Origin of the sequence: Cohnella sp. GbtcB17 (assembly GCF_019091135.1) — a bacterium.
Taxonomy (GTDB): domain Bacteria; phylum Bacillota; class Bacilli; order Paenibacillales; family Paenibacillaceae; genus Cohnella.
On the sequence record NZ_JAGXJW010000022.1, the window covers coordinates 1 to 57671 of the forward strand.

Consider the following 57671-nt stretch of genomic DNA (forward strand, 5'->3'; position numbering starts at 1 on the left):
CATCGACGAGCTCGGCCGCGGCACGTCCACCGACGAGGGAATGGCGATCGCCCAATCCGTCATCGAATACGTGCACGACCGGATCGGCTGCAAGGCGCTCGTTTCTACGCATTATCACGAGCTGGCACATCTGGAGGAGACGCTTGGGGGCTTGCGCAACGGCTGCATGGCCGTCAAGGAGAGCGCGGACGGCGTCACGTTTCTTCGCAAGCTCGTCGCGGGCGCGGCGGATTCGAGCTACGGCATCTACTGTGCGCAGCTCGCCGGCTTGCCGGATTCGATCGTACAGCGCGCATACGGCTTGCTGGAAGCCGCCGGCTCGGCGCCTAGCCGGACGGACGGAGCGCCTGCCGAACGCATCGCTGCGCCTGTCCCGGCGCAGCCGTATGCCACGGTGTCGCCATCTCCTGCGCCGGAAGCTGTGCAAGAAACGGCGCAGCCGGTCGCCGTGCAGCAGCTGTCCATGTTCGAGGAAGCGGCGGCCGCCGCAGAAGCGAAGTCCGCGAAGTCGCGGACGCCGGAAGCGGACAAGCTGCTCGACAAGATGCGCAAGCTCGACGTCATGCGCATGACGCCGCTGCAGGCATTGGAATGGCTGAACGATGCGCGCAATCAACTGATCGGAAAAGGGGACTGAATTTGAGAAAACCAAAAGGAAAGGCGGGTTTGCTGGTCAAGGCGGCCCTGTGCCTGACACTGTCCGTCCTATGGCTGCCGGCCGTCGCCGGCGCCGCTACGCAGGACCAGGTCAACGAAGTGCGCCAGCTGCTGGAGGAATACCATATCAGTAAGCCGACGGACGAAAAGCTGAGCGAGTCCGAGATCGAAGAGATGATCGACGCGCTGGACGATCCGTATACCCAATATTTTTCGCCCGAGGAGCTGCAGAGCTTTTCCAACGCGATCAACCAGTCGTTCGTCGGCATCGGCATCGTCATGTCGCAGGACGACGGGATCACGTACCTTGAGGACGTCGTGCCGGACAGCCCCGCCTTCAAAGCCGGCCTGATGCCGGGCGACGCTCTCGTCTCGATCGACGGCGTCGCTGTCGCGGGCAAGTCGATCGACGCGATTCAGATCATGGCAGCCGGCAAGGAAGGGACGAACGTCAACGTCGGCGTCAAGCGGGGCCTGGTCAAGCTGCAATTTCTCGTCGCGCGGACTTCGATGCAGCTGCCTGTCACCACCTCGCGGCTCATGGGCAGCGGCGTCGGTTATCTTCGTTTGGACTCGTTTTCCGCGGACGCCGCGTCCAAGTTCAAATCGCAGCTGCAGTCGCTCGAAGGCCAAGGGATGGCGTCCCTCGTCATCGACCTGCGCGGCAACGGCGGCGGCTACGTCGATCAGGCGCAGCAGATCGGCGCGCTGTTCGTCGCCGACGGCATTCTGGCTCATGTGGCCGATCGCGACGGCAAGGACACGCCGATCGAGCTGCACGGAGAGAAGCGCGATTACCCCGTTTATATACTCGTCGACGGAGGGAGTGCGAGCGCGACGGAGCTGCTGTCGGGCGCGCTCCAGGAGTACGGCGTCGCGAAGCTGGTCGGCACGAATACGTACGGCAAAGGCGTCATCCAGCAGCTTATTCCCGTCGCGTCGGGCGGCACGCTTAAGGTGACGGTGCAGGAGTACAAGACGCCGAACGGCAAAAAGGTGGACAAGGTCGGTCTGACGCCGGACGTCGCTGTCAGCGGCGGCCTTCAGCAGCTGCTTGCGGCTTACCGTCTTGCCGGAGGCGGGGATATCCGGCTCACCGTCGGACGCGGCGCGCTCGTCGTCAACGGCGTCCGTTCGCCGGACGCCGGCTCCGTCGTCAAGAAAAACGGCGTTTGGTACGTCAGCTCGAGGCTGGGGGCCATCGCGACCGAGTCGACGCTCAGCTACGACGCCAAGGCCAAGCAGATCGTACTCGCGAAGGGCGGAACGACGCATCGGCTCGCCGCCTCGGACAGCCACGTCATCGTCAAAAACGGCGTTAGCTACGTCGACGTCCGCCTGCTGTCCAAATGGTTCGGCAGCTTGACTTGGGCGGCAGCGGGCGACGGCACGGTCACGCTATACGAGTCGGCGGCCTGACGCCGCACAACGCCGGGAAGGGGGACGAATATGGGAATCATCATCCAGCTGGACGAGCATCTCTCGAACCAGATCGCGGCGGGCGAGGTCGTCGAGCGCCCGGCTTCCGTGCTGAAGGAGCTGATCGAAAACGCGGTCGACGCCGGCGCGAAGCATGTGGACATCACCGCCGAAGAAGGCGGCTTGTCGCTGATCCGTGTCGTGGACGACGGCGCGGGCATCGAGGCCGACGACCTGCTCGTCGCCTTCCAACGTCACGCGACGAGCAAGATCGCGACCAACCGCGATCTGTTCCAGATCTCGACGCTCGGCTTTCGGGGAGAGGCGCTGCCGAGTATCGCTTCCGTCGCCAAGGTGCGCTGCCTGAGCGCCTCCGAATCGGGCGGTCTCGGCCGGCTGCTCGAGATCGAAGGCGGCACCGTCAAGCGCCACGAGGACGCAGCTTCCCCGAAAGGCACGGACATGTCCGTCAAGGAGCTCTTTTACAACACGCCTGCGCGGCTCAAATACATGCGTACGATCCAGACCGAGCTGTCGCATCTGTCCGACGTCGTGTACAGGCAGGCGCTTGCGCGGCCCGACGTCGCGTTCACTTTTTCCCACAACGGCTCTACGCTTCTTCGGACGCCGGGCAACGGCGACCTGAGGCAGGTCGTCGCCGCCATCTACGGCTCGGGACCCGCCAAGGCGATGCTCGAAATACAGGCGGACAGCCCCGATTTTTCGCTGTCCGGGCTGACTGCCATGCCGATCGAAACACGCGCGAGCCGAACCGCGGTCACGATTATCGTCAACGGGCGGTTCGTGCGCAGCCCGGCCGTCATGCAGCCGCTGCTGCAGGCGTATCATACGCTGCTGCCGATCAATCGCTATCCGCTGTCCGTGCTCCATCTGCGGATGCATCCGACGCTGCTGGACGTGAACGTGCACCCGGCCAAGCTCGAGGTGCGGTTCAGCAAGGAAGCCGAGCTGCGCGTCTTCGTCGAAGCGGCCGTCAAAAAGGCGCTCGAAGCCTACGCCTATATTCCGTCGGGCACGGCCGTTCGCAAGCCGAAGCCCGAAGTCTGGCAGCAGGAGCAGATCCGGTTCCAACTGCCGCCGGTTGAAGCCGAGGCGGAAGCTGCGCGGAGCGATCGGCCGCAAGGGGACGAGCAGCCGTCGGGGAACGAGCGGACGGCGGCAGGCAGCCGGGAGGCTGCGCCCAGCCTGGAGCCGGCAGGCGAGGAGACAACCTCGCCAGCGCCAGGTCGCGAACGCCCGGGAGTCGAATCGCGCTCGGCTGCGCCAGGCGGCGAACGTTCGGCAGACGTATCGCACTTGCCCTCGCCGGACCGTCGGCAATACGAATCCTTTTCCTTCTCCGACAGCGCGGATTCAAAAGGGGCCGGATACGGGGAAAGAAGGCGGGACAGCGCAACTGTCCGGCCTTCTTCTCCATCGGCTTTCGGCGACCCGCCGGCTAGCATCCGCCGGGATGCTGTTCGGGAAGCGAGACCTTCGGGCGGCGGCTACGCCGCGCCGGCGCGCGATCCCTGGAACGCCGGAAGCAGAGGGCAGGAGGCGGGCAAGTTGTCCGATCAGGTGTGGCAGGCGGCATTCGGCGCCGCGGCCGCGGAGACGAAGCCCGAATTTCCGGAGCTCTACTGGATCGGCCAGCTGCATGGAACTTACATCGTCGCCCAGAACGACGGCGGCTTGTATCTGATCGATCAGCATGCCGCCCACGAGCGCATCCACTACGAGATTTATTACGAAAAGTTCGGCGATCCGGCGGCCGCTAGCCAGGAGCTGCTCCTTCCGGTCACGCTGTCCTTCGCGCCGGACGAATACGCGATCATCCGCGGCAAGCTTCCCTGGTTCGAGCTCGCGGGCGTATATCTCGAGGACTTCGGGGGCAATACCTTTATCGTACGGGCCGTGCCGCACTGGCTCCCCGAAGGGGACGAAGCCGACATCGTGCGGGAGATGGCGGAGTGGATCTTGAAGGAGCGGGGCATCGACCTTCACAAGATTCGCGAGAAGGCCGCGATCCTTTGCTCCTGCAAAGCATCGATCAAGGCCAACCAGTCGCTGACTCGCGAAGCCGGCGAAACGCTCCTGCGCCGGCTGGCCGCCTGCAAGCAGCCTTATACGTGTCCGCACGGCCGGCCCATCGTCGTCAGCTTCACGACCTACGAGCTCGAGAAAATGTTCAAGCGGGTGATGTCTTGATCGTGACGACCGCGGAAAAGCCGGACGCGGCGCTGGTCGCTTACGCACGGGGACTGGCGGACGAGCTCGGCTGCCGCTTCGTCGACCGGCGCCGCGAGACGCTGGCAGGCCTCGCCCGCAAATACCCGGATGCCGCCGGCGGCATCCTTGTCGCAAGTCCGCAGGGCTTGCGGTTCGCCGCGGACGGTGCGGAGCCGCTTTTCTACCATCCGAGCATGGCGCAGATCCGCGTAAAGCGTCTGCTTGAAGGCGCGGGCGACGCGCTCGTCGAAGCGACGGGCGTAAGGCCGGGCGATGCCGTTGTCGATTGCACGGCGGGTCTTGGCGCCGACGCGCTCGTGCTGTCCTTCGCCGCGGGCGCAGGCGGCAGCGTGACGGCCATCGAGGCATCGCGCATTTTGTACGTCGTCGTCAGAGAAGGCATGAAGGCGTACCGGAGCGGAATGCCCGAGCTCGATGAAGCGATGCGCAGGGTGAACGTGATACACGGCCAGCATCTGGAGGCGCTGCGCGGCATGGCGAACCGCAGCGCGGACATCGTTTACTTTGACCCGATGTTCGCAAGGCCCGTCCCAGGTTCGGCCTCTTTAAGACCGCTCCGGGCCTATGCGGAGGATCGCTCCCTCGCGGCCGAAGCGATCGCGGAGGCGAAGCGGGTGGCCCGCCGCGCCGTCGTGCTGAAGGATCACAGAACGAGCGGCGAATTCGAACGGCACGGATTCCGGCGCGTCCGGACTTCCTATTCGGCCGTGGACTATGGAGTGATCGGGATTCAATGACGAACAACAAGCCCCCGCTGATCGCGCTCGTCGGACCGACGGCCGTCGGCAAGACGGCGGCGAGCCTCGCGATCGCCAAGACGTTCGATTGCGAGATTATCAGCGGCGAGTCGATGCAAGGTTACAGGGGGAGGGATATCGGCACGGCCAAACTGCCGCTCGCGGAGCGCGAGGGCGTCCCGCACCATCTGATCGACATCAAGGCGCCGGACGAGCCGTTCTCGGCGGCGGACTTCCAGGCGGCCTGCGGGGAGGCGATCCGGGACATTCAGAGCCGCGGGCGTATTCCCTTCATTGTCGGCGGCACCGGGCTGTACGTCGAGTCCGTGTGCTACGGGTTCGGGTTCCAGCCATCGGGCGGCGACCCCGACTTCCGCGCGTCGATGCAGGCGATCGCCGATTCGCAAGGCGCCGATGCGCTCCACGCGAAGCTGTCCGCCGTCGATCCGGCCACCGCGGCGAAGCTTCACCCGAACGACGTGAGGCGCGTCATCCGCGCGCTGGAGATTCATAAGGCGACGGGGCGCCCCGCGTCGGAGCAGCTCGGCGAGGCGCGCGGAGACCGCAAGGAGTCGCCTTACAACCTCGTGCTGCTCGGACTCCATATGGATCGGGCCAAGCTGTACGCGAGGATCGACCGGCGTGTCGAGGACATGCTGGCGCAGGGACTTGAGGCTGAGGTGCGGGGATTGCTGGACGCGGGCCTTACTTCTGCGTCCGTGTCCATGCAGGCGCTCGGCTACAAGGAGATGGTCGCCTACCTCGAAGGACGCGCGTCGTACGATGAGGCTGTAACGATGCTCAAGCGGGATACGCGGCGGTTTGCGAAGCGCCAGCTCTCCTGGTTCCGCCATATGCAGGACCTCGTCTGGATCGATACGGACGGCGCCGCAAAAATCTCCGATCTTTATCCAACGATCTATGCTATAATAGCAGGAAAGTTAAAATGAGCTTTGAATATAATCTTACAAAAGAAATCAATGGCGATGGGGGATACCGGTAATGAACAAGTCCATTAACATCCAGGATACGTTTCTGAATCAATTGCGCAAGGATAGCGTGCCCGTCACCGTTTACTTGCCCAACGGCTTTCAGATTCGCGGCGTCGTCCGCGCCTTCGACAACTTCACGATCGTCATCGACAGCGACGGCCGGCAGCAGATGGTATACAAGCATGCCATCAGCACGATCATGCCGCAGCGCAACGTATCCTTGCAGCAGCAGGACGCCGGGGCCAACGCTTGACGCGAGCGCGGCGCTAAGGCCCTGAACGAAACCTTTCGTCCCCCGTTAGCGTCTAATTGAATAGCCAGGCCACAGGGCAACCCAACACTTGGGTTGTTCTTCTTTTGAGCGGGTATGGTATAGACAGAGAAAAAACGTACTGTAAAAGGGGAGAAAGCTATTGGCTCAGTCAGCACCGAATCGATCCCGCAGCGGGAAAAGCGGCAAACCGCCGCGCAAACGCGGGCGCGGCAAAGTTGCGCTCATTTGGATCATCTGCATTGCCGTCCTGGCCGTTCTCGCCGCGGCGGTTGCGTATCTGCTCGTCATCTTGAACGGCGAACGCATTTTGTCGGCCAATCTCAACAAGCTCGATCTCGACCGTTCGACGATCGTCGCCGATGCGAACGGCACCCAGATCGCCAAAATATCGATCGCGGGCGGCAACCGCGAATACGTGCAATACAAGGATATTCCGCAAGCCGTGCGCGATGCGTTCGTGGCGGTCGAGGATAAACGGTTTTACGAGCACGGCGGCGTCGACCTGTTCGGCATCGGACGGGCGCTCGCCAAGGACGTCGTCGCCCGCAGCATGGTCGAAGGCGCCAGCACGATTACCCAGCAGCTCGCCCGCAATCTGTTCCTGAATGCGGACAAGACCTGGTTCCGCAAAGGCACGGAGGCGTCGATCGCATTGGCGCTTGAGCGGCACAAGACCAAGGAAGAGATTCTCGAGCTGTACCTGAACCGGATCTATTTCGGCAACGGACAATACGGCATCAAGACGGCCGCGAAGTTTTATTTTGGCGTCGGCGATCTCGACCAGCTGAAGACGTGGCAGATCGCTACGCTGGCCGCGATTCCGAAAGGTCCGAGCATTTACAATCCTTACAAGCATCCGGACAACTCGATGGAGCGCCGCGCCGTCGTTTTGCGTCTGATGGCCGATCAAGGCCTGATTACCGAGGAAGAGCGCGCGCAAGCCGCGGAGATCGTCTACAAGCCGACGATGGCGATGACGAGCACGAGCAAGTTCGCCAGCTACACCGATTATGCGATCGATGAAGCGCTGGAGAAGCTGAACTTGACGGAGGAAGAGCTGTTGTCGGGGGGCTACACGATCTATACGACGATCGACACCGCCGCCCAAAGCGCGATGGAGAAAGAGTTTTCCGAAGACGCCAACTTCGAGAAAAGCGAGGACGACACGCCGATTCAAGGCGCGATGGTCATCATGGATCAGCACGACGGCTCGCTCAAGGCGATGGTCGGCGGCCGCGATTACCAAAAGAGCGGCTTGAACCGCGTGGAAAGCAGGCGCCAGCCGGGTTCCTCGTACAAGCCGATCGTCTCGTACGGTCCTGCGCTCGAGACGGGCGATTATACGCCCGATTCGACGCTCCGGGACGACAAGATCTGCTATGGCAACGGCACGTATTGCCCGACGGACTCCAATGGGAAGAAGTATATAGGGGCCGTCTCGATGAAGGAAGCAATTCGCGAATCGCGCAATCAGCCGGCCGTCTGGCTGCTGAACGAGATCGGCCTCTCCACTGGAGTCAAGTTCGCCGGCAAGCTGGGCATCGAGCTCGGCAGCGAAGACAAGCATAATCTGGCGATCGCGCTCGGCGGGTTGACGAACGGCGTAACGCCTGTTCAGATGGTCCGGGCCTACGGCACGTTCGCAAACGGCGGACAGCTGCAGGATGCGCACGCCGTGCTGAAGATCACCGATGCCTCCGGCAAGCCGGTCTATACGTTCAAGGCGCCGGGCGACAACCAGGTGATCAAGCCGATGACCGCGTATTACGTGACCGAGATCATGAAGGGCGTCGTAAGCGGCGGCACGGGCACAAAAGCGCAGATCAGCGGCCGTACCGTCGCCGGCAAGACGGGCACGACGCAGCTCGGACTCAAGGGTGCGAGCTCCAGCGGCAACCGCGACGTCTGGTTCGTCGGCTACACGCCGGAGTATACGGCGGCCGTCTGGATGGGCTACGACAAGACCGACAAGGATCATTACGTTAAAAAAAGCAGCGGCCAGGCGGCGGCTTTGTTCTCCAAAGTCATGAAAAAGGCGCTCGAGGGCAAGCCGAAGCAGTCGTTCCCCGTGCCGGAGCAGGCACAGGAGCAGCCTACGCCGACGCCGACGGCTGATCAGTCGATCACGGACCTGACCGGCGTATACGATTCGCAGCAGGTTGCCGTATCGTTGAACTGGTCTGCGGTGCCGGGCGACGATATCACGTACAAGATTTATCGCCAGGCGAGCGGCGAGAGCGAGTTCAAGCTGCTGGTCGAGTCCGTGACGCCGTCGGCCGAAGATCTGTCCATCTTGCCGGATACGACGTACACCTATTACGTGAAGCCGTTCGATCCGAATGCCGGCAAGGAGGGTGCCGAATCGAACCGTGTCACCGTCGAGGTGACGAGTGAACTGGAACCGACCCCGACGCCTACGCCGACGCCGACCCCGGACGAGTCGACGGAGCCGCCTTCGGACGGGACGGACGGTCCGGATGACGGGGATGGCGGCAATCAGGGCGAGGCGCCGCCGGACGGCGGACAACCGACGCCGACGGATACGTCAACGCCTTCCGATGCGCCGACTCCTACACCTACGCCGACGCCTTCGGCGCAGCCTACGGAGTCGACGGGCCCGATCGCGCGCGCGACGGCCTCGCCGACGGTGTTGCCGACGAGTACGGCGACCGGAGAACAGTTTGGCAAAAAAGATAAAAAGCACAAAAACGATGCCGAGGTATCGACCGACGCCGCAACCGATGCTTCGACCGACGCGACGAGTCAGGCCACGCCTTAAGTTTCTTTCACAGCCGCATGACCCAAGACAAGCGTATCCGCGCTTGTCTTTTTTTCGTTTATTGTACAAAATAGGTTCATTGCGGATAGAGAGAAGGCAGGAGGAATCGCAAGTGGAGTGCAAGCTGGTAACCGAGCAAAGCGAGCTGGAGCAAGGGCTTGCCGTTCGGATGGAAGTATTCGTGATGGAGCAAGGCGTTGCGCCCGAGGAAGAAGTCGACGAATACGATGCGTCTCCGTCGGCCTGCAGACACTTTTTAGTGACGGACGGCGGCAAGGCCGTCGCCGCGGCGCGCTGGAAAACGTTCGAACCGGGCGTCGCGAAGCTGCAGCGGATCGCCGTCCGGCTCCCGTATCGGGGACGCTCGATCGGCCGGTTGATTGTGTTGGCCATGGAGCAGGATGCGGCGGCCAGAGGGTACGAGCGCGCCATTTTGGACGCGCAATGCAGCGCCGAGCCGTTTTACGAGAAGCTGGGCTATACGACGATCTCGGCGGAGCCCTTTTACGATGCGGGTATTCTCCATGTCAGGATGAGCAAGGCGCTGCGCTGATAGGCGATTATCGGCACGCAGCTGGCGTTTGCCGTGGTCAATCGGGCTAAACTGGTTCAAGAAGGCAAGTTGTGGTAAGCTTTGTGTAAACCTGATTATCGTGAACGAGAGAGGATTTATGAAACGAAAATTTTCCGACCGGGCCAACTGGCGCCGCATCTTGAAAAAAAATTATGCCTGCATTCCCATGGACGAGCCTTATTTCCGCGGGTTTGTGACGCTGTACCGGATTCAAGACCTGCGCGATCCGCTCTGGAAGGAGTACAACGGCAAGCGGATGTGCCTGGCGGACAAAGGGTATTTGTGGACGCAGCATTATCCGCGGGGCGAACATTTTGTCGTGACGACGATGTTCGATCAACGCGGCCAGGTCGTGCAGTGGTACATCGATATTTGCAAGACGCAGGGCTTGACCGACCAACAGGTGCCCTGGTTCGACGACCTGTATCTCGACATCGTCGTGCTGCCGAGCGGCGAGACGCTGCTGCTCGACGAGGACGAGCTGGAGGAGGCGCTTGACGACGGGCATATTACGCCGCGCGACTCGGCGATGGCCCATCGGACGGCGCAGCGGCTGCTATCGCTCATCCGTCAGAAGAAGTTCCCCTACTTCGATATGAGCCTGAAGCACCGCAAGCTGTTTCTCGAGCGTCTCGGCTGGGAGGGCGGCACGCCATGAGCGGTGCGGGCAATCGCGGACCTGTCGTAGCCGCGTCGTTCTCTCATTCCCGCCGCAAGCGTCTTCGGGCGGTCGTCTATGTGATAAGCGCCGGCTTGCTGGCGCTTTTTCTCTGGTGCGGCAGCCTTTTTTACGTCATCGGGCGATTCGGCGGCGAACCGTCGAAAGGGCTGCCGGCGCCGTCCGACGTCGGGATCGTGCTTGGCGCTTCCCTGTGGGACAACAAGCCGAGTCCCGGTTTGCGGGAACGTCTGGATCAAGCTTTGTCGCTCTACAGGGCGAACGTATTCAGCCGATTCATCGTGACCGGCGGGCTGGACGCCGGCGGCGCAGTGCTGACCGAAGCAGAGGGCATGCGCGATTATTTGCGGCAGCAGGGCGTTCCCGATTCGGCGATTTTGATCGAGCCGAAGGCGACCAGCACGTACGAAAACCTGAAATTTTCAAAGGCGATCATGCAGGCGCAAGGATGGCACACCGCGGTGATCGTCACGCATCAGTACCATGGATCCAGGTCGCTCGACATCGCCGAGGCGCTCGGTTATGAGCGGCCCCAGGTGAGCGTGACCGACTCGAAGGTCATGAACATGGCCTACCATCGATCGCGCGAGGTGCTGGCCTACACCAAGTGGCTGCTTCAGAAGTGGCTTTGAATCCGCTCCTCCTGCATGATGCCTGACCGGCCCGAATAGACTGATAATGCGGCGTTCGCGCCGACTTTTCGTCTGCGGGGTGTGTGCCAGTCATGAATGCTAGAGCGCAGGGCGAGCGGGATAGCGCCGCCGCGGCGAGGCCCGCCAGACAGATCAACGTCGTGCTCCGCAGTCAGGACGCTGCGCCGGGCGGCGCAGCAGCCGGCTCCGAGGCGCTGGCTGCCGGCCGCGGCCTGCCGTCCTCGGGCCCCTGGGCGTTGTGGCAGCAGGAGCTGGAGCGCATGGTCGGGCTCGACAACGTGAAGGAACTTGTCTACGAGATTTACGCGCTGCTTCAAATTGCCCAGTACCGGGGCGATGCGGGGCTTCATAGCCAGGCGCACGTATACCATATGATTTTCAGAGGCAATCCGGGGACGGGCAAGACGACCGTCGCCAGGCTGCTTGCCAAGCTTTTCCAAAGTATGGGGCTGCTGACCAAAGGCCATCTGGTCGAGGTCGAACGCGCGGACCTTGTCGGCGAATATATCGGACATACCGCGCAGAAGACGCGGGATCTCGTGAAGAAGGCGCTCGGGGGCGTGCTTTTCGTCGACGAAGCGTATTCGCTTGCCCGGGGCGGGGAAAAGGATTTTGGCAAAGAAGCGATCGATACGCTCGTCAAGGCGATGGAGGACCACCGCAACCAGTTCGTGCTGATTCTGGCCGGTTATCCGATGGAGATCGACATGTTTATGATGACGAACCCGGGACTGCCGTCCCGTTTTCCGATCCAGATGGATTTTCCCGACTTTACCGTCGACCAGCTGCTTCAAATCGCCGAGGGAATGGCCAGAGAACGCGATTACGTGCTGATGCCCCAGGCGGTCGCCAAGCTCAAGCAGAACGTGCTTCAGGAAAAAGAGGCGGCAGGGCATCCGTTCAGCAATGCGCGGTACGTGCGCAACATGCTCGAACGCGCGATTCGCAACCAGGCGGTACGGCTGCTTCAGCAATATCCGTCCGCCTCGCCGTCTAGGCAGGAGCTGGTCGGCATTCGCCCGGAAGATCTGAAGCCGCTGCCCGCGGCCGGGACGCAGGCGGGACCCGCGTTCGGCTGGGGCTTCAATTAGCGCGCCTAGAGTGTCGTATTGCGGGTATAGTATATATAAGGTGACGATTCGAAGCAATGGAGGCAGCCGATAAAGATGAAGCCTAATTCTTACGATACCGGTGCCGATCAAGGCGAGCGCGCGCTGCTCGTCAGTCTGGTCACCGACGCCGTGCGTCAATCGGGCGCCGATCCGGCGCATTCGATGGACGAACTTGCTAACTTGGCGGACACCGCGGGCGTCGAAGTCGTCGGCCGCATGATGCAGAACCGGGACGTTCCGGACACAAGATGGGTCGTCGGCAAAGGCAAAGCGCAGGAGCTCAAGGAGAAAATCGCCGAAGAAGGGGCGACGACGGCAATCTTCGACCAGGAGCTGTCCGGCGTGCAAGTGCGCAATCTCGAGGAGGAGCTGGACGTCAAGATTATCGATCGCACGCAGCTCATCCTCGACATTTTCGCCGGCAGGGCCAAGACACGAGAGGGCATATTGCAGGTGGAGCTGGCGCAGCTGTCGTACTTGCTGCCGAGACTGTCCGGACAGGGGAAAAACCTGTCCCGACTCGGCGGCGGCATCGGGACGCGGGGACCGGGCGAGACGAAGCTCGAGACGGACCGTCGCCATATTCGGGGCCGCATCTCCGAGCTGAAGCGTCAGCTCGAAGGCGTGACGGCGCACCGCAAGCTCCATCGCGAGCGCCGCAAAAAGAACGGCGTCGTCCAAGTCGCGCTCGTCGGCTACACGAACGCCGGCAAGTCGACGCTGCTGCGTCAGCTCACGAGCGCCGACGTGCTCGCGGAGAACAAGCTGTTCGCCACGCTCGATCCGACCTCCCGCGCGCTTGCGCTGCCGAGCGGCAAGGAAGTGCTGCTCACCGATACGGTCGGCTTCATTCAGAACCTGCCGCATGATCTCGTGGCGGCGTTCCGCGCGACGCTCGAAGAGGTCAACGAGGCGGACCTGCTGCTGCATGTCGTCGACGCCTCTTCCCCGATGCGGGACCGGCAGCGGACGGTCGTGGACGAAGTGCTGTCCGAGCTCGGCGCCGGCGGACAGCCGACGCTGCTCGTGTACAACAAGATCGACGAATGCTCGCCGGCGTCGATCGGTCTGCTCGCCGGCGGTCCCGACGCGCTGCGCGTCAGCGCGTTCAGCGCGCGGGATATGGAGACGCTCCTGCGCCGCATCGAGGACAAGCTGCTCGGCGACGTCAGGACGCTGTCGCTGCCCGCAGAGCGCGGCGAGCTGGCCGCACTCGCCTATCGGGTAGGCGAAGTGCTGGAGCAAGGCACGGACGAGGATCGTCTGCTGCTCAAGCTTCGGATCAATCCGGCTGACCTGGAGAAGTTCGGAAGGCCGCTTGAGACTTATTTCGTAGAAAACGAGAACATGAATTCGGTCTAATCGAAAGCGCAAACCGGTTCGGAAATGGGAGCAGAAATAAATGAAGGATAACGACGTCAGGGACAATTTGCAATCGGAACTGGAATGGCAGCGGCTGGCGGACAGAGCGGAGACGCTCGCCGCCGGGCGCTTCGCGGAGACGGACCGCATCGCGGAACGGAACAACTGGAAGGTCATCCGGGCTTTCCGCAAACATAAAGTGAGCGATTACCATTTCGCCTCCTCCACGGGCTACGGCTACAACGACAGAGGACGCGAAGTGTTGGATCTCGTGTACGCGAATGTTTTCGGAGCGGAGGCCGCACTGGTGCGGCCTCATTTTGCGTCGGGCACGCATACGATCTCGACGGCGCTGTTCGGCGTGCTGCGTCCGGGCGACGAGCTGCTGTTCGTCACCGGCGAGCCGTACGACACGCTTCGCAAGGTCGTGGGCAAGCCGGGAGACGGCATCGGCTCGCTGGCCGACTGGGGCATCCGCGCCAGGTCGATCCCGCTGCTGGCCGACGGCGGCGTGGACTTCGAGGCAGTCGCCGCGGCCGTCACGCCGCGCACGCGCGTGTTCGCGATCCAGCGGTCGCGGGGCTACGAGTGGCGGTCGTCCTTTACGGTCGAACAGATCGCGGAGATGGTTCGGCGTTTGAAGCAGATCAAACCCGACGCCGTCATTTTCGCCGACAACTGCTACGGCGAGTTCACGGAAGAGAGGGAGCCCTGCGAGGTCGGCGTCGACCTGATCGCCGGCTCGCTCATTAAAAATCCGGGCGGCGGGCTCGCGGCCAGCGGCGGCTACATCGCGGGCAGGCAGGAGCTCGTCGAGCAGGCGGCCTTCCGGATGACCGCGCCGGGCATCGGCGCCGAGGTCGGCGCCATGCTCGGCACGACGCGCTCGATCTACCAGGGCTTGTTCCTGGCGCCGCTGCTCGTCTCGCAGGCGGTCCGCGGGAGCATCTTCGCCGCGGCCGTGTTCGCGGAGCTCGGCTTCGAGACGAAGCCAGGTTGGGACGAGCCCCGAACCGACCTCATACAGGCGATCGCTTTCGGCTCTGAAGCGCCGCTCATCGCGTTCGTCCAAGCGGTACAGCGCGCGGCCGCGGTGGATGCCCATGTCGTCCCCGAGCCTTGGGACATGCCCGGTTACGAGCATCCCGTCATTATGGCGGCGGGAACGTTCATACAAGGAGGCAGCCTGGAGCTCTCCGCGGACGCGCCGATTCGCGAGCCGTATATCGCCTATATGCAGGGCGGCCTGACTTATGCGCACGTCAAGCTGGCGGTGCGGGAAGCATGGGAGACGCTGCATGACCGTGGCATGCTCGGCGGGATGTCAGTTCGGCGAGATCAATAGCCTAGCTTGCCTTGCAGCCGCGTATGCTCATTGGAATTAAACCTTACATTCCTTGACACGTTTTGCGGCGCGGGCTACAATGGAAGAGGTTGCAAAATTCCGCGCCCGGATGGAAGGTTGATACGATATGGCTGGCGACGAAATACGCAGAAATATGGCGCTGTTCCCGATTGGCATTGTCATGAAGCTGACCGATCTGACGGCCCGGCAAATACGATATTATGAACAGCATGAATTGATTCAGCCGGCGCGGACGGCCGGCAATCAGCGTCTGTTCTCGTTCAACGACGTCGAGCGCCTGCTCGAGATCAAAGCGCTGATCGAGAAGGGCGTCAACATCGCAGGGATCAAGCAGGTGATGAATCCGGTCGGCGAGAGCGCGGACGACGCGACGATCATCAACGAGTTTTCCGAGGTCAAGCGCAGGGAGATGACCGAATCCCAGCTTCACCGCATGCTCAAGCAGCAGATCATGTCCGGCAACAAGCGCCCGGGCCAAGTATCGCTCATTCAAGGCGAGCTGTCCCGATTTTACAAGAACAAGTAGCATTTTCGTAGCTGTACCCACAACGACCATTCTTAGGAGGCTGTCATGAGCTACTCGCGCGAGGATATCATTCGGATCGCCAAGGAAGAAAACGTTCGCTTCATCCGCCTTCAGTTTACCGATCTGATGGGCATCATCAAAAACGTTGAAATTCCCGTAAGCCAGCTCCCGAAGGCGTTGGACAACAAAATGATGTTCGACGGCTCCTCCATCGAAGGTTATGTGCGGATCGAAGAGTCCGACATGTACCTGTATCCGGATCTCGACACCTGGGTCGTTTTCCCTTGGGTGACGGAAGACCGCGTCGCGCGCCTGATTTGCGACGTCTATATGCCGGACGGCACGCCGTTCGCGGGCGATCCGCGCGGCATTTTGAAGCGTGCGCTCGAAGAGGCCGAGGAGCTTGGCTATACGTCGTTTAACGTCGGACCGGAGCCCGAGTTTTTCCTGTTCCAGACCGACGAGAAGGGCAATCCTACGACCGAGCTCAATGACCAGGGCGGATACTTCGACCTGGCACCGACCGATCTCGGCGAGAATTGCCGCCGCGACATCGTGCTCGTACTCGAGGAGATGGGCTTCGAGATCGAAGCTTCTCACCATGAGGTCGCGCCGGGCCAGCATGAGATCGACTTCAAATACGCAGACGCCATCAAGGCGGCCGACCAGATCCAGACGTTTAAGCTCGTCGTCAAGACGGTCGCCCGCAAGCACGGCCTGCATGCGACGTTTATGCCGAAGCCGCTGTACGGCATGAACGGCTCCGGCATGCACTGCCATCAGTCGCTGTTCAAAGGCTCGGAAAATGCGTTCTACGATCCGAACGACCGTCTGGGCCTCAGCACGGTGGCGCGCCACTATATGGCCGGCATCCTGCAGCATGCCCGGGGCATGGCCGCCATCACAAATCCGACCGTCAACTCGTTCAAGCGTCTCGTGCCCGGCTACGAAGCGCCTTGCTACGTCGCCTGGTCGGCGAGCAACCGCAGTCCGATGATCCGCATTCCGGCTTCTCGCGGACTTAGCACGCGCGTCGAAGTGCGCAATCCGGATCCGGCAGCCAACCCGTATCTGGCGCTCGCGGTCATGCTGAAGGCGGGACTGGACGGCATTCGCAACAAGACGGCGCTTCCGGCGCCGGTCGACCGCAACATTTATGTCATGAGCGACGAGGAGCGCATCGACGCCGGCATTCCGAGCCTGCCGCTTAATCTGCGCGAAGCGCTCTCCGAGATGCTGCGCGACGAAGTCGTTTGCGACGCGCTCGGCGATCACGCGCTCACGCATTTCTACGAGATGAAGGAAATCGAATACGACATTTATCGCACCCAGGTTCACCAATGGGAGCGGGATCAATATTTGACGACCTATTGATTGCCCATCGCGACCGAGTACGGCAGCCGATCCCTTTGCGGGATCGGCTTTTATAATTTAGGCGACCGCTAGCTTGGATCGTAACGGCTACGCTATGAAAAGGCTGATAGGAGGGCTTGAGCTTGAGAAGCCGGCAAGAAATGATGCGCTTGATCGTCGAATTTTCCACAAGCGACGACAGAATTCGGTTAGCGACGCTGGAGGGTTCGCGCACGAATCCAAACGTCGCGGAAGATCGTTTTCAGGATTACGACGTTTCCTATTTCGTGACCGACCTGGCGTCATTCAAGCGATGCGACGACTGGCTGGACTTCTTCGGCACCCGCAGCATGCTGCAAAAACCCGAGGCGATGGCGCTTTTTCCGCCGGAGCTTGGAAATTGGTTTTCTTATCTGATCCTGCTCGAGGACGGCAATAAATTGGACTTGACGTTGATTCCGATCGACGAGCTCGACGAATATTTTGCGAATAGCGACGGCCTGGTGAGCATACTGATCGACAAAGACGGGCGCGTCGAGCGCGAGGTCGTGGCGAGCGACCGGCAATATTGGATAAAGAAGCCGACCGAACAGGAATTCGACGATTGCTGCAACGAATTTTGGATGACCTCCACCTATGTCGTGAAGGGCTTGGCGAGAAGGGAAATTTTGTTTACCGTCGATCATCTTCACGAGATCGTCCGCCCAAATCTGCTCAGGATGATGGCATGGGACATCGGGGCCGTTCGCGGCTTTACGTTCAGCGTGGGGAAAAACTATAAGTACATCGAACGGTACTTGCCGAAGTCGGATTGGGAGCGATTGCTGTCCACTTATGCGGCCGATAGTTATGAGCGCACGTGGACTTCATTGTTCGCCTGCCACGAATTGTTCAGAACCTATGCGAGGACTGTCGCGGATCGCTTAGGTTATGCATACCCGTCATACGATGAAGCGATCACGGCCTATACGCAAAAGATCTACGAGGAAACGAAGGAATGATGACAAATGCAAAGACACGGCATCCGCGTTGCGGCGGGTGCCGTGTCTTTGTCTCGTGACTGAAGTTGATTAACGAATGCTGCGGATTAAACCGATGACCTTGCCCAAAATGCTCACGTTGTTCAAGCGCAGCGGCTCCATCGTGCTGTTCTCCGGTTGCAGACGGATGTGGTCGCGCTCCTTGTAGAACGTCTTGACCGTCGCCTCGTCCTCTTCGGTCATGGCGACGACGATATCGCCGTTCGTAGCGGTCTGCTGCTGGCGCACGATGACATAATCGCCGCTGTGGATGCCGGCGTCGATCATGCTGTCGCCTCTGACCGAAAGCATGAATACCGTCTGCTCGCCGACCATCTGTGCGGGAAGTGGGAAATACTCCTCAATGTTCTCCGTCGCGGTGATCGGCACGCCTGCCGTAACCTTGCCGACGAGCGGAACGGAACGAACGGACTGCGCGAATTGGACGACCGGATCTTGTTCGCCGTCCGTAATCTCGATCGCGCGCGGCTTGGTCGGATCGCGGCGAATGAGGCCTTTCTTTTCAAGACGGTCGAGATGGCCGTGCACGGTAGAGCTCGACGCGAGCCCAACGGCTTCGCCGATCTCACGCACGGAAGGGGGATAGCCCTTGTCCTTCACTTCGTTCTTAATAAATTCCAAAATGGCGGATTGACGGTTGGACATCTTCGACACCTCGAAGCCCTCCTACTGACTATAAATTCATATGACAAATTATAACACAGAACCGGAGTTCGTACAAACATTCGTTCTGAGAGAACTTGTGTTCGCAAAATGCTTGACTCAAACATATGTTCGTGATAATCTCATATCAGAACAAACGTTTGGGGTGGATGACATGGTACAAGTACAACTTCTCGGTTCGGAATCGCTGAAGTCGAATGAATTTACATATATGAATCGGAAGAGAGGGACGGGGAGAGACGTTCTCTCCGACTCACGAGTCAAGCGCGCGGGATTGTCGCGCTTGGTCGATACGTTCGCTTCCGTCAAAGGGCTGCGACTGATTTTGATCCCGCTCGTCGCGCTGATGATTTACGCCGGACTGTCTATGATGAGCGCATCCGCCGAGCCTCAATCAGTCAATCCCGCCGCGAAGTCCGAATCGACCGTGACGGTCGACGCGGGAGACACGCTTTGGTCGATTGCCGAAGCAGCCAAGCCTGCCGGCATGAAGACGGTAGCCGCCGTTCACTTGATTATGAAGCGCAACGGTTTAACTTCTTCCGCCATCGCCTCCGGTCAACGCTTGGTGCTTCCGGCCAAGCTGTCCGCTTCCCATGGATGAGAATGCACGTTCTCGTTCGAATGAATCGCAATAATGACTGCGATTGAATATGCTATGTTGATCGGCCGATGCATATCGGCCTTTTTGCTGTAGCCTCGCCTTGACAATCCCTTTGCGATATTGTCAAATGAGAAGAGGCAACACGGGAGGTGACCCTATGGAATTCGACAAGCTGATTGCTCGAATCAACGAGTTGGCACATAAACACAAGACGACCGGATTGACTGAAGAAGAAGCCGTTGAGCGGCAGAAGCTGCGTCAGGTATATTTGGACAACTTCAAGCGCAACTTCAGGCAGCAGCTCGATCAGATCGAATGGACGGACGAACCTCCGGCGGATACGATCAAGCATTAAGGCGAGGCGTTGCAGGCTCGAAAATTAATGTCCTTAAATTTTTTACCGGACGGTCTTATCCATGCGGCATCGGGGCAAAGCCGGCTTAACCGCCGGCTTCGTCTATACATAGGAGGGTATGCAGTGTCACGTTCATGGGAACGCGCCGTACAGCGCAATACGAAGGAAATCAACAAACGCCGCAAAAAAGAAGGCAAGCAAAGCTTGTCCGCGCCCGTGGCCCAGATCGACCGATTCAAGGGACGGAGCTTCATTATGCCGTTTACGCTCGTGCTGTTGATCGTGTTTTACATTCTGATGTTCCAGCCGTGGTCCGCGGACTTCAAGCAGAGCGCCGGCATGTTCTGGGCGACGGTCGGCTGTTATGTGCTCCTCGCCGTGTTCTATTTCCTGCGCAGGCCGTATTTGTCGGTCTCAAAGGACAGGTTGGAGACGCGCAAATTCGCTGGCTACAAGACGCTTAAGCCGCTCGAGGTGCGGAAAATCGTGCAGATGCCCGGTTATATCGTCATCGAGCCGGTCAAGGGCGGCAACTGGGTATTTTCCAAGCTGATGAACCGGTACCCGCTGGACGCGATGTCCGCGCGGCTGAAGGAGTTTGCGAGCCAGCATCAGATCGAGTGGGAGACGCGCGCCAAATAAGCGATACGACAACGGAACAACACGTTTTCGAACAACGATTGCGCACGGGAGAGATGGACGGGGATGAAGATTCAAGCAATAATGTTCGATCTGGACGATACGCTGCTGTGGGACGATCGCAGCGTGAAGCAAGCTTTTGAAGCGACCTGCGAGCTGGCATCGAAGGAAGCGGGCGTCGATCCGGTTGCGCTCGAAGAAGCGGTACGCCGCGAAGCGCGCGCGCTTTACGAGACGTACGAGACGTTTTCCTTTACGCAAATGATCGGGATTAACCCGTTCGAAGGGCTATGGGGGAATTTTAAGGCCGGGGAGCATCCGATGTTCAGACGGATGGAAGCTATCGTGCCCGATTACAGACGCGAAGCCTGGACGCGCGGCCTCAAGGCGCTCGGTGTCGACGATCCGACGCTCGGCGCCAGGCTTGCGGAGGAATTTCCGGCCCATCGCCGGAAACTGCCGATTGCGTATGAGGAGACGTTCGAAGTGCTGGACGCGCTCAAGGGCCATTACAAGCTTCTGCTATTAACGAACGGTTCGCCCGACTTGCAGGAGGAGAAGCTTGCGATGACGCCCGAGCTGATCCCTTACTTCGATGAGATCGTCATCTCCGGTCAGTTCGGAGAGGGCAAGCCGTCGCCGCGATTGTTCGCGCATGCGCTGGAGCGCCTCGGTCTTGAGGCGGGCGATTGCGTCATGGTCGGGGACAAGCTCACGACCGACATCAAAGGCGCCAACGGCGTCGGGATGATCTCGATCTGGATCAACCGGCACGACGCCGTGCGCGGCGACGAGATCGTGCCGAGCTACGAGATCGCGAGCCTCGCCGAATTGGAGCCGCTGCTCAGCAAGCTGTCCGCGGAATAACAAAAGCGCCATATCCCCGGGAATGGGATACGGCGCTTTTTTATTACGATAGAAACGAATTACTTGACGAACGCAGGGTCCTCGTAAGGATGCGCGATCCAGCCTTCGGTCTCGATGAACAGGCGGACGGCGACGACCTTCTTGGACTCGGTGAGCGTGAAGAAGTGAACGCTGCCTTCCGGTACGGAGATGACGTCGCCAGCGCTCAGGATGACGTCGAAGTATCCGGTCGCTTCGTCGCCGCGGATGATGAAAATGCCTTCGCCCGCCGTGATCGCCCGGACTTCGTCTTCGGTATGCGTATGGATCTGCTCGAACTTCTTCAGCAGCTCTTCGATGTTCGGCGTGGATTCGGACAAGACGACGATGTCCCAGGTCTTGTAGCCGCGGCGGCCGGCCAGATCGCGAATCTCGGCGTCGAAGGTCGACAGAATCTCGGCTTTGTCCTCGGCGCTCAGGTCGAAGTTCTCTTGCAGGCGCTCGGGCAGCTTGGATGGATTCCAGTGCTCGTAAAGCACGCCTTGCTTGTCGAGAAAGGACCTGACGTTGTCTTCGCCTTCGATCAGTTCGTTCGTATTGCGGACGCGAACTTTTGCCATGTTCTTATTCCTTCTTTCCCACTATGAATTTAAGTATTTGTTGATTAAATTATAATCGCTGCCACGCCTTTTGTCGACATATCCAACCTGATCTTTTCGTGAATAAAACATTCTGCTACTATAGAGGTTAATGATTTTACCCATGAAGTTACCCGGAAAAGGATGATACGTCTAAATATGACTTTAACCGATACGAAAGCCCCTTTGCAAGAGCAGCTGAAGAAGCGGATTCTTATTCTCGACGGCGCGATGGGCACGATGATCCAGCAGGCGAACCTGACGGCGGAAGATTTCGGAGGCGAGGAGCTCGAGGGCTGCAACGAAATGCTAGTGCTGACCCGTCCCGACGTCATTCGCGGCATTCACGAGCAGTATCTCGCGGCGGGATCCGACATCATCGAGACGAATACGTTCGGCTCGACGTCCGTCGTGCTGGCGGAGTACGACATTCCCGAAAAGGCGCGGGAGATCAATCTGGCCGCGGCGAGGCTCGCCCGTGAAGCCTGCGATAAATACTCGACGCCGGACAAGCCGCGTTATGCGGCCGGCGCGCTGGGTCCGACGACCAAGACGCTGTCGGTGACGGGCGGCGTGACGTTCGATCAGCTTGTCGAGGATTACCGCGAGCAGGTCGTCGCGCTTATGGAAGGCGGCGTGGACGCCATTCTGATCGAGACGTGTCAGGATACGCTTAACGTCAAAGCGGCGAGCATCGGCGTCCGGGCGGCTTTCGAGCGGATGGGACGGACGCTGCCGATCATGATCAGCGGCACGATCGAGCCGATGGGCACGACGCTGGCCGGCCAGAACATCGAATCGTTTTACGTATCGCTGGAGCACTTGAACCCGGTATCGTTCGGACTGAACTGCGCGACCGGTCCCGAGTTCATGCGGGATCATATCCGTACGCTGTCCGCGATCGCGAAGTCCGGGGTGAGCTGCTATCCGAATGCCGGTTTGCCGGACGAGAACGGACATTATCACGAATCGCCAGAATCGCTCGCGCGCAAGCTGCGCGCCTTTGCCGAGCAGGGCTGGATCAACATTGCGGGCGGCTGCTGCGGCACGACGCCGGCTCATATCAAGGCGATCGCGGAAGCGATGGCCGACGTCGCGCCGCGTGTACAGGAAGGCGAGCATCCGCCTGCGGTATCCGGCATCGAGACGGTATATATCGAGAGCGAAAACCGGCCTTATATGGTAGGCGAACGCACGAACGTGCTCGGCTCCCGCAAGTTTAAGCGGCTCATCGCGGAGGGCAAGTACGAGGAGGCGTCCGAGATCGCGCGCGCCCAGGTCAAGAGCGGCGCCCATGTCATCGACGTCTGCCTCCAGGATCCCGATCGCGACGAGACGGAGGACATGAAGAAATTTCTCGATTTCGTCACGAAAAAGGTCAAGGCGCCGCTCATGGTAGACACGACCGATCCGGCCGTCATCGACATGTCGCTGAAGTATATCCAGGGAAAGACATTAATTAACTCCATTAATCTTGAGGACGGCGAGGAGAAATTCGAAAAGGTCGTGCCGATTCTGCACAAATACGGCGCGGCCGTCGTCGTCGGCACCATCGACGAGCGCGGACAGGCGATCACCCGGGAAGACAAGCTCGAGGTGGCGGTCCGTTCACACGACCTGCTGGTGAACAAGTACGGTTTGCAGGCCGAGGATCTCATTTTCGACGCGCTCGTTTTTCCCGTCGGGACCGGCGACGAGCAGTATATCGGCTCCGCCAAGGAGACGATCGAAGGCATCCGGCTCATCAAGGAACGTCTGCCGAAGTGCCAGACGATCCTCGGCGTCAGTAACATCTCGTTCGGTCTTCCCGAAGCGGGCCGCGAGGTGCTGAACTCCGTGTTTCTTTACGAGTGCACGAAGGCCGGGCTCGACTACGCGATCGTCAACACGGAAAAGCTCGAGCGCTACGCGTCCATCCCCGAGCATGAACGCCGTCTCGCCGAGGAGCTGCTCTACAACACGAACGACGAGACGCTTGCCGAATTCGTCGCCGCTTTCCGGGACAAGAAGGTGGAGAAAAAGGTCAAGGCCGAAAACTTGCCGCTTGAGGAGCGTCTCGCCGGCTATGTCGTCGAAGGCAGCAAGGAAGGCCTGCACGCCGATCTCGACGAAGCGCTGACGAAGTACGCGCCGCTCGACATCATCAACGGTCCGCTTATGGCGGGCATGTCCGAGGTCGGCCGCCTGTTCAACAACAACGAGCTGATCGTCGCCGAGGTGCTGCAGAGCGCGGAGGTCATGAAGGCGTCGGTGGCGCATCTGGAGCCGCACATGGAAAAAGCCGATTCCGCCGTAAAGGGCAAGATCATGCTCGCGACGGTCAAGGGCGACGTCCACGATATCGGCAAAAACCTCGTCGAGATCATTCTCTCGAACAACGGCTACAAGATCGTGAACCTTGGCATCAAGGTGCCGCCGGATCAGCTGATCGCCGCCTACCGCGAGGAGAAGCCGGACGCCATCGGACTGTCGGGCCTGCTCGTCAAGAGCGCGCAGCAGATGGTGCTGACCGCGCAGGACTTGAAGAGCGCCGGCATCGACGCCCCGATTCTCGTCGGCGGCGCCGCGCTCACGCGCAAGTTCACGAAGACGCGGATCGCGCCCGAATACGACGGCGTCGTGCTGTACGCCAAGGACGCGATGGACGGTCTCGACATCGCCAACAAGCTGAGTGATCCTGCGCAGCGCGCCGCGATCGAGCAGGAGCACCGTACTGCGCTCGCTACGCTCGAGCGTGAGGAGGAAAAGCCTGCGATGCCAGCGCCGACGCGCGCCCGCAGCGCCAGCGTGTCGCCGGACGCGCCCGTTTTCGCGCCGCCGGACTACGATCGCCACGTGCTGCGCGATTATCCGCTCGCGCATGTGCTGCCTTACGTGAACCTGCAGATGCTGATGGGTCACCATCTCGGTCTTAAAGGCAACGTAGAGGAGCTGCTCAAGGCAGGGGACGAGCGCACGACGCAGCTGAAGGAGACGATCGACGGCATTATGGCCGACGCGCAGACGAACGGCTGGCTGAAGCCGCAGGCGATGTACCGCTTTTTCCCGGCGCAGGGAGACGGCAACGACATTTTGATTTACGATCCGGCCGACCGCAAGACCGTGATTAAGAAGTTCACGTTTCCGCGGCAGGCGGTGGAGCCGTTCCTGTGCCTGGCGGACTTTCTGAAGCCCGTGGACAGCGGCGTCATGGATACGGTAGGCTTCCTCGTCGTGACGGCGGGCAACGGTACGCGCGAGCAGGCGGAGAAGTGGAAGGAGAGCGGCGACTACCTGCGCTCGCATGCGCTGCTCGCGACCGCGCTCGAGGTGGCGGAAGGCATGGCGGAGCGGGTGCACCAGATCATGCGCGACAACTGGGGCTTCCCGGACCCGGCCGACATGACGATGAAGCAGCGGTTCGGCGCCAGGTACCAGGGCATCCGCGTGTCGTTCGGCTATCCGGCTTGTCCGGATCTTGAAGACCAGGGACCGCTGTTCGAGCTGATGAAGCCGGAGGACATTGGCGTTCAGCTGACGGAAGGCTTCATGATGGAGCCGGAAGCGTCGGTGTCCGCAATGGTGTTCGCGCATCCGGACGCCAGGTATTTTAACGTAGACAAGGCGTGAGGAATTACTAAAGATACAGGCTACACAGAAGGCCGTCCTTTCGCGCAAGCGACCGGGCGGCTTTTTGCCGCGCCCGCAAAGAAGGGAAATGAAGATGATCATTTCCCCGGAAAGCGCAGGATGCGACACCGAGTAACGCCAATCGCCCGTCAGATCGCTTGTTTTTCGACCGGTCTCAGCGGTTAGTGCTTTCATTCGACACTGTTATTGCAATTGCGCGACAATTCAAACAAATGAACGCTTTTTTTATCGCTGTCGTCATTTCCCATCGCGCGAGAGCGGACAAGTTATTTACGCATCGCCGATCATTAATAACCTCGCGAACGCGGGTTATTTTTTTACCCCCGCTAGTAAAGCGAACGGATATTCGCTAAACTTGTTGAAGGGAGTGAACGGTATGAATAAGAAGAAGTCTTTACTTGAACTGATCGAAGACCTGCGAAAAAACGAAAATATTGCAAATTGGTACGAAATGCCGCCGCAAGAGGCAAAGACGCGCCCTATTCCAGAAAGCGTTGACCCTCGAATTCGCCAGGCTTTAAATAAGCGAGGAATATCTGAGCTTTACACGCACCAGGAAACTGCTTTTCGAACTGTTACGGATAAGCAGAATATCGTAGCAGTAACTCCTACGGCTTCGGGAAAAACCCTGTGCTACAATTTGCCGGTACTCCAGGCCATAGCTGCGGATGATACCAGCCGGGCGCTATACTTGTTCCCGACAAAGGCGCTCGCGCAGGACCAAAAAAGCGAACTGACCGAAATTATAGATGAAATGGGCATCGATATAAAAAGCTACACATACGACGGGGATACCTCGCCGACGATCCGGCAAATTGTCCGGCTTGCTGGACATATCGTAATTACGAACCCCGACATGCTGCATTCTGCAATATTGCCGCATCATACTAAATGGGTTAGCTTGTTCGAAAATTTGAAGTTTATCGTAATCGACGAATTGCATACTTATCGAGGCGTGTTCGGCAGCCACGTTGCAAACGTAATTCGGAGGCTTAAGCGCATATGTAAATTCTACGGAAGCAACCCGACTTTTATCTGCACGTCCGCGACAATAGCGAACCCGAAAGAATTGGCCGAACAGCTCACGGGAAGCCCGATGCGTCTTATCGACGATAATGGCGCGCCACGAGGCCGCAAGCATTTTGTCTTCTACAATCCGCCAATCGTAAACGCGCCTTTAAATATTCGAAAAAGCGCGACCGTTGAGGTAAACAACCTCGCAAAAGAGTTTCTTCGAAACAAGATTCAAACAATCGTGTTTGCGCGTAGCAGGGTAAGGGTCGAAATTATATTAAGTCATATTCAGGAATTGGTTAAAAATGAAATTGGCTCGAAGTCCATACGAGGATACCGGGGCGGATACCTGCCGAAGCAACGCCGTGAAATTGAAAGAGGCCTAAGAGAAGGCGAGATATTAGGCGTAGTAAGCACGAACGCGCTGGAGCTCGGCGTCGACATTGGGCAGCTTCAGGTATGCGTCATGACTGGATACCCCGGCAGTATTGCTAGTACCTGGCAGCAGGCAGGTCGCGCCGGAAGACGCCACGGGGAAGCTTTGATTATAATGGTCGCCAGCTCGACGCCGATTGACCAATATATCGTACAAAATCCGGAATACTTTTTTGACCGATCGCCGGAGCAAGCAAGAATAAACCCGGATAATCTAATCATCCTCATCGACCATGTGCGTTGCGCAGCTTACGAACTGCCTTTTAAAACGACCGAAGAATTCGGTACATTAGACGTTACAGACATATTGGAATACCTACAGGAAGAACGTGTACTGCACCGGAATCAAGACACGTTTTACTGGTCCGCACAATCATTCCCAGCAAGCGAAGTCAGCCTTCGGTCTGCCTCCCAGGAAAATGTCGTAATCGTAGACCAATCGAACATAGCGGCTGTTAAGATCATAGGGGAAATGGATCGATTCAGCGCTATGACCCTGCTCCACGATGAGGCGATATATCTCCATGAAGGGGTGCAGTTCCAGGTCGAAAAATTAGACTGGGAACACAAGAAGGCTTACGTCCGCGAGGTCGATGTAGAATACTACACAGATGCGAATCTGGCGGTCAACTTAAAAGTGCTGGAGATTGACCGAACCTCGGAAAGGGAGAAGGCTGCTGTAAATTATGGAGACGTCGCAGTAAATATAATCCCGACGATTTTCAAAAAAATCAAATTGACTACGTTCGAAAACATTGGATCGGGGCCGATCCATTTACCGGAAGAAGAACTGCATACAAGCGCGACATGGTTAGAGTTAAAAGCCGTAGATAACGAAATTGGAGCGAAAACGCTAGAGCAGCTTCTTTTGGGAATTGCAAACGTCTTACAACATATCGTGCCGGTCATGGTCATGTGTGACCGCAGCGATATCCATGTTGCTCCACAAATAAAAGCAGCCCAGACAGGGCTGCCTACAATTTTTATTTACGACCACTATCCGGGCGGTATTGGATTGGCCGAAGACGTTTATAAACGCTTCGACGAAGTAAGAGACGCGGCCAAAAATCTGATACGAAAATGCCCATGTAAGGATGGATGCCCTGCATGTATTGGAATGGAGATTACAGGTATAAACGGGAAGCAGCAAAGTGTCCAACTGCTCAATCTTATATAGTTGAAGAGGCCGCGGGGGCCCGCAGCGCGAACGACATGCAGTCTGCCCTGGTCTTGCTCGGCAAGGCCCCGGCGCTCGGGCTGCTGCAAAGAACGGCAGGTGCGGCAGGATGAGCACCCTTCGCGACCGATTGGACCGGCTGCGGGCCCAGGCGGCCGCGTCCAAGGCGACGGCGGAGGCAGGGACCGGAAGTTCGGCCGCCGACGAGGCGGCTGCGGAGGGTGCCCGGACGGCGTCGGCAGGTATGGGAGCGGACAACGCCGGCGTAGGCGTTAAGACGGGGGATAAGGCGTCCGCCTGCAGCGGGGGCGTCGGCGGCATCGGATTTGGAGACGAAGGCGGGCCGACAAGCGGGCTCCATCCGGCGCTCTCCGCGCTGGACGTCGAGGAGGTCGCCGGCGAGTTGGGCAGCTTTTTGCGCCGCCGCGCGGTTTATCCGCTCGAGCACCGGCACGGACACTACGTATTGTCCGAGCTGATGTCCTGCGCCGGCAGGCTGAAGCCGGTCGCGGCGCGGCAAAACCGGAAGCGGGGCTCCCGAACGGCGGAAGAAGCGTCCGAATCGACGGACATCGAAGCGCAGCGGCTGCTGTTCCTCGACACCGAGACGACGGGACTCGGCGTCGGCACGGGCAATTTGCCGTTTATGATCGGTTTCGGTTATGCGGACGCCGCCTCCGGGACGTTTACGGTGGAGCAGCTGCTCATCCGGCATCCGGGCGAGGAACGGGCGATGCTGGCGTATCTGCTCGGCAAGTTCGCCGGCGTCACGCATCTGGTCACCTACAACGGCAGGTCGTTCGACTGGCCGGTGCTGACGAGCCGCTTCGTGCTGAACGGCTGGCGGCCGAGCGGCGTCGAGCCCGGCCATCTCGATTTTTTGCATCCTTCCCGCGCCTTATGGAAAAACACGCTGCCTTCATGCCGCCTGAGCCGGATCGAGGAAGACCGGCTCGGCATCGTGCGCGGGGAGGATGTGCCCGGCTCGCTCGCGCCGGAGCTGTACATGAAATATTTGAGCGACGGGGACGCCTCCCATCTCCGGGGCGTCTATATCCACAACGAGCGGGATATTTTGACGCTGGCCAGCCTGACCGTTCATTTCGGCGGCGTGCTCGAAGGCAGGCTTGGCGCCGATTGGGCGCTGCCGGAAGAGCCGGAGGAACTGTTCCGGACGGCGGCTTGGCTCGCCGAACACGGGGGCGAGCGGCACGCGGAGCGGCTGTTCGCGGCGTTGTGCGCGGAGGGCACACCAGGCGGCCGCTGGCTGCTGCCGGCCGCCGCGCGCCTCAAGCGGCTCGGTCGGCACGACGAGGCGGCGGCGCTGTGGGAGCGGGCAGCGAGCCTCGCCGAATCGCGCTTGCTGCCTTCCGCCGAAGCGCATATCGAGCTGTCGATGCATTACGAGCATCGCCGCAGGGAGCCGGCCGTCGCGCTGGACTACGCATCGCGAGCGCTCGAGCTGTTGCAGCGCCGGACGACGCTTCGCCAGAGCGATCGCGCGCGCGCCGAGCTCGACGCGATCAGGCACCGAATGGCGCGGCTGCGCCGGAAGCTCGAAGCGACAGCCCGGCTCGGATGACATTTCCGCGCGGCCCGTCGCTTCTTTTGATGCCCGCATGGTTGCAGAGTACGCCGCAAAAGGGTATTGTGATTCATATAAAAGCTGGCAGCAATATGCAAGCGCAAGACAGCGTCGAAGGAGCCCATATTCATGTTGCAACCAATCGCGCCGCTTCGCGAACAACGCTTCGCCGAGCGGCCGAAGGCAGTGCTGCTCGACCTCGACGGCACGCTGTATCGAGGAGAGACGCCGATCGATGGCGCTTCGGAACTTGTCGAGGCGCTTGAAGGAGCGGGCATCGCCTGCTGGTATTTAACGAACAATTCGACGCGCACGCCGGAGCAGGTGGCGGCGCATCTTCGCGGCTTCGGCATCCCGGCCATGGCTGAACGCGTCATTACGTCCGCCGCGGCCGCCGCGTATTACGCCAAGCAGCGTCACCCGGACGCGACAGCGTTTGTCATCGGCGAGCACGGACTTCGCAGCGCGCTCGCCGAGGCAGGAATCGCGATGCCGGACGAGGCTGAACTCGCCGCCGGGGCGAAGGTGAACCTCGTCGTGCAAGGGCTGGATCGTGGCCTGAACTACGGACAGTTGACCGCAGCGCTAGGTTATTTGTTGTCAGGCGCCGACTACCTGTTGACCAATCCGGATCGCCGGCTGCCCGTCGGCGACGGCTTCCTGCCTGGCGCGGGGAGCGTGGCGGCCCTGCTGGAGACGGCGAGCGACGTCGCGCCGGTCGTCATCGGCAAGCCGTCCGGCATCATGATGCGGTACGCGCTGGACTTGGCCGGCGTCGAAGCTGCGGAGGCGTGGGTCGTCGGCGACAATCCGCATACCGATCTCGCAGCGGGTCTTGCGGCAGGCTGCCCGACGGTGCTTGTCCTAACCGGCATATGCGGTCCGGACGATTGGCGCGAGCGCTGCGAACGCGCGGGTGCGATGCCGGATGCGGTGTGCGCCGGGCCGGCGGAAGTGGGCGAGCTCGTCGCCAGGTCCGGGAACGGCTGACGGGCGTTTCGTTACATAAGTTTCGATTCGAATCCGAACGACGATACACGATAGCGGCCATCAGCGGGATGGCCGGAGAAGGGATGAACGATCATGCCGGAATGGCCGGAAATGGACACCTACCGAAGATTGCTGTCTCCGCTCGTATGCGGGAAGCTGATCAGGGAGGTCGTCGTAAACCGAGAAAAGACGATCAACGAACCACCCGAGGCGTTTATAGACGCATTGAGGGCCAAACGAATCTTGTTCGTCGAGCGGCGCGGCAAGCACCTGCTCTTTCATCTGGACGACGGCAGTCGGCTGCTGCTGCATTTAATGCTCGGCGGCTGGATGTTCTACGGTGAGGAAGGGCCGAAGAGCGACGACCATTATCAAGTCATCCTGACGCTGGACGACGGCAACCGGCTGTTTTTCGCGGGCTTGCGGCTCGGTTTCCTCCACCGGCTCAGCGCGAAGGCCGTGCTGGAGCGGCTGCACGACCTGGGGCCGGATCCGATGGACCCGCGCCTGACCGAAGCGGCTTTCGCCGCCCGGCTCAAAAAGCGAAGGGGACGGCTCAAGCCCGTCTTGACCGACCAGAAGTTTCTGGCCGGCATCGGCAACTGCTACTCGGACGAGATTTGCTTCGACGCCATGATCCATCCGGCTTCGCAAATTTCGGCGCTGACCGAAGAGCAGATCGCCGCGCTGTATGCGTCCATGCGCAAGGTGCTCATGCAGGCGGCAGCCGGCGGCGGCTATATGGAGCATCCGTTGACGGAGACGGACGAGACGACGGGCGGATTTTTGGACAAGCTCCAGATTTACGACCGCGGCGGCGAGCCCTGTCCCCGCACGGGCGACGAGATCGTGCTGGAAACGCTGGCGGGACGCAAAATGTTCTACTGTCCGGCGTGCCAGAAGGAAGCCTAACATGCCGGCCGTAGGCAGCCATGTCAGTACGCGGCGCGGCTTGTACGAAGCTGCGCGCGCGGCGAGACGCATGGGCGGCGACGCCTTCCAATACTTTCCGTCCAATCCGCGCACGCTGTTTTCCAAGCCCGTCGACGAGGCGGACGCATCCCGCTGCGCGGCGTATTGCAAGGAAGAAAAGATCGTATCGCTCGGTCACTCCGCCTATGCGATCAATCCCGCGGCGACCGGCGACTCGGCCGCCCAGATGGAGCGATGCGTGCTCGGCGATCTTGCGATCGCGGAGGCCTGCGGCTCTATCGGCACGGTCGTTCACTTCGGCGTCATCCGCGGCGACGATCCGCTGCAGGGCTACCGCGACATGATCGCCTGGCTCGACCGGACGCTGGCTCGTTGGGAGGGCAAGGCGAAGCTGCTACTCGAGAATCAGGCCGGCAACCATGGCGACGCCGGCAAGACGCCGGAGGAAATGGTCCAAATTCGCTCTTTGTCCGCCTATCCGGACAAAATCGGCTTTTGCCTCGATACTTGCCATTTGTTCGCCAGCGGCGAATGGAACGGCGCGAATTGGGCCGATTTTCGGAAGCGCGCCGCGAAGCTTAGGTTTTGGGACCATCTCGCCGCCGTTCATTTGAACGATTCGCGCTATCCGTCGGGCTCGCGCAAGGACCGTCATGCGCCCATCGGAGAAGGCTATATCGGCGACGATAACTTCCGTGAGCTGCTCGCATCGCCGGAGATCCGGCGGGTACCCATCGTCATGGAGACGCCGCCGGAGGCGGACGGTACGCACGAACAACAGATCGCCCGCGTCCGCAAGCTGATGAGCGAGGAGGACGATTAACGTGATTAACGTTTATTTGGACGACGTGCGCCCCTGCCCCGCCGGATTCGTGGCGGCACGCACGGCCGAGGAATGTCTGCTGCTCCTTCGCGAATACGAGGTTGGCATCCTTTCACTCGATTACGAGCTCGGCTACGGCCAGCCCAGCGGATTCGCCGTCGTCGCCGGTCTGATCGCCGCCGGCACGCATCCGCGGGAGGTTTACGTACATTCGTCCAGCATGATGGGCCGCGCCCAGATGGTCAAAGGCTTGCGCGATGCCGGCATCGCCGGCTTGATCGTGCATGACGGGCCGATGCCCCCGGCGGTGCTGGAAGCGGCCGCGTCCGCCAATGCCAAGGGGAAGGACGAATCGCCGTGACCGAATGGGAAGCGAGAGCCTGGCGGCAGGAGATCGACGCGTCCGAAGGCGCGCTCGCGCTTTTTGTCTACACGCCGCTATGCGGCACATGCGCGCTCGCCAGACGCATGCTGGAGGTTGCGGAGGCGTCGCTGGCGGACGTTCGGATCGCATCGGCCAACATTAACCTGATGCCTGGGCTCGCAGAGGCGTTTCGGATCGAGAGCGTGCCCTGCCTGCTGCTGCGGGAGAGGGACGGCTCATGGAATAAGATATACCGATTCGGATCGGTCGTGGAGGTCAGGGCGCGGCTCGCCGAATTGTTTAAGGGAGAGGAAAAACGAATATGATCGAGCTTAAAAATATCGTATGGCGCCGCGAAGAACGGGACATTCTGCGCGGCGTCGATCTGAACGTCAAGGCGGGGGAACGCTGGGTGCTTCTCGGCCGCAACGGCTGCGGCAAATCGACGCTTTTGGAAATGATCACGGGTTATTTGTTCCCGACGAGCGGCACGGTTGACGTTCTCGGCAACCGGTTCGGTCGCGTGGACGTGCGCGAGGTGCGCAAAAAAATCGGCAACATCGGCCCGTCGCTGATCGAAAAGCTCGTCCCACGCGACCCGGTCTGGGAGATCGTCGTCGGCGGTATCAACGCCTACTTGCGCATTTACGAAGAAATTGCCGACGAGGTCAAGGCGAAGGCGCTGGCCGAGCTCGATCGCGTCGGACTCGCCGCGCGCGCGGAGCAGCCGTTCGGGACGCTGTCCCAAGGCGAACGCAAAAAGGCGCTGCTGGCGCGTACGATGATGGCCGACCCGCAGCTATTGATCATGGACGAGCCCTGCGCCGGACTCGACCTTTTCGAACGGGAAAAGTTTTTGGATTCGCTCGGTTCGCTATCGAAGCGCGTCGACGGCATCTTGTACGTGACGCATCATATCGAAGAGATCGTGCCGTTGTTCACCCATGTGGCGCTCATGGCCGAGGGCAGGATCATCGCGGCCGGTCCGAAACGCGAAGTGCTGACGGCCGAGCTGCTGCGCGACGCCTACGAGGTGCCGGTCAACGTGCGCTGGTCCCAGGACAGACCTTGGATTACGGTTGAAAAGGAGGGGTAGCGTGACGGCATTCATCGGAACGAGCAACCCCGGATTCGCGCCCTTTGCGATGGAGGAGCTACGCAGGCGCCAGCCTGGCGTCTCGCTGTCGGGCCTTGCGCCGGGCGAGACGTTCAAACTTGTCGTCGACGGCGCGGACGATCGCGAGCTCGTTCGCCAGCTCCGCAAGGACGAGCCGATCTTTTTGCGCCATCTGTTCCCGGTGCGGGAGGAGCTCGACATTCCGTCGCAGGCCGAGGAGGTCGCTTCGGCGCTCGTTCGCTTCGCGGGTTCGCTGGCCGATGAAGTGAGTGGTGCCAAAGTTGCGGTTCAGGTGCGCAAGTCCCAGGACAGCCCATTCCCGTTTTCGTCCGCCGAAGCGCGCGACCTGATGGTGCCGGCTTTGCTGGAGTCGGGAGCCGAGACCGTATCTCGAGACGCCAAGTGGATCGTGTCGGTATATGCGTCGAAGCGCACCCTTTATCTTGGCATGTCGGCCCCCGCGGACAATTTGTCCGATTGGCCGGGCGGCGCCGTTCGGTTCCGCCGCGAGGAGGGGCTCATCTCCCGCGCCGCCTTCAAGCTGCTCGAAGCGGAGCAGACGTTCGGCCTGCCGTTCGAGCGGTTCACGAACGCGCTCGATCTCGGCGCGGCGCCGGGCGGCTGGACATCCGTGCTGCTGGAGCGCGGACTTCGCGTGACCGCGGTCGATCCCGCGGAGATGGACGAGTCGCTGGCCGGGCATCCGAGACTGCGTCATCTGCGTCAGAACGCAGCCGATCTGTCCTTTGCGCCGGGAACGTTTGACCTGCTCGTCTGCGACATGAGCTGGGATCCGCATCATACGGCCCGAATCGTGAAGCAGTTGGCGCCGGCGCTGTCGGCGGGCGCATCCGTCATCGTCACGCTCAAGCTGATGTACAAAAAGCCGATGCAGACGATCGTGGATCTGCTCGGTTCTTACGAAGAGGCGTTCGATATCCGCAAGGTCAAGCAGCTGTTCCACAATCGGGACGAAGCGACGGTCTGGATGCGCAAGTAGCCGTTAAAAAGCGATGCTTGGACTATAGGAGAACAGTCTTCCATCGGCGAACGCGCCATGCTATAATCGGAGCAATACGATCGACAAACGTACGGGAAAGCATCCCGCGCCGAGCCGACTCCCTTCGGGAAGCGGTTTTGGCGCGGTTTTTTATTTAAATCGCTTTTTCGCAGCTGCGAAGGGAGGATCGGAGCATGAAGGAAACGCATGGGCGGCATCCGCTGCCTTCATTCGAGCTGGGTCAGCTCATAGCGAACCGTTACAGGATTGCCGGCGGGCTGGGCCGGGGCGGGATGGCGCGCGTCTACCTGGCCGAAGACTTGAAGCTGGGCGGACGGCTGCTCGCGCTCAAGCTGACGCGGACGTATGACGGCGCAGAACGGTTTATCGACGAGGCGAGACTGCTCAGCTCATTGCGTCATCCCGGTCTGCCCGAGATTGTCGATTACGAGCCGCCGGACGAGCAAGGGCTTGCACTCATCGTCATGACCTATGTCGAGGGCGAGACGCTCTCCGAGCGAATGCGGAGGCACGGGATGCGGCTGCCGTTCGCCAAGTCGTTTCGGTATTTGCTCCAGCTTGCGCGGACGCTCCAGTATTTGCACGCGCAGCGACCGCAGGTCGTCTTCCGCGACCTGAAGCCGACCAACGTTATGATCGATGGCAGGGACGACGCGATTCTGATCGACTTCGGCATCGCGAGAGAGTTCAAGCCGGGCGTGGCGAAGGACACGCTTATGCTCGGCACGCCGGCCTTCGCCGCGCCTGAGCAGCTGCGCGGCGAGCAAAGCGACGCCAGGACCGATCTGTACGGGCTCGGCGCCCTGGCCTATTACCTGCTGACGGATGGCGGCTTCTTCAGCCGCACCAGCTCCGTCGGCAGACCGGCCTGGCAGCGCGGCATCCCGCCGGGGTTCGCCGCGTCTGTGGAGCGACTGCTTGCCGAACGCCCCGAAGACAGACCGGCCAGTGCCGCTGACGTCGTCCGCGACTGGCAGCAGTACGCGGGCTTCGCGGAAGCGAACGAGCTCGGCGAGCCGAACCCGACGCCGCCTGCGATGCGCGGGCAAGCGAGACTCGGCGCTATAGCCGGCCGGCGCAACAGCGGGACTCGAATCGTCGCGCTATTGTCCGCCTACCCGGGCGCAGGGGCGACCTTCGCGGCGCGGCTGCTGTCGTCCCGTCTGAATCGACTCGGCGCCGCGCATGCGCTGACGGAGTGCCCCGGGGGCGAGCCCGAGCTGTACCGCTGGCTGGACGGCGAGCGGCGTATGCCGGGCCGCGCGGTGTTCGCGGATCCATCGGGTGTCGGCGCCGTATCCCCGATTTGGCGGGAAGGCCATGCCGACTATTATCCGCTCCATCCGGACGCGCCGCCCGAAGGCGGTCCGGGGCCGGGCTTCGCCGCTTGGCTGGACGGGATCGGCGCGCCGCTCGTTCTGCTCGACGTATCCGGCGCCTGGCAGAATGCCCGGGTGTCGGACTGGCTCGCAGCGCACGCCGGCGCCGTATACGCGGTGGCCGATCCGCTGCCGGTCAAGTGGACGGAGCGCAGGCAGCGGGGCTGCATGGAGCTGCTCGCGGCCGCGGCGCGCGCCGGCGCGGACACGGGCTGGATCGCGAACCGGGACGTCGATTTTTACGGACGCGGCGAGTGGCTGCGCCTGTTCCCGGAGCCGCCGAAGCTTGCGGTGCCGCACTTGCCGCCGGCGGACGCCGCATCCTGGCTGTGGCGGGGCGGCACTGTCGCGCTGCCGAAGCGCGCGGCGGCCGATGCGGACGCCTTTTGCGCGCATCTGCGCCGGTGAAGCGTCCGCCGACGCCGTTGTATCTGTTGTTTATCGTCCTTGCCGGGACCAGCGTCTCTCAGGATTGTATGGTTCATCCATTCGATCTCGCCAAGTCGTCATGGTACAATAGATGTCAGCGGATTCAGACGATTTTCGCGAGACATTACAGTACATACAGACAGAGGTGGACGATCATGAGCGAACGTATATTGATTATAGAGGACGAGGACGGCATCGCGCGCATCCTCGAGCTTGAGCTGAAGCATGAAGGCTACGAGGTCGGCCGCGCAGCCGACGGCCGCACGGGTCTCGAGATGGCGCTGAGCGGCGAATGGGACCTGCTCCTGCTCGACGTCATGCTCCCCGGGCTGAACGGCGTCGAGGTGCTGCGCAGATTCAGACAGAACGACAACGCGGTGCCCGTCATTTTGCTGACAGCCAGAGATACGGTCCCGGACAAGGTCAGCGGCTTCGAGCACGGCGCCAACGACTACGTGACCAAGCCCTTCGCCATGGAAGAGCTGCTCGCGCGCGTGCGGAACCTGCTGCGGATCTTCAAGGCGTCGCGCGAGGGCGAGAGCGAGGACGCGCTCAAGATCGGCGACCTGACGATCGAGCTCATCACGCGCAAGGTGTTCCGCAAGGATCACGGCATCGACCTGACGCCCCGCGAGTTCGAGCTGCTGCTGTATTTGGCGCGGCACAAGGGGACGGAGAAGACGCGCGACGAGATTTTGTCCGATGTATGGGGCTACGAATATATCGGCGATACGAACGTCGTCGACGTATACATTCGTTATTTGCGCCAGAAGATGGACAAAGGGTACCGGCATAAGCTGCTTCACACCGTCCGCGGCGTAGGCTACATGCTCAAGGAGCCTGAAGTATGACGCTGAGGCTTCGCTTCACGCTTTTTACCGTATTTTGGTTGATTTTTATTTTGATCCTTTACAATGTTTTCGTGTATTACTTCGTCATCAAGGTGACGACGCGCGGCGAACTGCAGCTGCTGTCCAGCAAGGCCGACCTCGTGATGGAGACGCTCCGCAAAAACGAGATGGCGGGCATCGACGACGCCGCGCTGCTGAAGGATATGTATAATGTCAACGAGATGATGCGCATCGTTACGCCGGATTCGCGCGTCGTGAACTCGGTCGGCGTGGACAAGCAGCTCCTTGCTCTGCCCAAGGAGGTGCGGACGGTGTCGCACTCGGACACGATCAAGGTGGACGGACATCGGGTGCTCACCTGGTCCGTTCCGATCTACGACAACCACCGCCTCATCGGCCAGATCGACAGCGCGCGGTATTTGACCGCGCTCGACGGCTATTTGCAAATTTTGCTTGGCGCGCTCAGCGTGACGAGCGTCGGCGCGATCATTTTCGCCATCCTCGGCACCTACTGGTTCACGTCCAGGCTGACGGGGCCGATCGGGCAGATGGTCCAGACGATGCGCGAGATCGACCGGAGCGGCAAGCTTCAGCGGGTGAAAATGGGCCGCGAGGAATCGGTCGAGCTTCAGCAGCTGATTCGCGCGTTCAACCAGATGATCGACCGGCTCGACCGGACGATCGAGCGGCAGAAGCAGTTCGTCGCCGACGCCTCGCACGAGTTGAAGACGCCGCTCACCGTTATCGGCAGCTATGCGGACATGCTCAAGCGCTGGGGGCGCGACGACGTCACCGTGCGCGACGAGGCGATCGAGGCGATCGCGCGCGAGACGGAACGCCTCAAGAAGCTGACGCTCTCCATGCTGACGCTGGCGGAGGCGGAGCAGGACGATTGGCTGAGCAAGAGCCGATTCGACATCGTCTCCATCGTGAATGATCTGTCGGGCGTGCTGAGGGCGACGTTCCTTCGTCATGTGCGGGTGCATGCGGGCTCCGGCACGGTGCAGATGGTCGGGGACAAGGACAAGATCCGACAGATGATCCTGATCTTCCTGGACAACGCGATTAAGTACAGCAAAGAGCCGATCGACGTGCGCATCAGGTCGGAGAAAAATACGGTTCGCATCGAAGTGACCGACTACGGCATCGGCATATCGGAAAATGAGATTCCCTATTTGTTCGAACGGTTTTACCGCGTGGATGAAGCGAGGCATCGAGCGACCGGCGGCAGCGGCCTGGGACTGTCCCTCGCCAAGCGGATCATCGATCTGCACGGCGGGACGGTCGAAGTATTCAGCAAGCCCGGCAGCGGCACGACGATCGCGATCGCGCTGCCGTATAAATGAAGGCTTGTGTCAGCCGCGGCGACGGACCGAATCGCGCGAAAAAGCCTTCGTCGCGCCGCTGCCGGCGGAGACGAAGGCTATTTGATTGAAGCGCGGGACATATGCTGCTACAGTACGCGCTTAGCGGTCTTGTAATGGCTCTTCCAATAGGAGGCGCTCAGGCTGGTGACCGTGACGCCCGGCTTGCCGTACGTGTGAAGAATTTTGTTGTTGCCGATATAGACGGCGACATGTCCGATTTTGGAGCTGTTGCTCGATTTGAAGAAGACGAGGTCGCCCTTTTTGAGCTGGCCTTTGGCGACCGTCTTGCCCTTGGTCGCTTGCGCGCTGGATACGCGCGGGAGCTTGACGCCGTATTTGCCGAAAATATATTGGGTAAAGCTGGAGCAGTCGAAAACTTTAGTCGAGCCGGAAGGCGCGCCAAGGCGATATTTGACGCCCAAATATTTTTTGCCGAGCGTGATGATCTTGTCGGCTTTGGCGGTCGCGGGCGCGGCCGCGGAAGCTTTGGGGGCGGAAACGAACATCGTACCGGAAACGGCGATGGCGGCGCAAAGTCCGAGACTGGCGAATTTGCGGATCATTCGGCTGTGTATGTTCATGCTCATGTAGTGTGTGATCCTCCGTCCGATTGGTGCGGCTCGCTAGGGCCTATTTACTTAACCCAACTATAACAGATGCCAAACAGCCTACAATTTTCCAAAAAGAACAAGAGCCGCATAATCAAGCGGCTCCTGTCGATTTCTTAGAAAGAAATGAGAATTCTCTCATATGTGCAACCCAGTTTGCGAGCGGCCGCGCGCCAACTATAATGAGTAGCAAGAAAGCGAGGAATAAACAGATGAAAATGAGAGTTTCCGCCGTTCAGTTCGCGCTGAAGGACGTGAGCAGCGCGGAGGAATGGAGCGCCCAGGTGAAGCACTATGTCCGCAACGCGGCCGAATACGGCTCGCAGTTCGTGCTGTTCCCCGAATTTATTACGACGCCGCTGCTCGGCATAGGCGAAGAGGCTGGCGGCGCGGGGCGTCCGATCGACGCGCTGCCGGATTACACGGAAATGTATACGAGCCTGTTCTCCGGTCTTGCGCAGCAGTACGGCATGTATTTGTTCGCGGGCACCCATGTGACGAGGCGGGGCGAAGGACTTCGCAACACGGCGTTCCTGTTCAAGCCGGACGGCAGCTGGCATACGCAGGACAAGCTTCACATTACGCCGACGGAGGTCGAATCCTGGAGCGTGCAGCCCGGCGAAGGCGTCGAGGTGATCGACACGCCGTTCGGCAAGGTCGGCTTGCTCACGTGCTACGATATCGAATTTCCGGAAATCGTGCGAATGGTGCGCGCCAAGGGCGCGAACGTCATTTTTTGCCCGTCCTGCACGGACGACCGGCACGGCTTTCACCGGGTACGGTACTGCTGCCATGCGAGAACGGTTGAAAATCAAATTTACGTCGTGACGACGGGTACGGTCGGTTCGCTTACCCGCGTCGACTTTATGCGCGCGAATTACGGGCAAGCCGCCATCCTCGCACCGAACGATATTCCGTTTCCGCCGGGCGGCATTCTAAGCGAAGGGGATATGAACGCCGATATGCTGATCACGGCGGATCTCGACCTGTCGCTGCTGGACGACGTCCGCGAAGCGGGCTCCGTTACGACGTGGCGGGACCGCAGGATCGATCTGTACACGGATTGGCAGTAGGAAGGGGAGCATCGACATGCGCAAACGCATAATCGTGTCGGACGGGAGCCGCACGACGGAGGCGGAGATTCGGCGCTATACGCGGGATGACTTCAAGGCGCTGATCGAGGTGCAGGCAGAGAGCTTCCCGCCGCCTTACCCGTCCGAATTGTGGTGGAACGAAGCTCAGCTCCACGAACATGTGACGCGCTTCCCCGAGGGCGCGCTTTGCGTCGTCGCAGACGGCAAGATCGCCGGCTCCATGACGGCGCTCAGGCGCACGCTCGCGGACGGCGACGGGCACAGCTGGGCCGAGGTGACGGATGACGGTTACATTCGCAACCACGAGCCGGATGGAGACACGCTTTATGTCGTCGATCTGTGCGTCAGGCCGGCGTACCGTTCGCTCGGTCTCGGCATATGGCTCATTCAGTCGATGCACGAGACGGCCGTTCATCTCGGCTGCCGCCGGCTGCTGAGCGGCGGACGGATGCCCGGTTATCACAAGCAAGCCGACCGTTTGACGCCCGAGCAGTACCTGACGGAAGTGGCGGCTGGACGGCTTCGCGACCCGGTCGTTTCCTTTCTGATCCGCTGCGGACGCATCCCGGTCGGTGTCGCCCGCGGCTACCTCGAAGACGAGGAATCCTGCGGCAACGCGGCACTTATGGAGTGGCGCAATCCGTTTCTCGCCTAGGGATCGGCGTTCGCATCGAATCTAAAACGCCTTCCCGGAACGCCTTCCCGGTAGAAGGCGTTTTTGTCGCTTCCTGGCAGGAGTTGCGCAAAGAGAGCAACAAAATCCGGAAATCCTTCAAGCCGTCCGCGCGCGAAAGAAGCTAAGATAGGTGAAAGCACCGCGGCCGCGAAGCCGCGGGCTCACTATGAATGGACGCGGAGGTTAACGATACATGAACGACGCATTTAAGCCGCCGAAGGGACTTGCCAGCCTGGAGCGCTTCGACCTGCTGCCCCTGCTGCGCGACGGCGTACAGGTGCGCTACGAAGGCAGCATCGACAAGCAAGGCTTCAACGCGGATTGGGACTGGCTGCTGTACAAGGACCGCGACGAATACGTCATTTTTGACGTCGACGGGCCGGGCTGTATTTACAACTTCGTGCAGCATAGGTATCCGGACAGCCCCGAGCCGACATTTCGTTTTTACTTTGACGGCGAATCGGCGCCGCGATTCGAGCTGAAGCATTCCGAATTTGGCACCAAGGCGCCGTTCGTCCAGCCGCTTGCGGACGCCTATCTCGGACCGGAGGAAGGCGGGCGCGGCCCGATCCGCGTCGTACGCAGCTTCGTGCCGATGCCGTACGCAAGGTCGTGCAAAATCACGACGGATATCAGGCTTAAGGGCGCAAACAAAGGCGACGGCGGATGGGGACATGTCGTTTACCATTCGTACGCAGAGGCCGACGAAGAGCTTGCGACGTTTACCGGAAACGAATCTTACGAGCGCGTCCTCGAGCTGTGGTCGCGCGTCGGCGAAGATCCGAAGCCCGACATCCCGTCGGACGCAACCGTTCGGCGCGAGCTCTCGATACCGCCCGGCGGCTCGACCGTCGTTTTCGAGGCGCAGGGGGCCGGCTGTCTCGTCTCGATGCTGGCGGAGACGGCGGGGATCGGTGCAAACGATCTTTGGATCCGCGCGACATGGGACAGGCACGACAAGCCGGACGTGGAAAGTCCGCTCGGCGCCTTCTTCGGCAACGAGCTCGGCTTTAACGCGATCGGCGTACTATCTCACGGCACGCGCGCGGACGGGATCTCGTACAACTATTTCTCGATGCCGTACTGGCGTGGCGCGCTGGTCGAGCTCGTCAACAAAAGCGAAAAAACGGTCCGCGTCCCCAGATGGGAGATCCGCTGCGCGACGGACAAAGCCACGCTTGCGCGTTACCCGGAAGACCGCACGGGATATTTCCGTTCGTCGTCGTACCGCCGATCCGAGGCGACGCTTGGCGAGGACGCCGTCATCGGGCGGATCGAAGGGAGAGGGCATATGGTGGCCGCACAAGTCACGGCGTTTGCCCGCAAGCCCGGTATCGTCAGCTGCGAAGGCGACGTTCGCGTGTACATCGACGGCATCGCCACGCCGCAGATTGAGAGCGACGGCTCGGAGAGCTATGTCTGCTACGGCTGGGGCTTCCCGACGCCGCCGCAGACGAATCCGTCGAGCGGGTATGACGGACTGCCGGACAATCCGTGGTCGATGGTGCGGCTGTGCGCAGGCGACTGCTACCCGTTCCGCGAGGGGCTCGTCTTCGGCATCGAGTCGGGAGATTACAACAACCAGTATTTGCGGCATTCGGGCATCTTGTTCTACTATGGCGTCGATGCGCCCGGCATGCGGATTACCGACTGGCTCGACATCGGCGACCGCGGCTCCGAGGAAGCGCACGGCTACGCGTCTGCCGGAGGACGGGGCAGCTACACGGTCGAGAGCGGATACGAGGACGGCACGCAGCGGCTGCTGAAGGACATGGGCAGGGAAACCGAGGGCTGGAGCGAATTCACGGTCGCAATCGATCCGCGCAACGCGGGCGTCCGGCTGCGGCGCAGATCCGACCAGGTCACGGGTCGTCAGCGGGCGCACGTGTACGTCGACGGCGAACGCGTCGAAGCGCGCAGCTGGTATTTCGCGGACCGCAACCCTTACAAGCGCTGGCTGGAGGACGAATTCGAGATTCCGGCCAAGTACACGGCAGGCAAGACCGACATTACGGTCCGGCTCGTCTTCGAGCAAGAAGGCGAAAACAGAGCCTGGAACGAATTTTATTACTGGATCTATTCGCTCGTATAACGGAACGGTAACGTCCGTGTCGGCCCGCGCATCGCGCGGGCCTGTTTGCCGTTTGCCGCGTAAATCAAGCAAATCGTAAAATCGTTCAACCTCCGGAAGCTTCCTTCGGCTTATGATGATAGCGACCGAACGTCCTTGCCGCACGCCGCGCAACGCTTCCCGCCCGCTTGTTCGGGAGACGCGGATCGGTTATAGTCGAGGTCGTAAGAAGGACAGCCGTTCGAACGGAGGATGCCGCGATGTACAAGGTGATGATCGTCGAGGACGAGATGCTCGTCCGCGTCGGACTGAGGAGCTCCGTCGATTGGAGCAAATACGGCATGGAGGTCGCGGCCGACCTGCCCGACGGCCAGGCGGCTTGGGATTATTATGTCAAGGAGAGGCCCGATATCGTCATTACCGATATCCGGATGCCGCGAATGGACGGCATGGAGCTGATCGGGCGGATCCGCGAGGCCGACAAGGAGACGCGGATCGTCGTGCTCTCCTGTCTCGAAGAGTTCGATCTGGCGCGCCGGGCCATGTCGCTTGGCGTCTCGCATTATATATTGAAGCTCACGATGACCGAGGCGGAGATCGGCGGCGTCCTCGAGGACGTGCGCGGCAGCCTGGACGAGCAGGGCGCGCGCGGCCAGCCTGCCGACAGCAAGCCGCATCCGTCCGACCTGGACCTCGTGAAGGAAAAGATGCTTAAGGATTTTCTGTTCTACAACATATTCAGCGCCGAAGAATTCGAGCGGTTCGTCGTCCGGCACGGGCTGCGCCTCCAGCCGGTCCGGCTGGTCGCCTGCAAGATGGAGCTCGACCGCTTCGCGCGAATCCAGGAGAAGTTCAAGGACGAGCACGGGCATCTGATCAAGATCACGCTGCTCAACGTGCTCGGGGAGATCGCGTCGGCCGCGGGACGCGGCGAAGCGTTCTGCATCGACGACAAGCATTACCTGATCGTGCTGTCGTTCGAGGACGTGCCTTCCGAGCAGTCGATCCTGCAGGAGACCCATGCGATGCTCGGCCGCATCCAGGAGGCGATCTCGACGTACTTCGGGGCGTCGGCTTCCTTTGGCGTGAGCGGCATCCGAAGCGGCTACAAAAACCTGCCGGCGCTGTATGCCGATGCGGGCAAGGCGCTCAAATACAAATTTTTGACCGATACCGGGCAGCTTCACCGCCTCGGCCAGCCGCCGGATTTGTCCGGCGCCCGCACCCGCATCGCACGCCTGCGCGAAGCCGCGCCGCTGCGCGCATTGCTGTCGCCGATCAAGCAAAAGGAATACGAGGCGTATCTCCAGTCGATCGAAGCTTCCTTGACCGAGGACCGGAAGGCGATCGAGGCGCAGCTTTTCCACTTCCTCCAGTGGGTGGGCACGAGCCTGTACGACGACGGGCAAAACGAAAAAACGCTGCTCATGAACGTAACCGGACAGCTCGAGGAGGCCGATACGCTGATCGAGATGCTCGACTGCATATCGGTTTATTTCGCGGAGATCGTCGAGGAGACGCGCAACCGGCTTCATATGAGCAGCGATATTACGAAAGCCATTCAATATATCAAGCAGCATTACAAGGAAAACATCAGCCTGCAGGCCGTCGCCGACCATGTGAACCTCAGCTTCAGTTATTTGAGCTTTCTGTTCAAAAAGGAGCTGCAGATTACGTTTATCGATTACTTGAATCGGTACCGGATTGAGAGGGCGAAGGAACTGATGGCTGCGACGCAGATGAAGTCGTACGATATCGCGGTCGAAGTCGGGTTTTCGCCGGAGTATACGTACTTCAGCAAGGTATTTAAAAAAGTGACGGGCTTAAACCCGAACGAATACCGCAGGCAGCGGACGAACGGCCAGGCGGCCGCAGAATGAAGCTGCCGCACGCCTTTCGCAGCCTGCGTTCGCAGCTCGTGCTGTCGTACATGCTCATCAGCATCGTCGTGCTTTCCGCCGGTACGTACTACGTTTATTCGTTTATGCTGGGCCAGATTCGGGCGCAAAACGAACGGCTGTTGCTGCAGCAGTTCCAGCAGGTCGATCACAACGTACACGGCGTCATCAGCGAAGTGGACCGGCTATCCAATCTGTTCTGGGTCGACGAGCAGATTCAATATTTGCTCCAGACGATTTCGGACAAGGCGAACGTCGATTTTGTGAACTACCAGAACCTGCTGCAAAATCGGATCGAGACGTTTATTTTTAACTACACGTACATTCACTCCATTTACTTGACCGCGGAGCGGCAGGGCGTCGTCGGCGGCAACGCGGTGCAAACGCTTGTGCAGACGGAGGAGGAGTGGGTGCGGCTTTTTTTCGAATCGGACGCCTATCTGAGATCCCAGCGCGATTTTCCCAAGCTCATCGTGCAGGGCAACGTGAAGGAATCGTATTACAATCCTTACAAAACCGGGCCGAACGACGCGACGCTCGTCAGCATGCTGCGCGGCGTGCGCAGCATCTACGAACCGAGGACGAGCGGCACGCTCATCTTCAACATCGACGAGCGGTATCTGGCTTCCGTCTATGCTTCCGATCTGAAGCCCGAAGACGGGGAAATGTATATCGTGGACAAGGACGGCGTCATCGTCTCGAGCAGCAGCAAGGAAAAAATCGGAACGGTCAGCCCGTTCGTGCCGCAGCAAGAAGACGCGCCGGCTTACGGCAGCCGCAACGAAAAAAACGGACGCGTGCAGACGGTCTATTACAAGCTGCAGGACGCCGACTGGTACATCATCAAGGAGGTCCCGCTCAAGCTGTACACGGACCAGATCTACAAGATGCAGCGCGTCGTCGCCCTCTTTTTTATCGTCAGCCTGCTGATCATGTTCGCGCTCTCCTACTTGTGGCTGCGCAAGATCATGAATCCGCTGCAGGTGCTCTCCGGCAAAATGAAGGACATGAGCCGGGGTGAGCTCGGCGTCACCTTCGACCGCGTGCCGGACAACGAGCTCGGAACGGTCATCCGCCGATTCAACGAGATGTCGCTCAGCATCGTGGAGCTCATCGACAAAAACAACAGCATGCAGGAGCAGAAGCGGGAGACGGAGATCGAATCGCTGCAATACCAGATCAACCCGCATTTTCTGTATAACACGCTGAACATGGTGCGCTGGATGGCGAACATGAAGAAGACCGACGATATCGAGCGCAGCATCGTGGCGCTGGGCAATCTGCTGAGGCCCGTGTTCTCGAGCAAGGATCCGATGTGCGAGCTGCGGGACGAGCTGGCGTACTTGACGCATTATATCGGCATCATCAACATGCGGTTCAACGACAGCGTCCTGTTCGACATCGACGTCGACGAGTCGACCGCCTCGTGCCTCGTGCCCCGCTTCATCCTGCAGCCGCTCGTCGAAAATTCGATCGCGTCCGGGCAGCGCGAGGAGGAGCAGGAAATTTTTATATCGATTCACGCCAAGTCGGACGACGGCGAGCTGCGGATCGTCGTCAGCGATTCGGGCACCGGCGTCCCGCCGGATCTGCTCGAGGAACTCAACCGCAGGTTCGAAACGGGCGAAGCGTACGAATCGGCGGGCGGCGGCAGCGGCATCGGACTGCGGAACGTGAACAAGCGGATCCGCCTTTACTTCGGCGATCAATACGGCCTGCGGTTCGTTCCGCGCGACAAGGGCGCGGAGGTCGTCGTCCGCATGCCGTCGCTGCAAGCGGACAAGCGCGACTCAGAACAGCAATAAACGAAGAAAAGAGGCCCCCGTCCTGCGACGGGGGCTTTGACGTGCGGAGGAGGCGACTTGAACGCCGTTTGAAATCGTTCAACCGGCGTGTTCGCAGCGCTGGATGATTTTTCAAGGAGATCGCGAGATCGTTCATTCGAACAAGGTTCAGGAGCGCTTATGTTAGGAAGGACGGGAAGCCGACCGGCGCCCGCGAGTTTGCATCGAGCGGCGGAGGTGATCGGGCGACACGAATTGAAAGCGGTTACCGACCCTACACACCTTGATAAGGAGCGATCCAAAGGATGATGATCAGAAAATCGAGGTTCGGCGCGCTTGGCGCAGCGACGCTATTGCTGTCCGCCCTGCTGCCGGCCGGCGCGGGAACGGAGAGCGGCGTCGCCGCGGCGACGGCGGCGGCCGAGAACGTTACAATCAGCATCGATACGGACAACGTCGTCAACTCAAACTTTCTCGGGGTCGGCGTCAACGTCATGCCGCTCGCGCTTATGCCGAAGTCGGCAAGCTACGGCTACGACGGACCGGAATGGGAGATCGACAAGAAGCGGATCGGCACGATCAAGCCGAAGGTCGCAAGACTGTGGTTCCAGGTCGATTGGGTGGAAAAAGAAAAGGGCGTTTACGACTTCGACAGCGAGGAAATGGAAGCGGTGTATCCGTATTTGGACGCGCTAAAGGCGGCGGGCACCGAGATCGGGCTCAACTTCGGCTGGAAAAACGGCGAGGAAATCCACGATTGGTTCGGCCTGCCGGGCGTCGATCCGTGGACGAGCGCGCCGGCGGACGTGGACGATTTCGCCGAATCGGCTTCGAACACGCTCCAGGAGCTCATCGACGAGCGCGGCTACGACAATATCAAATATTTGACGTTCTACAACGAGCCGAACGGCAGCTGGGACTTCGAAACGGGCGGAGATAAGGCGAATCAGCAGCAGTACTACGCCAACATCGTGACGAAGGTGAGCCAGCGCCTCGCCGCGGACGGCTTGCGGGACCGGATCGGCATCTGGGCGCCGGAGGAGACGAGCGCGACGGACTGGACGACCGCGCTGCATGCGCTGGCGGACGCGCATATCGACGGCTACAGCTTCCATATGTACGGCGCGTCGTACGAAAGTCTGGGCGCCGAGATCGCGGCCCGCAAGGCGGCGGTCGGGCCGAAGAAGCTGCAGATGACGGAGTTCGGCTGGTCCGCCGACGATGCCAGCGGCTGGAACTCGGGCTTTGCCAACTACGTCATCCGCGGCGCGAACGAGGGCCTGCAGTCGGCGCTCGTCTGGCAGCTGAACGGCGTCTGGAGCACCGACCCGCTCGGCGACGTGAACGGCAACTATACGATGTGGGATTCGGTCGTGCAGGGTCTGACGGCGAAGCGGACGTTCTATTCCGCCGGACTGCTGAACCGGTACGTGCCTGCGCATAGCGACGTCGTCGACGTACAGTCGAGCTCGCCGAACGTTCGCGCGACCGCCTTCAAGACGGACGGCGGCGACTACGCGATTGTCGTCGAGAGCAAGGCGGGCGCGCCGAAAGATATTACGTTCGACTTCGGCGACGCTGCGATCGGCAAGACGTTCGTGAAGCACGCATACAGCGACGCGGTAGTAAGAGACGGCAACGCGATTCTTCCGCCGGCTTCCGGCAGCTTCGCGGCGACGGATTCGTTCCGCGACGACGAGATCGGCGCCGACTACAACTTCGCGATTTATACGACCGAGGCGTCGCAGACGCAGGTCGCGCTGACGCCGGTCGAAGCGAAGGTGACGGGCGGCGATACGCTGCAGCTGTCCGCGGAAGTCGTCGACAATGCGGACGGCGTAACCTGGAGCGTCGTCGGGACGGGCAACGGCACGATCGACGCCAATGGCCTGTATACGGCACCGGACGTGGATACGGAACGCCAGGTGGCGATCAAGGCGGTCAGCCAGGCGGATCCGGACGGCTATAACATTGCCAGCATTACGGTGACGCCGAGATCGCTGCCGACGCGCGTCGACGCGCCCGTACTGAGCCTGCCGTACGGCGTATACGATTCGTCGGAGGCGGTGACGATCTCGACGGGCACGCCGGGCGCAGAGATCCGGTATACGCTCGACGGCAGCACGCCGACCGCGTCTTCGCCGCTTTACGAGCGTCCGGTCATTTTGAAGACGTCCACGACGCAGCTGTTCAAGGCCCGCGCCTTCAAAGACGGTCTGGATCCGTCCGGCACGACGTCCGCGTTTTACCGCGTGCTCGACGTCAGCGTCGCGCCGGACGGCTATCAGTTCTGCGCGTACGAAGGCGGCGAGTGTTACTTCGAGGGCGAAGGCATCGTCGCCTACGGCGCAGACGGCCTGTTCAACTACAAGATCGCAACGGACGGATTGGACTGCACGACCGCCGTCTTCGGCGATCCGAACCCGGGCGCGGCCAAGCGCTGCTACTACAGCGCGGACGTGCCGGAGGAGCTGCCGCTGGTCACTTTTTACAATGCAGGCTTTGAAAAGCCGGCGGTCGCGAGCTATCGGAACGGACCGTTCACGAACGGCTGGGTGTTCAGCGACCATACGGGCGTGCACAGCAATACGAGCGCGTTCGCGCCGCCGCCCGCGCCGCAAGGGGCCCAGAGCATGTATCTGAAAACCGACGGCGGCATCGACGGCAGCTTCTACCAGGAGATCAACTTCAAGCCCGGCGAATACCAGGTTTCCTTCAAAGCCGCCAACCGGACAAGCTTCGGCGGGCAGCAGACGTTCGACGTTTATTTCGACGACGAGCAGATCGGCAGCTTCGCGCCTTCTGGCTCCTACACGACGTTCCGCACCGACAGTTTCGAGACGGCGGGCGGCAAGCACACGATCAAGTTCCAGGCCACCTCGCATACGGGCGACAATACCGCCTTTATCGACGCCGTCGAGATCGGCCTGCCGAAGCCGCCGGAGCCGGCCGCATTGCTCAACGCCGGCTTCGAATCGCCTGCGGTCACGGCGACGAGCGGCGTGAAGGCCGGAGCATTTGCGGACGGCTGGTCGTTCAACAACCGCGCCGGCATTCAAAAGAACGGATCGGTATTCGGCGCGAAGGACGCGCCCGAAGGCGTTCAGACCGCGCTGCTTCAGACGAACGGGGGCCTAGCGGGCGAGATCAAGCAGACGGTCGGGTTCCCGGCGGGACGCTACAAGCTGTCCTTCCAGGCTGCGCGCCGCGGCTTCGGGGGCCAGCAGAGCTTTAACGTTTATTACGACAATACGGTGATCGGCTCCTATTCGCCTTCGTCGCAGGACTTCAAGGCGTTCAAGACCGGCGGCTTCACGGTCGCGTCGACCGGCAGCCATACGATCAAGTTCGCCGCGACGACGACGAGCGGGGATAACACGGCGTTTATCGACGACGTGAAGCTGATTCTGATCGAGGAGACAGCGGACCAGACCGCGCTTGCGGACAAGAAAAGCGAGATCGTCTCGGAAAATCTGCAGGCGGCAAGCTTCACGGATGCCAGCTGGGCTGCGCTGCAAAACGCGCTGAACGCAGCGGACGCGGTGCTGGCCGACGCCTATGCGACGCAAGCCGAAACGGATGCGGCCTTATCCGCATTGACGGCGGCGCGCGAGGGGCTCGAAGCGTTCGTGCCTGCGCTCGCGAACGGCGGCTTCGAGTCGCCGGCCGTCACGAGCTACCGCGTCGGACCGATGACGTACGACTGGACGTTTAACGGCCTTTCCGGCGTGCAGACGAACGGCTCCGTATTCGGCGCGCCCGCTGCGCCCGAAAGGGCGCAAACCGCGCTGCTCACCTCCAAAAACGGCTCGCAGGGCGAGCTGTCCCAGACGATCCGGTTTGCGGAGGGCACGTACAAGATCGTCTTCCAGGCGGCGCGCCGGGACTTCGGCGGGCAGGTCGCCTTCGATGTCTATTACGATACGACGCTGCTCGCCTCGTTCTCGCCGTCGAACAAAACCGCCTTCGCAGCGTTCGAAACGCCGATTTTTACCGCCGGCGCCGGCAATCATGCGATCCGTTTCGTGACGACGAATGCGTCCGGCGACAATACGGCGTTTTTGGACGGCGTCGTCGTGCAGCAGGCGGTGCCGCCGTCGGACCGGACGCAGCTGCAAGCCAAGCGCGAGGCGATCGCGGCCGAAGGCTTGAACGAAGCCGCCTACACGGCCGGCAGCTGGTCCGCGTTTCAGACGGCGCTGGCCGAGGCTGACGCCGCGCTCGCCGACGAAGCCGCGACGCAGCAGCGAATCGACGCCGCGCTGTCTGCGCTGACGGCGGCGCGCGCGGGCCTTGCGGCCGAGCCGCAAGCTACGGCGAAGCCGGGCGTGCCGGTGCTGTCCAGCGACAACGGCTACGATACCGGACTGCAAGACGGCGATTACAAAATAACGATGAATTTGTGGTACGGCGAAAACGCGACAGTTTATAAGCTGTACGAAAACGATACACTGATCGATACGCAGCGGCTAGCAAGCGCATCCCCGGCTACGCAAACGGCAGCTACGCAAATATCGGGTCGATCCGACGGTACTTATCGCTACAGAGCCGAGCTCATCAATGCCGATATTGACCGTCGTCGTCAAGGATGCGAAGCCCGGCAAGCCCGTGCTTTCCGCGAACAATTGGGACGGCGACGGAAGCTACGACGTGGCGATGAACTTGTGGTGGGGGACGAACGGCAGCACGTACCGGCTGTATGAAAACGGCGTGCTGATCGATACGAAGTCTTTGACCGCAAACACGCCTTCCGCGCAAGCCGCGACGACCGCGATCGCCGGAAGGGCGCCGGGCAATTATGAATACCGCGCCGTGCTGTCCAACGCGGCCGGCGAGACGGCAAGCGACACGCTGATTGTGCAAGTGACGAAGTAGCGATGGGCCGTCCTGGTCTCCGGCAAGATTGGAGACCAAGACGGCTTTTTTGCTGCCAGCCAAATCCACAAGAGTCTCGCTCCAACCGCGCAAACCTCGCTTGCAGTAAGGTTGCTGCCGGTTGCGCCCGCCGCAGCCGCGCTTTTCTCGCTTACAGCCCAGCCGCGCCGCTCCAACCGCGCAAACCTCGCTTGCAGCCCGGTTGGTGCCGGTTGCACCCGCAGCAGCCGCGCTTTTCTCGCTTACAGCTCAGCCGCGTCGCTCCAAGCGCGCAAACCTCGCTTACAGCCCGGTTGCTGCCGGTTTCGCCCGCCACAGCCGCGCTTTTCTCGCTTACAGCCGGGCAGCGCCGCTCTAGCCGCGCAAACCTCGCTTGCAGCCCGTTTGCTGCTGGTTTCGCCTGCCGCAGCCGCGCTTTTCTCGCTTACAGCCCGGCCGCGTTCGTTCCAACCGCACAAACCTCGCTTACAGCCCGGCCGCGTTCACTCCAACCGCGCAAACCTCGCTTGCAGCCCAGTTGCTATCGGTTGCGCCCGCCGCAGCCGCGCATTTCTCGCTTACAGCTCCGATGCTTCGCTCCAAGCGCGCAAACCTCGCTTGCAGCCCGGTTGCTGCCGGTTTCGTCCGCTGCAGCCGCGCATTTCTCGCTTACAGCCCGGCCGCGCCGCTCCAACCGCGCAAACCTCGCTTGCAGCACGGTTGCTGCCGGTTCCGCCCGCCGCAGCCGCGTTTTTCTCGCTTACAGCTCCGCCGCGCCGCTCCAAACGCGCAAACCTCGCTTGCAGCACGGTTGCTGCCGGTTCCGCCCGCTGTAGGCGCGTTTTTCTCGCTTACAGCTCCGCCGCGCCGCTCCAACCTCGCAAACCTCGCTTGCAGCACGGTTGCTGCCGGTTCCGCCCGCCGCAGCCGCGTTTTTCTCGCTTACAGCTCCGCCGCGCCGCTCCAGCCGCGCTTTTGTTCAACCCGCCACAAAATCGTTCAATGTGCCCGCCTACCCGCCTCTATATATTTCAACGAGATCGAGAGATCCTTCATTCGACCCGGTTCCTAAGCCTCCTATAATGAGAACATCAAGAGAGAGAGAGATTACAGGAGCAAAGGAGAACCGCTATGGAAACTACGACTGCGACCCAGGCCGGCAACAAGCGGCGCTTCAAATCGAGCCACCGGCGAAAGGACGGGTACAAGCTGCTGCTGGCGGCATTGCCGTTCGTCCTTATCGCCTTCGCCTTCAGCTACGTGCCGCTGTTCGGCTGGATTTACGCCTTTTTCGACTATCACCCCGGCATTCCGTTGTCCAAGACGCCGTTCTCAGGACTCGACCGGTTCCGGGAAATGTTCTCCGATCCCCGCATGGGTCCCGTACTCATGAACACGCTGGCGCTGAGCTTCCTGTCGATTCTGACCGCGCCGATCCCGATGCTGTTCGCCATCATGGTGTCGGAGGTGCGCAGCGGCTGGTTCAAACGCCTCGTCCAAACCGTGTCTACGCTGCCGCACTACATCAGCTGGATCATCGTCTACGCGCTCGCATTCAGCATGTTCAGCACGGAAGGGGCGGTCAATACGTTCCTGATGAAACTCGGACTCGGCGGCGCGCCGGTCGACGTGCTCGGCAACTACGAGCGGGTATGGACGGTGCAGACGCTGCTCCTTCTGTGGAAGTCGGTCGGCTGGAGCGCGATCATCTATCTCGCCGCCATCGTCAGCATCGACAGTGAGCAGTACGACGCCGCGAAGGTCGACGGCGCGGGCAGACGGCGCACGATCTGGCACATTACGCTGCCGAGCATCATGCCGACGTTTATCGTGCTGCTGCTGCTGTCCATCAGCAATCTGCTGTCCGCCGGCTTCGAGCAATATCTCGTATTCAGCAACGTCATGGTCGCGGACCGCATCGAAGTGCTCGATCTGTACGTCTATCGGCTCGGTCTCGTCACCGGCGACTATTCGTACTCCACGGCCGTCGGGATGTTCAAGTCGATCATCAGCATCGTGCTGCTGTTCACCGTCAACCTGCTGTCCAAAAAATTCCGCGGCCAAGGCATCGTCTGACCGTTTGACCGGAAAGGAGCTTTCCCATGAATTCGACTACCGCAACCAAGCCGGCAGCCGTCGCTTCGAAGCCGGAGCGGCGCAGGCGGCCGATCGACTACAAGGACCTGACGTTCAACTTTTTCAACTACTTGATCCTCGCGCTGCTCGTGCTTGCCACCATTTATCCGTTTTACTACATCTTCATCTATTCGATCAGTGATTCGATCGAGGCGCAGAAGGGCGTCACCTTCTGGCCGGCGGGCTTCTCGCTTGAAGCCTACCAGACGACGGTGAAGCTGCCCGGCATTATGGACGCCGCCATCGTATCGCTGTCGCGGACGGTCGTCGGCACGCTCATTACCGTTTTCTGCTGCTCGTTCTTCGCTTATCTGATCACGAAGGAAGAGCTGCCGTTCCGCAAAGCGATCTACCGCTTCGTCCTCGTCACGATGTACTTCAACGCCGGCTTCATTCCGTGGTACCTGACGATGAAAACGTACGGCCTGCAAAACAGCTTCCTGCTGTACGTGCTGCCGACGGCGCTGGCGGGCTTTAACGTCATTCTGATCAAGACGTTTATCGAACAGCTGCCGGCTTCCCTCGAGGAATCGGCGAAGATCGACGGCGCGGGCTATTTCAAGATTTACACGAGCATCATTTTCCCGCTGTCGATGCCGATCATCGCGACGATCGCCGTATTCGCCGCCGTCGGGCAATGGAATACATGGTTCGACAACTACTTTCTCGTCGAAAATCCGAAGCTGCAAACGCTTCAGCTCGTGCTGTACAACTTCCTGAACCAATCGAGCAACCTGTCCAATGCGACGACCGAGCAGCTCAACCGCGGCGATCTCGTCCGCACGCTGACGCCGCAGTCGATCCGCATGGCGATCACGATGCTCGTAACACTGCCGATCGTACTCGTATACCCGATGCTACAGCGGTACTTCGTCAAAGGCATCATGATGGGCGCGGTCAAAGGTTGATCCTGAAGCGAGCGCACTCGATTTTCAGCCGACAAGCTTGGATTATCCGGCGATATCGCCGATAATTATAAATCTCGACTATTCATAGGAGGGTTACAATGAGAAAGAAAGCTACCCTTAAGCTGGGAGCCATGATGCTGGCGACGACTTCGCTTCTGCTGTCCGCCTGTTCGGGCGGCAATAACGGCAACAATGCTTCGCCTTCCGCATCTGCTCCGGCAAGCGCCGGCGCAAGCTCGGCCGCGGCAAGCCCGAGCGCATCGAGCGAGGCGTCCAAAGATCTGGTCACGCTCCGCGTGCTGGTCATGGAGCCGGGCACCAAGTGGAACAAGTACAACGAGAGCCCCGTAGCCAAAGCGATCGCCGACAAGATCGGCGTCAAGATCGAATATGTCGAGGCCGACGAAAATAAATTTAACGTCATGCTCGCCAGCGGCGACCTGCCCGATATCGTCCGCTCGGACGTCAACAAATACCAGAAGCAGCTGATCGAAGGCAATCTGGTCGTCCCGATGGACGACCTGCTCGCCGAGCACGGCAAAGACATCACCGCAAACATTCCGACCGTCGTCGAATTCAGCAAGAAAAACTGGAGCAACGGCACGGGCAAGCTGTACTTCCTGCCGCCGCAGGTTCAGGCGAAGTCCGGCGAGTTCGTCCGTCCGATCACGATCGGCCCGACGATTCGCTGGGATTGGTACAAAGAAGTCGGCGCGCCTGAAGTGAAGACGATGGACGACCTGCTGAACGTCGTCGATCAGATCGTGCAGAAGCATCCGAAGACCGACGACGGCAAAAAGGTATACGGCGTCTCGATGTGGCAGGATTGGGGTCTGTGGCCTTATACGATTCCACCGATCATTTTCACCAACATCGCCGGCGTGACGAGCGACCTGACGATGCACGAGACCGGCAGCACCAAGTTCATCAGCACGCTGACCGACGAGACGTCCAACTTCTGGACGGCGATGAAGTTCTACTTCGACGCCAACCAGCGCGGCCTGCTCGACCCCGACAGCCTGACGATGAAAAACAACGACTACATGGCCAAGGCAACCTCCGGCCAAATCGTCGTCGGACCGGCGACCTGGGCGATGGGCGACTTCAACGCGCAGCACACGAACGACGGCAAAGGCTTCATCGTCATCCCGGGCGGCAAGTACGCCTGGACGGGCGAGATTCGCCCGCTCGGCTGGCAGGACAAATCGTACAGCATCTCCAAAAGCTCCAAAAACCCGGAGAAGGCCATGGAATTCCTGAACTATATCTACTCCTACGAAGGCGCAAGAACGATGTACAGCGGCGTCGAAGGCCAGAACTGGAACATGACGGACGGCAAGCCGACGCTGACCGAGGACTCGCTGGCACTCAAGGCGACCGGCGGCATTCCGCTCGAATCGTCGGGCATGTCGCTCGACCTGAACATCATCGGCCTCGGCGGCGACGTCGCCAATCCGCAGGACGGTCAGCCGCTTAACCTGTTCAACACCGAGGAAGCGCTCATTAAGGCGGCGACGCCGCTTGAGAAGGATTTCGCCGAGCACTACGGTGCGCGCTACTCCGGCGAAGTGTTCGGCAAGCTGATTAAGGAAGGCAAGCTCGTCTCCGCCACGACCTGGATGGACAATATGAGCGAGGATCAAGTGCTGAAGGAAAACACGGTGCCGGGCGTTACGCTGACGGACGACTGGAAAAAGAAAGAGGCTTCGCTTAAAGAGCTTGCTACGCGCCAAGCCGCCAAGATCATTCTGGCGAAGGACGAAGCGGCCTATAACAAAGCGAAAGCTGAAGCGCTCGACGCGTTCAAGAAAGCGGGCGCGGACGATTTCACGAAATATTACAACGACGAAGTCCAAAGACTGAGAGCGGAGCACGGCCTGCAATAATGGCTGCCGCGCGCGGCATAGCCGCTTTGACAGGGAGCCGGAGCCGAATAGGCTTCGGCTCCTTGTTCGTTCGAAGAAATTTAACGGATAGGAAGTGCCGCAGCATGACGGAACGATATTTGGACGATCTGCAGGACGAGGCTTACGGCAAATCCTCACTTTACGGAGACGCCGCTTGCGAAACGGAGGCATCCCGGCCAGCGCGCCGGACGATTGCGAGGCTTGTCGACGGCGAAGGAGACGGCTTCGGGTTAGACAATCCGGGGCCGGAGCGCCTGTCGTTGTCGGGCATCTGGCGTTTGCAGGACAGTGAGCCTGCGGATCCGGGCGATCCCGCGCCCAACACCGGCTGGTTCGGACGCAAGGCGAAGGCAAGCCGGGGCATGGCGGAAAAGTGGTACGCGCCGGGCACGGATCGAAGCGCCTGGCGCGAGGTAACGGTACCGACGACGGTGCAGCGCGCGCTCGTCGGGCTTGGCGAGCTCGCCGATCCGTACTGGGACACGAATACGATCGACGAGCTGGAAACGCACGGCGAGCCGAAGGAGACGCCGCTGTGGTTCAGAAGGACGCGCGCGGAGCGCAGCGACTGGTGGTTCGCGCGTTCCTTCGAGGCGCCGGTTAAGTGGCGGGAGCGCCGCCTCTCGCTGCGGTTCGACGGCATCGACTACTCGGGAACCGTGTTCCTGAACGGCGTGTCGCTCGGCCATCACGCGGGCATGTTCGGCGGTCCCGACCTCGACGTGACGCGGCTCGTCGACTTCGACGGCCCCAACGAGCTGGTCGTCCGCATCGATCAGGCGCCGCAGTCGTGGAACGGCCTTCTAAAAGGCAGTCCCGGCTTCGGCTGGCATTACGGGCATCTGATCTCGCTTGGCATCTGGAAGGATGTATGGCTCGCGGCCGAACCCGACATTGCGGTCTCCGACCCGTTTGTCGTCACCCGGTCGCTCGGGCCGGAAGGCGCCGTGCTGGACATCTCGTACAGCGTCGACAGCTCGCTGACCGAGCCTGTCCCGGTTACGGTTGAAGGCGAAATTCGGCTGCAGACGGATGAATCCGAAAAGGCGCATGCCGTTCGTTTTCGAAGCGAGCTTGAAGCGCCGAACGGACGCAGCCG

The 57671-nt window shown here is 60.6% G+C and carries 47 protein-coding genes (1 of these 47 running past the window's edge); 44 read left to right on the forward strand and 3 right to left on the reverse strand.

Annotated elements, in window-relative coordinates:
• The 16 genes from KVT38_RS13845 to ant(6) form a co-directional block, all read left to right on the forward strand.
• Positions 1 to 637: MutS-related protein (locus KVT38_RS13845; protein ID WP_483298174.1), on the forward strand; the 637-nt coding region annotated here is incomplete at its 5' end.
• Between the two features lie 2 nt (positions 638 to 639).
• Positions 640 to 2076, forward strand: a complete 1437-nt coding sequence (locus tag KVT38_RS13850; protein WP_217594319.1) for a S41 family peptidase — start codon at positions 640 to 642, stop codon at positions 2074 to 2076.
• Positions 2077 to 2106: 30 nt separating this feature from the next.
• Positions 2107 to 4287: a DNA mismatch repair endonuclease MutL gene (gene mutL, locus KVT38_RS13855; protein WP_217594320.1), complete on the forward strand. Its 2181-nt coding sequence runs from the start codon at positions 2107 to 2109 to the stop codon at positions 4285 to 4287.
• A gap of 2 nt (positions 4288 to 4289) precedes the next feature.
• Entirely contained in the window at positions 4290 to 5066 is a 777-nt protein-coding gene (locus tag KVT38_RS13860; protein ID WP_368859096.1) for a class I SAM-dependent methyltransferase, read from the forward strand.
• Complete coding sequence (miaA, locus tag KVT38_RS13865; protein WP_217594322.1) at positions 5063 to 6016, forward strand: tRNA (adenosine(37)-N6)-dimethylallyltransferase MiaA; 954 nt, start codon at positions 5063 to 5065, stop codon at positions 6014 to 6016. Before KVT38_RS13860 ends, miaA begins: the two co-directional genes overlap by 4 nt.
• Before the next feature lie 52 nt (positions 6017 to 6068).
• Positions 6069 to 6311 carry an RNA chaperone Hfq gene (hfq, locus tag KVT38_RS13870; protein ID WP_217594323.1) on the forward strand — a complete coding sequence of 81 codons (243 nt, stop codon included), beginning with the start codon at positions 6069 to 6071 and terminating at the stop codon, positions 6309 to 6311.
• A gap of 160 nt (positions 6312 to 6471) precedes the next feature.
• Positions 6472 to 9111, forward strand: coding sequence for a transglycosylase domain-containing protein (locus KVT38_RS13875; RefSeq protein WP_217594324.1), 2640 nt, complete (start codon positions 6472 to 6474; stop codon positions 9109 to 9111).
• Positions 9112 to 9223: 112 nt separating this feature from the next.
• Entirely contained in the window at positions 9224 to 9664 is a 441-nt protein-coding gene (locus KVT38_RS13880) for a GNAT family N-acetyltransferase (protein ID WP_368859094.1), read from the forward strand.
• A 118-nt stretch (positions 9665 to 9782) separates the two neighbouring features.
• Positions 9783 to 10343: a ribonuclease FAU-1 family protein gene (locus tag KVT38_RS13885; RefSeq protein ID WP_217594325.1), complete on the forward strand. Its 561-nt coding sequence runs from the start codon at positions 9783 to 9785 to the stop codon at positions 10341 to 10343.
• Positions 10340 to 10996 (forward strand): ElyC/SanA/YdcF family protein, encoded by a 657-nt coding sequence (locus KVT38_RS13890; RefSeq protein WP_217594326.1) that lies wholly within the window; start codon positions 10340 to 10342, stop codon positions 10994 to 10996. Before KVT38_RS13885 ends, KVT38_RS13890 begins: the two co-directional genes overlap by 4 nt.
• A gap of 92 nt (positions 10997 to 11088) precedes the next feature.
• Positions 11089 to 12108: an AAA family ATPase gene (locus KVT38_RS13895; RefSeq protein WP_217594327.1), complete on the forward strand. Its 1020-nt coding sequence runs from the start codon at positions 11089 to 11091 to the stop codon at positions 12106 to 12108.
• A 75-nt stretch (positions 12109 to 12183) separates the two neighbouring features.
• Positions 12184 to 13491: a GTPase HflX gene (gene hflX, locus KVT38_RS13900; protein ID WP_217594328.1), complete on the forward strand. Its 1308-nt coding sequence runs from the start codon at positions 12184 to 12186 to the stop codon at positions 13489 to 13491.
• Positions 13492 to 13531: 40 nt separating this feature from the next.
• Entirely contained in the window at positions 13532 to 14836 is a 1305-nt protein-coding gene (locus KVT38_RS13905; RefSeq protein ID WP_217594329.1) for a methionine gamma-lyase family protein, read from the forward strand.
• A 127-nt stretch (positions 14837 to 14963) separates the two neighbouring features.
• Positions 14964 to 15383: a MerR family transcriptional regulator gene (locus tag KVT38_RS13910; RefSeq protein WP_217594330.1), complete on the forward strand. Its 420-nt coding sequence runs from the start codon at positions 14964 to 14966 to the stop codon at positions 15381 to 15383.
• 45 nt (positions 15384 to 15428) lie between these two features.
• Positions 15429 to 16757 (forward strand): type I glutamate--ammonia ligase, encoded by a 1329-nt coding sequence (gene glnA / locus KVT38_RS13915; protein WP_217594331.1) that lies wholly within the window; start codon positions 15429 to 15431, stop codon positions 16755 to 16757.
• Between the two features lie 122 nt (positions 16758 to 16879).
• A complete protein-coding gene (gene ant(6) / locus KVT38_RS13920) occupies positions 16880 to 17737 on the forward strand; it encodes an aminoglycoside 6-adenylyltransferase (protein ID WP_217594332.1) in 858 nt (285 codons plus the stop codon).
• Between the two features lie 69 nt (positions 17738 to 17806).
• On the opposite strand, the gene lexA is transcribed toward ant(6), so the two are convergent.
• Positions 17807 to 18430 carry a transcriptional repressor LexA gene (gene lexA, locus KVT38_RS13925; protein WP_217594333.1) on the reverse strand — a complete coding sequence of 208 codons (624 nt, stop codon included), beginning with the start codon at positions 18428 to 18430 and terminating at the stop codon, positions 17807 to 17809.
• A 163-nt stretch (positions 18431 to 18593) separates the two neighbouring features.
• On the opposite strand from lexA, the gene KVT38_RS13930 reads away from it, so the two are divergent.
• From KVT38_RS13930 to KVT38_RS13945, 4 genes are all read left to right on the forward strand, one after another.
• Positions 18594 to 19043: a LysM peptidoglycan-binding domain-containing protein gene (locus tag KVT38_RS13930; RefSeq protein ID WP_217594334.1), complete on the forward strand. Its 450-nt coding sequence runs from the start codon at positions 18594 to 18596 to the stop codon at positions 19041 to 19043.
• Between the two features lie 157 nt (positions 19044 to 19200).
• Complete coding sequence (locus KVT38_RS13935) at positions 19201 to 19398, forward strand: DUF896 domain-containing protein (RefSeq protein WP_217594335.1); 198 nt, start codon at positions 19201 to 19203, stop codon at positions 19396 to 19398.
• 123 nt (positions 19399 to 19521) lie between these two features.
• Positions 19522 to 20040 (forward strand): hypothetical protein, encoded by a 519-nt coding sequence (locus KVT38_RS13940; protein ID WP_217594336.1) that lies wholly within the window; start codon positions 19522 to 19524, stop codon positions 20038 to 20040.
• Positions 20041 to 20103: 63 nt separating this feature from the next.
• On the forward strand, positions 20104 to 20904 hold the full coding sequence (locus KVT38_RS13945) for an HAD family hydrolase (protein WP_217594337.1): 801 nt from the start codon (positions 20104 to 20106) through the stop codon (positions 20902 to 20904).
• A 59-nt stretch (positions 20905 to 20963) separates the two neighbouring features.
• Here KVT38_RS13945 and KVT38_RS13950 read toward each other — a convergent pair whose 3' ends face one another.
• Positions 20964 to 21503: a cupin domain-containing protein gene (locus tag KVT38_RS13950; protein WP_217594338.1), complete on the reverse strand. Its 540-nt coding sequence runs from the start codon at positions 21501 to 21503 to the stop codon at positions 20964 to 20966.
• A gap of 177 nt (positions 21504 to 21680) precedes the next feature.
• On the opposite strand from KVT38_RS13950, the gene metH reads away from it, so the two are divergent.
• From metH to KVT38_RS14015, 13 genes are all read left to right on the forward strand, one after another.
• Positions 21681 to 25130, forward strand: coding sequence for a methionine synthase (metH, locus tag KVT38_RS13955; protein ID WP_217594339.1), 3450 nt, complete (start codon positions 21681 to 21683; stop codon positions 25128 to 25130).
• 397 nt (positions 25131 to 25527) lie between these two features.
• Complete coding sequence (locus tag KVT38_RS13960) at positions 25528 to 27777, forward strand: DEAD/DEAH box helicase (protein WP_217594340.1); 2250 nt, start codon at positions 25528 to 25530, stop codon at positions 27775 to 27777.
• A gap of 109 nt (positions 27778 to 27886) precedes the next feature.
• Positions 27887 to 29359 carry a ribonuclease H-like domain-containing protein gene (locus tag KVT38_RS13965; protein ID WP_217594341.1) on the forward strand — a complete coding sequence of 491 codons (1473 nt, stop codon included), beginning with the start codon at positions 27887 to 27889 and terminating at the stop codon, positions 29357 to 29359.
• Between the two features lie 132 nt (positions 29360 to 29491).
• A complete protein-coding gene (locus tag KVT38_RS13970; RefSeq protein ID WP_217594342.1) occupies positions 29492 to 30352 on the forward strand; it encodes an HAD-IIA family hydrolase in 861 nt (286 codons plus the stop codon).
• Between the two features lie 93 nt (positions 30353 to 30445).
• Complete coding sequence (locus tag KVT38_RS13975) at positions 30446 to 31264, forward strand: Fpg/Nei family DNA glycosylase (protein WP_217594343.1); 819 nt, start codon at positions 30446 to 30448, stop codon at positions 31262 to 31264.
• 1 nt (position 31265) lies between these two features.
• Positions 31266 to 32108: a deoxyribonuclease IV gene (locus KVT38_RS13980; protein WP_217594344.1), complete on the forward strand. Its 843-nt coding sequence runs from the start codon at positions 31266 to 31268 to the stop codon at positions 32106 to 32108.
• Between the two features lies 1 nt (position 32109).
• Entirely contained in the window at positions 32110 to 32469 is a 360-nt protein-coding gene (locus KVT38_RS13985) for a cyclic-phosphate processing receiver domain-containing protein (protein ID WP_217594345.1), read from the forward strand.
• Complete coding sequence (locus KVT38_RS13990) at positions 32466 to 32798, forward strand: thioredoxin family protein (protein ID WP_217594346.1); 333 nt, start codon at positions 32466 to 32468, stop codon at positions 32796 to 32798. The genes KVT38_RS13985 and KVT38_RS13990 overlap by 4 nt, the downstream gene beginning before the upstream one ends.
• Entirely contained in the window at positions 32795 to 33568 is a 774-nt protein-coding gene (locus tag KVT38_RS13995; RefSeq protein ID WP_217594347.1) for an ABC transporter ATP-binding protein, read from the forward strand. The genes KVT38_RS13990 and KVT38_RS13995 overlap by 4 nt, the downstream gene beginning before the upstream one ends.
• 1 nt (position 33569) lies before the next feature.
• Positions 33570 to 34589, forward strand: coding sequence for a 23S rRNA (cytidine(2498)-2'-O)-methyltransferase RlmM (locus tag KVT38_RS14000; protein ID WP_217594348.1), 1020 nt, complete (start codon positions 33570 to 33572; stop codon positions 34587 to 34589).
• Positions 34590 to 34783: 194 nt separating this feature from the next.
• Complete coding sequence (locus KVT38_RS14005) at positions 34784 to 36397, forward strand: serine/threonine-protein kinase (RefSeq protein WP_217594349.1); 1614 nt, start codon at positions 34784 to 34786, stop codon at positions 36395 to 36397.
• Between the two features lie 176 nt (positions 36398 to 36573).
• Complete coding sequence (locus KVT38_RS14010) at positions 36574 to 37269, forward strand: response regulator transcription factor (RefSeq protein WP_217594350.1); 696 nt, start codon at positions 36574 to 36576, stop codon at positions 37267 to 37269.
• A complete protein-coding gene (locus KVT38_RS14015) occupies positions 37266 to 38615 on the forward strand; it encodes a sensor histidine kinase (protein ID WP_217594351.1) in 1350 nt (449 codons plus the stop codon). The genes KVT38_RS14010 and KVT38_RS14015 overlap by 4 nt, the downstream gene beginning before the upstream one ends.
• Positions 38616 to 38722: 107 nt before the next feature.
• On the opposite strand, the gene KVT38_RS14020 is transcribed toward KVT38_RS14015, so the two are convergent.
• The gene (locus KVT38_RS14020) at positions 38723 to 39217 is read right to left on the reverse strand and encodes a C40 family peptidase (RefSeq protein WP_217594403.1); all 495 of its coding nucleotides are present in this window, start codon (positions 39215 to 39217) and stop codon (positions 38723 to 38725) included.
• 239 nt (positions 39218 to 39456) lie between these two features.
• On the opposite strand from KVT38_RS14020, the gene KVT38_RS14025 reads away from it, so the two are divergent.
• The 11 genes from KVT38_RS14025 to KVT38_RS14075 form a co-directional block, all read left to right on the forward strand.
• Positions 39457 to 40317, forward strand: coding sequence for a carbon-nitrogen hydrolase family protein (locus tag KVT38_RS14025; RefSeq protein WP_217594352.1), 861 nt, complete (start codon positions 39457 to 39459; stop codon positions 40315 to 40317).
• Positions 40318 to 40333: 16 nt separating this feature from the next.
• Positions 40334 to 40993 (forward strand): GNAT family N-acetyltransferase, encoded by a 660-nt coding sequence (locus KVT38_RS14030; protein WP_217594353.1) that lies wholly within the window; start codon positions 40334 to 40336, stop codon positions 40991 to 40993.
• 214 nt (positions 40994 to 41207) lie between these two features.
• Positions 41208 to 43106, forward strand: a complete 1899-nt coding sequence (locus tag KVT38_RS14035; RefSeq protein WP_217594354.1) for a DUF2961 domain-containing protein — start codon at positions 41208 to 41210, stop codon at positions 43104 to 43106.
• 239 nt (positions 43107 to 43345) lie between these two features.
• On the forward strand, positions 43346 to 44965 hold the full coding sequence (locus tag KVT38_RS14040) for a response regulator transcription factor (RefSeq protein ID WP_217594355.1): 1620 nt from the start codon (positions 43346 to 43348) through the stop codon (positions 44963 to 44965).
• Entirely contained in the window at positions 44962 to 46788 is a 1827-nt protein-coding gene (locus KVT38_RS14045) for a cache domain-containing sensor histidine kinase (RefSeq protein ID WP_217594356.1), read from the forward strand. The genes KVT38_RS14040 and KVT38_RS14045 overlap by 4 nt, the downstream gene beginning before the upstream one ends.
• 284 nt (positions 46789 to 47072) lie before the next feature.
• A complete protein-coding gene (locus tag KVT38_RS14050) occupies positions 47073 to 51470 on the forward strand; it encodes a chitobiase/beta-hexosaminidase C-terminal domain-containing protein (protein WP_217594357.1) in 4398 nt (1465 codons plus the stop codon).
• A complete protein-coding gene (locus KVT38_RS35375) occupies positions 51418 to 51642 on the forward strand; it encodes an early set domain-containing protein (protein ID WP_217594358.1) in 225 nt (74 codons plus the stop codon). Before KVT38_RS14050 ends, KVT38_RS35375 begins: the two co-directional genes overlap by 53 nt.
• Positions 51643 to 52752: 1110 nt before the next feature.
• Positions 52753 to 53697: an ABC transporter permease gene (locus KVT38_RS14060; RefSeq protein WP_217594359.1), complete on the forward strand. Its 945-nt coding sequence runs from the start codon at positions 52753 to 52755 to the stop codon at positions 53695 to 53697.
• Between the two features lie 26 nt (positions 53698 to 53723).
• On the forward strand, positions 53724 to 54665 hold the full coding sequence (locus tag KVT38_RS14065; protein ID WP_217594360.1) for a carbohydrate ABC transporter permease: 942 nt from the start codon (positions 53724 to 53726) through the stop codon (positions 54663 to 54665).
• A 98-nt stretch (positions 54666 to 54763) separates the two neighbouring features.
• Positions 54764 to 56551: an extracellular solute-binding protein gene (locus tag KVT38_RS14070; protein ID WP_217594361.1), complete on the forward strand. Its 1788-nt coding sequence runs from the start codon at positions 54764 to 54766 to the stop codon at positions 56549 to 56551.
• A gap of 104 nt (positions 56552 to 56655) precedes the next feature.
• Positions 56656 to 57671, forward strand: partial view of a glycoside hydrolase family 2 protein gene (locus KVT38_RS14075; protein ID WP_217594362.1) — the 5' end (the start) only. Its footprint extends 1963 nt past the window's final position; only the first 1016 of its 2979 coding nucleotides appear in the window; its start codon is at positions 56656 to 56658; the stop codon falls past the right edge of the window.

What these genes read in the sequence shown, in the direction of transcription:
- mutL (WP_217594320.1), top strand. Translation starts at nt 2,107, where the DNA reads ATGGGAATCATCATCCAGCTGGACGAGCATCTCTCGAACCAGATCGCG.
- miaA (WP_217594322.1), top strand. Translation starts at nt 5,063, where the DNA reads ATGACGAACAACAAGCCCCCGCTGATCGCGCTCGTCGGACCGACGGCC.
- hfq (WP_217594323.1), top strand. Translation starts at nt 6,069, where the DNA reads ATGAACAAGTCCATTAACATCCAGGATACGTTTCTGAATCAATTGCGC.
- KVT38_RS13885 (WP_217594325.1), top strand. Translation starts at nt 9,783, where the DNA reads ATGAAACGAAAATTTTCCGACCGGGCCAACTGGCGCCGCATCTTGAAA.
- KVT38_RS13890 (WP_217594326.1), top strand. Translation starts at nt 10,340, where the DNA reads ATGAGCGGTGCGGGCAATCGCGGACCTGTCGTAGCCGCGTCGTTCTCT.
- KVT38_RS13895 (WP_217594327.1), top strand. Translation starts at nt 11,089, where the DNA reads ATGAATGCTAGAGCGCAGGGCGAGCGGGATAGCGCCGCCGCGGCGAGG.
- hflX (WP_217594328.1), top strand. Translation starts at nt 12,184, where the DNA reads ATGAAGCCTAATTCTTACGATACCGGTGCCGATCAAGGCGAGCGCGCG.
- KVT38_RS13905 (WP_217594329.1), top strand. Translation starts at nt 13,532, where the DNA reads ATGAAGGATAACGACGTCAGGGACAATTTGCAATCGGAACTGGAATGG.
- KVT38_RS13910 (WP_217594330.1), top strand. Translation starts at nt 14,964, where the DNA reads ATGGCTGGCGACGAAATACGCAGAAATATGGCGCTGTTCCCGATTGGC.
- glnA (WP_217594331.1), top strand. Translation starts at nt 15,429, where the DNA reads ATGAGCTACTCGCGCGAGGATATCATTCGGATCGCCAAGGAAGAAAAC.
- KVT38_RS13930 (WP_217594334.1), top strand. Translation starts at nt 18,594, where the DNA reads ATGGTACAAGTACAACTTCTCGGTTCGGAATCGCTGAAGTCGAATGAA.
- KVT38_RS13935 (WP_217594335.1), top strand. Translation starts at nt 19,201, where the DNA reads ATGGAATTCGACAAGCTGATTGCTCGAATCAACGAGTTGGCACATAAA.
- KVT38_RS13945 (WP_217594337.1), top strand. Translation starts at nt 20,104, where the DNA reads ATGAAGATTCAAGCAATAATGTTCGATCTGGACGATACGCTGCTGTGG.
- KVT38_RS13950 (WP_217594338.1), bottom strand. Translation starts at nt 21,503, where the DNA reads ATGGCAAAAGTTCGCGTCCGCAATACGAACGAACTGATCGAAGGCGAA.
- metH (WP_217594339.1), top strand. Translation starts at nt 21,681, where the DNA reads ATGACTTTAACCGATACGAAAGCCCCTTTGCAAGAGCAGCTGAAGAAG.
- KVT38_RS13960 (WP_217594340.1), top strand. Translation starts at nt 25,528, where the DNA reads ATGAATAAGAAGAAGTCTTTACTTGAACTGATCGAAGACCTGCGAAAA.
- KVT38_RS13965 (WP_217594341.1), top strand. Translation starts at nt 27,887, where the DNA reads ATGAGCACCCTTCGCGACCGATTGGACCGGCTGCGGGCCCAGGCGGCC.
- KVT38_RS13970 (WP_217594342.1), top strand. Translation starts at nt 29,492, where the DNA reads ATGTTGCAACCAATCGCGCCGCTTCGCGAACAACGCTTCGCCGAGCGG.
- KVT38_RS13975 (WP_217594343.1), top strand. Translation starts at nt 30,446, where the DNA reads ATGCCGGAATGGCCGGAAATGGACACCTACCGAAGATTGCTGTCTCCG.
- KVT38_RS13980 (WP_217594344.1), top strand. Translation starts at nt 31,266, where the DNA reads ATGCCGGCCGTAGGCAGCCATGTCAGTACGCGGCGCGGCTTGTACGAA.
- KVT38_RS13995 (WP_217594347.1), top strand. Translation starts at nt 32,795, where the DNA reads ATGATCGAGCTTAAAAATATCGTATGGCGCCGCGAAGAACGGGACATT.
- KVT38_RS14005 (WP_217594349.1), top strand. Translation starts at nt 34,784, where the DNA reads ATGAAGGAAACGCATGGGCGGCATCCGCTGCCTTCATTCGAGCTGGGT.
- KVT38_RS14010 (WP_217594350.1), top strand. Translation starts at nt 36,574, where the DNA reads ATGAGCGAACGTATATTGATTATAGAGGACGAGGACGGCATCGCGCGC.
- KVT38_RS14015 (WP_217594351.1), top strand. Translation starts at nt 37,266, where the DNA reads ATGACGCTGAGGCTTCGCTTCACGCTTTTTACCGTATTTTGGTTGATT.
- KVT38_RS14020 (WP_217594403.1), bottom strand. Translation starts at nt 39,217, where the DNA reads ATGAACATACACAGCCGAATGATCCGCAAATTCGCCAGTCTCGGACTT.
- KVT38_RS14025 (WP_217594352.1), top strand. Translation starts at nt 39,457, where the DNA reads ATGAAAATGAGAGTTTCCGCCGTTCAGTTCGCGCTGAAGGACGTGAGC.
- KVT38_RS14030 (WP_217594353.1), top strand. Translation starts at nt 40,334, where the DNA reads ATGCGCAAACGCATAATCGTGTCGGACGGGAGCCGCACGACGGAGGCG.
- KVT38_RS14035 (WP_217594354.1), top strand. Translation starts at nt 41,208, where the DNA reads ATGAACGACGCATTTAAGCCGCCGAAGGGACTTGCCAGCCTGGAGCGC.
- KVT38_RS14040 (WP_217594355.1), top strand. Translation starts at nt 43,346, where the DNA reads ATGTACAAGGTGATGATCGTCGAGGACGAGATGCTCGTCCGCGTCGGA.
- KVT38_RS14045 (WP_217594356.1), top strand. Translation starts at nt 44,962, where the DNA reads ATGAAGCTGCCGCACGCCTTTCGCAGCCTGCGTTCGCAGCTCGTGCTG.
- KVT38_RS14050 (WP_217594357.1), top strand. Translation starts at nt 47,073, where the DNA reads ATGATGATCAGAAAATCGAGGTTCGGCGCGCTTGGCGCAGCGACGCTA.
- KVT38_RS14060 (WP_217594359.1), top strand. Translation starts at nt 52,753, where the DNA reads ATGGAAACTACGACTGCGACCCAGGCCGGCAACAAGCGGCGCTTCAAA.
- KVT38_RS14065 (WP_217594360.1), top strand. Translation starts at nt 53,724, where the DNA reads ATGAATTCGACTACCGCAACCAAGCCGGCAGCCGTCGCTTCGAAGCCG.
- KVT38_RS14070 (WP_217594361.1), top strand. Translation starts at nt 54,764, where the DNA reads ATGAGAAAGAAAGCTACCCTTAAGCTGGGAGCCATGATGCTGGCGACG.